At 67.4% G+C, this 55,917-nt stretch carries 53 protein-coding genes and 1 pseudogene (1 of these 54 only partly in view); 18 read left to right on the top strand and 36 right to left on the bottom strand.

The window, feature by feature from the left end; all coding sequences use genetic code 11:
• From AC06FE_RS18520 to AC06FE_RS18430, 19 genes are all read right to left on the bottom strand, one after another.
• On the bottom strand, positions 1-384 hold the 5' portion of the coding sequence (locus tag AC06FE_RS18520; RefSeq protein WP_478073887.1) for a response regulator. 249 nt of this gene lie to the left of the window's left edge; only the first 384 of its 633 coding nucleotides appear in the window; the start codon lies at positions 382-384; its stop codon lies off the left edge, out of view.
• Between the two features lie 78 nt (positions 385-462).
• Positions 463-1,029 (bottom strand): PilZ domain-containing protein, encoded by a 567-nt coding sequence (locus AC06FE_RS18515; RefSeq protein WP_478073886.1) that lies wholly within the window; start codon positions 1,027-1,029, stop codon positions 463-465.
• Positions 1,026-1,337 (bottom strand): hypothetical protein, encoded by a 312-nt coding sequence (locus tag AC06FE_RS18510; RefSeq protein WP_192285813.1) that lies wholly within the window; start codon positions 1,335-1,337, stop codon positions 1,026-1,028. The genes AC06FE_RS18515 and AC06FE_RS18510 overlap by 4 nt, the downstream gene beginning before the upstream one ends.
• Positions 1,338-1,341: 4 nt before the next feature.
• The gene (gene fliS / locus AC06FE_RS18505) at positions 1,342-1,761 is read right to left on the bottom strand and encodes a flagellar export chaperone FliS (RefSeq protein WP_323439068.1); all 420 of its coding nucleotides are present in this window, start codon (positions 1,759-1,761) and stop codon (positions 1,342-1,344) included.
• A gap of 90 nt (positions 1,762-1,851) precedes the next feature.
• The gene (gene fliD / locus AC06FE_RS18500; RefSeq protein WP_323439069.1) at positions 1,852-3,216 is read right to left on the bottom strand and encodes a flagellar filament capping protein FliD; all 1,365 of its coding nucleotides are present in this window, start codon (positions 3,214-3,216) and stop codon (positions 1,852-1,854) included.
• A gap of 229 nt (positions 3,217-3,445) precedes the next feature.
• Positions 3,446-4,678, bottom strand: coding sequence for a flagellin (locus tag AC06FE_RS18495; RefSeq protein ID WP_192285809.1), 1,233 nt, complete (start codon positions 4,676-4,678; stop codon positions 3,446-3,448).
• 273 nt (positions 4,679-4,951) lie between these two features.
• On the bottom strand, positions 4,952-6,166 hold the full coding sequence (locus AC06FE_RS18490; RefSeq protein WP_132863483.1) for a flagellin: 1,215 nt from the start codon (positions 6,164-6,166) through the stop codon (positions 4,952-4,954).
• A 79-nt stretch (positions 6,167-6,245) separates the two neighbouring features.
• A complete protein-coding gene (flgL, locus tag AC06FE_RS18485; protein ID WP_132863484.1) occupies positions 6,246-7,448 on the bottom strand; it encodes a flagellar hook-associated protein FlgL in 1,203 nt (400 codons plus the stop codon).
• On the bottom strand, positions 7,448-9,325 hold the full coding sequence (gene flgK / locus AC06FE_RS18480) for a flagellar hook-associated protein FlgK (RefSeq protein ID WP_478073885.1): 1,878 nt from the start codon (positions 9,323-9,325) through the stop codon (positions 7,448-7,450). The genes flgL and flgK overlap by 1 nt, the downstream gene beginning before the upstream one ends.
• 11 nt (positions 9,326-9,336) lie before the next feature.
• Positions 9,337-10,527: a flagellar assembly peptidoglycan hydrolase FlgJ gene (gene flgJ / locus AC06FE_RS18475; protein WP_446541816.1), complete on the bottom strand. Its 1,191-nt coding sequence runs from the start codon at positions 10,525-10,527 to the stop codon at positions 9,337-9,339.
• Between the two features lies 1 nt (position 10,528).
• Positions 10,529-11,641: a flagellar basal body P-ring protein FlgI gene (locus AC06FE_RS18470; protein ID WP_225591547.1), complete on the bottom strand. Its 1,113-nt coding sequence runs from the start codon at positions 11,639-11,641 to the stop codon at positions 10,529-10,531.
• 8 nt (positions 11,642-11,649) lie between these two features.
• A complete protein-coding gene (gene flgH, locus AC06FE_RS18465; protein ID WP_478073884.1) occupies positions 11,650-12,339 on the bottom strand; it encodes a flagellar basal body L-ring protein FlgH in 690 nt (229 codons plus the stop codon).
• A gap of 23 nt (positions 12,340-12,362) precedes the next feature.
• Entirely contained in the window at positions 12,363-13,148 is a 786-nt protein-coding gene (gene flgG / locus AC06FE_RS18460) for a flagellar basal-body rod protein FlgG (protein WP_478073883.1), read from the bottom strand.
• Between the two features lie 258 nt (positions 13,149-13,406).
• Entirely contained in the window at positions 13,407-14,156 is a 750-nt protein-coding gene (locus AC06FE_RS18455; RefSeq protein WP_132863492.1) for a flagellar basal body rod protein FlgF, read from the bottom strand.
• Positions 14,157-14,289: 133 nt separating this feature from the next.
• Positions 14,290-15,510 carry a flagellar hook protein FlgE gene (gene flgE / locus AC06FE_RS18450; RefSeq protein WP_192285803.1) on the bottom strand — a complete coding sequence of 407 codons (1,221 nt, stop codon included), beginning with the start codon at positions 15,508-15,510 and terminating at the stop codon, positions 14,290-14,292.
• A 30-nt stretch (positions 15,511-15,540) separates the two neighbouring features.
• Positions 15,541-16,212: a flagellar hook capping FlgD N-terminal domain-containing protein gene (locus tag AC06FE_RS18445; RefSeq protein ID WP_132863495.1), complete on the bottom strand. Its 672-nt coding sequence runs from the start codon at positions 16,210-16,212 to the stop codon at positions 15,541-15,543.
• Positions 16,213-16,238: 26 nt separating this feature from the next.
• Positions 16,239-16,646, bottom strand: coding sequence for a flagellar basal body rod protein FlgC (flgC, locus tag AC06FE_RS18440; RefSeq protein WP_192285801.1), 408 nt, complete (start codon positions 16,644-16,646; stop codon positions 16,239-16,241).
• Positions 16,647-16,657: 11 nt separating this feature from the next.
• On the bottom strand, positions 16,658-17,056 hold the full coding sequence (gene flgB / locus AC06FE_RS18435; protein WP_132863498.1) for a flagellar basal body rod protein FlgB: 399 nt from the start codon (positions 17,054-17,056) through the stop codon (positions 16,658-16,660).
• A 205-nt stretch (positions 17,057-17,261) separates the two neighbouring features.
• Positions 17,262-18,206, bottom strand: a complete 945-nt coding sequence (locus tag AC06FE_RS18430; protein ID WP_132863500.1) for a chemotaxis protein — start codon at positions 18,204-18,206, stop codon at positions 17,262-17,264.
• 110 nt (positions 18,207-18,316) lie between these two features.
• Here AC06FE_RS18430 and flgA point away from each other — a divergent pair, with 110 nt between their 5' ends.
• The 4 genes from flgA (at position 18,317) to AC06FE_RS18410 (ending at position 20,995) form a co-directional block, all read left to right on the top strand.
• On the top strand, positions 18,317-18,961 hold the full coding sequence (flgA, locus tag AC06FE_RS18425) for a flagellar basal body P-ring formation chaperone FlgA (protein ID WP_132863502.1): 645 nt from the start codon (positions 18,317-18,319) through the stop codon (positions 18,959-18,961).
• A 65-nt stretch (positions 18,962-19,026) separates the two neighbouring features.
• The gene (flgM, locus tag AC06FE_RS18420) at positions 19,027-19,329 is read left to right on the top strand and encodes a flagellar biosynthesis anti-sigma factor FlgM (protein WP_132863503.1); all 303 of its coding nucleotides are present in this window, start codon (positions 19,027-19,029) and stop codon (positions 19,327-19,329) included.
• 8 nt (positions 19,330-19,337) lie between these two features.
• Positions 19,338-19,664: a flagellar protein FlgN gene (locus AC06FE_RS18415; protein WP_446541812.1), complete on the top strand. Its 327-nt coding sequence runs from the start codon at positions 19,338-19,340 to the stop codon at positions 19,662-19,664.
• Between the two features lie 110 nt (positions 19,665-19,774).
• Complete coding sequence (locus AC06FE_RS18410) at positions 19,775-20,995, top strand: ATP-binding protein (RefSeq protein WP_132863506.1); 1,221 nt, start codon at positions 19,775-19,777, stop codon at positions 20,993-20,995.
• 44 nt (positions 20,996-21,039) lie between these two features.
• Here the strand turns inward: AC06FE_RS18410 and AC06FE_RS18405 are convergent, their stop codons facing one another.
• Both AC06FE_RS18405 and AC06FE_RS18400 read right to left on the bottom strand, forming a co-directional pair.
• Complete coding sequence (locus AC06FE_RS18405) at positions 21,040-22,770, bottom strand: EAL domain-containing protein (RefSeq protein WP_132863507.1); 1,731 nt, start codon at positions 22,768-22,770, stop codon at positions 21,040-21,042.
• A gap of 23 nt (positions 22,771-22,793) precedes the next feature.
• A pseudogene (locus AC06FE_RS18400) lies at positions 22,794-23,759 on the bottom strand (sensor histidine kinase); the annotation flags it as partial.
• Between the two features lie 404 nt (positions 23,760-24,163).
• Here AC06FE_RS18400 and AC06FE_RS18395 point away from each other — a divergent pair.
• On the top strand, positions 24,164-26,923 hold the full coding sequence (locus AC06FE_RS18395) for a bifunctional diguanylate cyclase/phosphodiesterase (protein ID WP_478073882.1): 2,760 nt from the start codon (positions 24,164-24,166) through the stop codon (positions 26,921-26,923).
• A 270-nt stretch (positions 26,924-27,193) separates the two neighbouring features.
• Here AC06FE_RS18395 and AC06FE_RS18390 read toward each other — a convergent pair whose 3' ends face one another.
• From AC06FE_RS18390 to AC06FE_RS18365, 6 genes are all read right to left on the bottom strand, one after another.
• Entirely contained in the window at positions 27,194-27,385 is a 192-nt protein-coding gene (locus tag AC06FE_RS18390) for a hypothetical protein (protein WP_192285791.1), read from the bottom strand.
• A gap of 85 nt (positions 27,386-27,470) precedes the next feature.
• A complete protein-coding gene (locus tag AC06FE_RS18385) occupies positions 27,471-28,661 on the bottom strand; it encodes a methyl-accepting chemotaxis protein (protein ID WP_132863514.1) in 1,191 nt (396 codons plus the stop codon).
• Between the two features lie 124 nt (positions 28,662-28,785).
• The gene (gene hflD, locus AC06FE_RS18380; RefSeq protein WP_313255912.1) at positions 28,786-29,400 is read right to left on the bottom strand and encodes a high frequency lysogenization protein HflD; all 615 of its coding nucleotides are present in this window, start codon (positions 29,398-29,400) and stop codon (positions 28,786-28,788) included.
• A gap of 9 nt (positions 29,401-29,409) precedes the next feature.
• Positions 29,410-30,531, bottom strand: a complete 1,122-nt coding sequence (gene mnmA, locus AC06FE_RS18375; RefSeq protein ID WP_323439078.1) for a tRNA 2-thiouridine(34) synthase MnmA — start codon at positions 30,529-30,531, stop codon at positions 29,410-29,412.
• Complete coding sequence (locus AC06FE_RS18370) at positions 30,528-30,989, bottom strand: NUDIX hydrolase (RefSeq protein ID WP_478073881.1); 462 nt, start codon at positions 30,987-30,989, stop codon at positions 30,528-30,530. The genes mnmA and AC06FE_RS18370 overlap by 4 nt, the downstream gene beginning before the upstream one ends.
• 2 nt (positions 30,990-30,991) lie before the next feature.
• Complete coding sequence (locus tag AC06FE_RS18365) at positions 30,992-31,468, bottom strand: YbjN domain-containing protein (protein WP_192285785.1); 477 nt, start codon at positions 31,466-31,468, stop codon at positions 30,992-30,994.
• A gap of 103 nt (positions 31,469-31,571) precedes the next feature.
• On the opposite strand from AC06FE_RS18365, the gene clpS reads away from it, so the two are divergent.
• Both clpS and clpA read left to right on the top strand, forming a co-directional pair.
• Complete coding sequence (gene clpS / locus AC06FE_RS18360) at positions 31,572-31,892, top strand: ATP-dependent Clp protease adapter ClpS (protein WP_132863519.1); 321 nt, start codon at positions 31,572-31,574, stop codon at positions 31,890-31,892.
• A 277-nt stretch (positions 31,893-32,169) separates the two neighbouring features.
• Positions 32,170-34,452 carry an ATP-dependent Clp protease ATP-binding subunit ClpA gene (clpA, locus tag AC06FE_RS18355; protein WP_132863520.1) on the top strand — a complete coding sequence of 761 codons (2,283 nt, stop codon included), beginning with the start codon at positions 32,170-32,172 and terminating at the stop codon, positions 34,450-34,452.
• Positions 34,453-34,723: 271 nt separating this feature from the next.
• Here the strand turns inward: clpA and infA are convergent, their stop codons facing one another.
• The 5 genes from infA to trxB all read right to left on the bottom strand — a co-directional run bounded on the left by infA (position 34,724) and on the right by trxB (position 38,802).
• A complete protein-coding gene (gene infA, locus AC06FE_RS18350; protein ID WP_005409596.1) occupies positions 34,724-34,942 on the bottom strand; it encodes a translation initiation factor IF-1 in 219 nt (72 codons plus the stop codon).
• Positions 34,943-35,027: 85 nt separating this feature from the next.
• Positions 35,028-35,777, bottom strand: coding sequence for a leucyl/phenylalanyl-tRNA--protein transferase (aat, locus tag AC06FE_RS18345; RefSeq protein WP_478073880.1), 750 nt, complete (start codon positions 35,775-35,777; stop codon positions 35,028-35,030).
• Positions 35,774-36,910, bottom strand: a complete 1,137-nt coding sequence (locus AC06FE_RS18340; protein ID WP_478073879.1) for a GNAT family N-acetyltransferase — start codon at positions 36,908-36,910, stop codon at positions 35,774-35,776. Before AC06FE_RS18340 ends, aat begins: the two co-directional genes overlap by 4 nt.
• Entirely contained in the window at positions 36,907-37,800 is an 894-nt protein-coding gene (locus AC06FE_RS18335) for a metallophosphoesterase (protein ID WP_478073878.1), read from the bottom strand. The genes AC06FE_RS18340 and AC06FE_RS18335 overlap by 4 nt, the downstream gene beginning before the upstream one ends.
• A gap of 24 nt (positions 37,801-37,824) precedes the next feature.
• Positions 37,825-38,802, bottom strand: coding sequence for a thioredoxin-disulfide reductase (trxB, locus tag AC06FE_RS18330; RefSeq protein WP_192285775.1), 978 nt, complete (start codon positions 38,800-38,802; stop codon positions 37,825-37,827).
• Between the two features lie 279 nt (positions 38,803-39,081).
• On the opposite strand from trxB, the gene AC06FE_RS18325 reads away from it, so the two are divergent.
• The gene (locus AC06FE_RS18325; protein WP_132863529.1) at positions 39,082-41,439 is read left to right on the top strand and encodes a DNA translocase FtsK; all 2,358 of its coding nucleotides are present in this window, start codon (positions 39,082-39,084) and stop codon (positions 41,437-41,439) included.
• 49 nt (positions 41,440-41,488) lie between these two features.
• On the opposite strand, the gene AC06FE_RS18320 is transcribed toward AC06FE_RS18325, so the two are convergent.
• Together AC06FE_RS18320 and AC06FE_RS18315 are read right to left on the bottom strand one after the other, a co-directional pair.
• Positions 41,489-42,100 carry a hypothetical protein gene (locus AC06FE_RS18320; RefSeq protein WP_478073877.1) on the bottom strand — a complete coding sequence of 204 codons (612 nt, stop codon included), beginning with the start codon at positions 42,098-42,100 and terminating at the stop codon, positions 41,489-41,491.
• A 13-nt stretch (positions 42,101-42,113) separates the two neighbouring features.
• Positions 42,114-44,330, bottom strand: coding sequence for a hypothetical protein (locus tag AC06FE_RS18315; protein ID WP_478073876.1), 2,217 nt, complete (start codon positions 44,328-44,330; stop codon positions 42,114-42,116).
• A 281-nt stretch (positions 44,331-44,611) separates the two neighbouring features.
• Between AC06FE_RS18315 and lolA the strand changes: the two genes are divergently transcribed.
• The 10 genes from lolA to AC06FE_RS18265 all read left to right on the top strand — a co-directional run bounded on the left by lolA (position 44,612) and on the right by AC06FE_RS18265 (position 55,078).
• Complete coding sequence (lolA, locus tag AC06FE_RS18310; protein ID WP_192285769.1) at positions 44,612-45,253, top strand: outer membrane lipoprotein periplasmic chaperone LolA; 642 nt, start codon at positions 44,612-44,614, stop codon at positions 45,251-45,253.
• A 119-nt stretch (positions 45,254-45,372) separates the two neighbouring features.
• A complete protein-coding gene (locus tag AC06FE_RS18305) occupies positions 45,373-46,683 on the top strand; it encodes a replication-associated recombination protein A (protein WP_192287229.1) in 1,311 nt (436 codons plus the stop codon).
• Positions 46,684-46,722: 39 nt separating this feature from the next.
• Positions 46,723-47,109 carry a fluoride efflux transporter CrcB gene (gene crcB / locus AC06FE_RS18300; RefSeq protein ID WP_478073875.1) on the top strand — a complete coding sequence of 129 codons (387 nt, stop codon included), beginning with the start codon at positions 46,723-46,725 and terminating at the stop codon, positions 47,107-47,109.
• A gap of 90 nt (positions 47,110-47,199) precedes the next feature.
• Positions 47,200-48,243: a glucokinase gene (locus tag AC06FE_RS18295; protein ID WP_478073874.1), complete on the top strand. Its 1,044-nt coding sequence runs from the start codon at positions 47,200-47,202 to the stop codon at positions 48,241-48,243.
• 28 nt (positions 48,244-48,271) lie between these two features.
• Entirely contained in the window at positions 48,272-49,276 is a 1,005-nt protein-coding gene (locus AC06FE_RS18290) for a glycosylasparaginase (RefSeq protein WP_132863540.1), read from the top strand.
• A complete protein-coding gene (locus AC06FE_RS18285; RefSeq protein WP_478073873.1) occupies positions 49,273-50,010 on the top strand; it encodes a copper homeostasis protein CutC in 738 nt (245 codons plus the stop codon). The genes AC06FE_RS18290 and AC06FE_RS18285 overlap by 4 nt, the downstream gene beginning before the upstream one ends.
• 366 nt (positions 50,011-50,376) lie before the next feature.
• Complete coding sequence (locus AC06FE_RS18280; RefSeq protein ID WP_478073872.1) at positions 50,377-50,673, top strand: hypothetical protein; 297 nt, start codon at positions 50,377-50,379, stop codon at positions 50,671-50,673.
• Positions 50,673-51,722: a multidrug transporter subunit MdtN gene (gene mdtN / locus AC06FE_RS18275; RefSeq protein WP_478073871.1), complete on the top strand. Its 1,050-nt coding sequence runs from the start codon at positions 50,673-50,675 to the stop codon at positions 51,720-51,722. Before AC06FE_RS18280 ends, mdtN begins: the two co-directional genes overlap by 1 nt.
• The gene (locus AC06FE_RS18270) at positions 51,703-53,568 is read left to right on the top strand and encodes an FUSC family protein (protein WP_478073870.1); all 1,866 of its coding nucleotides are present in this window, start codon (positions 51,703-51,705) and stop codon (positions 53,566-53,568) included. Before mdtN ends, AC06FE_RS18270 begins: the two co-directional genes overlap by 20 nt.
• The gene (locus AC06FE_RS18265; RefSeq protein ID WP_478073869.1) at positions 53,558-55,078 is read left to right on the top strand and encodes a TolC family protein; all 1,521 of its coding nucleotides are present in this window, start codon (positions 53,558-53,560) and stop codon (positions 55,076-55,078) included. The genes AC06FE_RS18270 and AC06FE_RS18265 overlap by 11 nt, the downstream gene beginning before the upstream one ends.
• 67 nt (positions 55,079-55,145) lie before the next feature.
• On the opposite strand, the gene AC06FE_RS18260 is transcribed toward AC06FE_RS18265, so the two are convergent.
• Together AC06FE_RS18260 and AC06FE_RS18255 are read right to left on the bottom strand one after the other, a co-directional pair.
• Positions 55,146-55,292, bottom strand: coding sequence for a hypothetical protein (locus AC06FE_RS18260; protein ID WP_478073868.1), 147 nt, complete (start codon positions 55,290-55,292; stop codon positions 55,146-55,148).
• A 203-nt stretch (positions 55,293-55,495) separates the two neighbouring features.
• Positions 55,496-55,783, bottom strand: coding sequence for a hypothetical protein (locus tag AC06FE_RS18255; RefSeq protein WP_478073867.1), 288 nt, complete (start codon positions 55,781-55,783; stop codon positions 55,496-55,498).
• Positions 55,784-55,917: the final 134 nt, after the last annotated feature.

Genomic DNA, 55,917 nt, shown 5'->3' with positions numbered 1-55,917 from the left:
GATGTGCGGGCTCAGGAACACCTGTCCGGCATGCGCGGCGCGCAGTGCCAGCTCCAGTTCGGCCGGAGCGGCGTCCTTGACCACGAAGCCGACCGCACCGCGGTCCAGGGCGTCGCGGACGTGGCCGGCATCGTCGTGCATGGACATCATCACCACCCGCGTCTGCGGCTGGCGGGCACGGATGTCACTGAGGGCTTCCAGACCGGTACGGCCCGGCAGCGACAGGTCCATCAGGATCAGGTCGGGAACGTGCAGCAGGGCCAGGTCCAGGGCCTGCGCGGCGTCGCTGGCTTCGGCGACCACCTGCACGCCTTCGAAGCTCTGCAGCAGCCGGTTCAGTCCCGCCCGGACCAGGGTGTGGTCATCGACAATGAGAACGCGCACGTGGAACGGTCTTCCCCCTAGAAGTCCCTCACCTTAGCCGAGCGCGACGTGTGACGCCAGTCAACTAAAGGGGGGCAATCAACGATTGCGGCGGCTGTCGGCGATCTGCCGCCGATGCAGGCGGAACAGGTGCCGTTCGACCGCTGCGTTCAGGTTGTCGCCCAGGCCGGTGAAGCCCAGCCACAACCGGCTGCCGCCCTCATGGGGGGCCTCGGCCAGCACGGTGGCGGGCAGTTCGATGTGGTCGGGCAGCCAGTCGGCGGGCTGCAGCTGGATCACCCCGGCGCTGCCGGGTGCCAGTGCGGTGGTTTGCTCGAGATCCAGGCGCAGGCCATGCCGTGACCAGCGCACCGCCCGGACTGGCAGGGCCGGGTTGGCCTGCTGCAGCAGGCGACCGAGCAGGACCAGGGCCAGGTCCATGCGGGCCTCCAGGCGCTGCAGCTGCGCGCTGGTGTCGCTGCGCTCGTCGCCGTCGTCGCTGCTGCGCGAATCCTCGACCAGCGCGACGCTGCGCAGCAGCATCTCCGAGGTGCCCGGACGGGCGACGCGCGCTCCGGCCGTGAACTGCACCGGCACGACGACATCGCAGCTGAGCGTATCGTCGAACAGGGTGCCTTCGGCAGCGGTGGCGCCGTCGTGGCTCATGCCAGCGTACCGGCCTGCAGGTAGGCGTTCGCCGCGCGGGTGGATTGCCGCTCGGCACGCAGGTACTGGGCGGCTTCATCGCGCAGCTGGCGCATGCGCGTGGTCAGCGAGAGCTGCTGTTCGAGCAGGTTCTGCAGCGCCTGCGGAGCACTGTGGGCGCCATGGGCGTGGAGGTAGTCGCGCACGCGCTGGTCGTGTTCGCCGACGATGCGCTCGGTGGTGGCATGGTCCTCGGCCTCGATCGCGTTCTTGATCAGGTCCAGGTCCACGTGCAGCGCCTGCAGCAGGGCGCTCGCGTCGTTGTTCATGGCATCAGGCTCCATGTGCGGTGGGCAGGGTGCGCTGTTCCTGGGGAATGGCGTTCCATGCGCTCTCGATCTCGCCGATCAACGACAGCGACTCCTGCAGCGGTACCGCGTCGTTGTTGAGGTTGGCTTCGGTCAGGCGCTGCATGACGTAGTCGTACAGGGCCGACAGGTTGCCGGCGATCTCGCCGCCGGCTTCGTGGTCCAGCGAACCATTCAGGTGCCCGATGATCGCACAGGCTTCACCGATCGCCTTGCCTTTCAATGCCTGGTCGCCGTTGGCCAGGCAGGCTTCGGCGCGACGGATGCGCTCGCCCGCGCCTTCAAGCAGCAGGGCGACAAGGCGGTGCGGGTCCGCGTCGACGACGCGGCTGGTGACGCCGACCTTGCGGTACTGCTCGGCATAGTGGCGGTTGGCACCGTACATGGGGTTCTCCTTGGGGCTTCGTCATGGCCGGGCCGGCGCTGGCGAAAAGTGGTCGTATTGGTGTGCGTGGGGAAGGGCGCTGCCGGCCGGTCAGCTCTTCTTGTTGAGCGCGCTGATCTGCTGGCTGAGGTAATCGCTGGTGCTCTGCATCTTCGCCACCACCGTGTCCATGGCGGTGAACTGGGCGGTATACCGCGCGGAGACCTTTTCCATCCGCGCATCCAGGTCGTCCAGGTCCTTCTCAAGCTTGCTGATCTGCTTGGTCAGCGAGTTGGTGCGCAGGGTCAACGTGCCGTTGCTGCCCAGGTTGGTCTTGAGCATGGCGCTGAGGCTGGAGGTGAACGAGCCGTCGCTGCCCAGCAGCTTGCGGGCGGCGGACGGGTCCTCGGCGACCTTGGCGTCGAACGTGGTGGTGCTGAAGGCCAGGGTGCCGTCCTTGTTGACGGTCACGCCCAGGGCCTTGAGGTCGAGCATGCTGGCGCTGGCTTCGCCGCGCAGCTGCTGCTGCAGGCCGCGTACCAGCGAGTCACCGGTCAGCGCGGAGGCCTTGTCGTTGGTGGCGTCGTAGGCGCTGCTGCTCTTGAGCAGGCCGACCGTGGTGTTGTACGCGGCAACGAAGGCCTGGGTGTTGATCTTCAGGCCGGAGTTGTCCGCAGCCACCGTCAGCGTGCGCTTGGTGCCTTCCTCGGCCTTGTTCAGGGTGAGGGTGACGCCAGGCAACAGGTCGGTGATGGTGTTGCTGCTGGACTCGCGCTCGAAGCCGTCCACCCGCACCAGTGCGTTGGCCGGTGCGATGTTCTCGGTCATGCCGCCGCTGGTGCCATCCCAGGTCAGCGCCGACAAGCCACCGTTGCCGCCGCTGGCGGTGACCGTCAGTGCGCCTTCGGTGCCGCCATTGACCGCATTCATCACCAGGTGCTGGCCGTCGTTGGCGGTGATGATGGTGGCGTTGACCCCCTTGCCGCCAGCGGCCTTGTTGATGGCGGCGGCGATCTGCGTCAGCGTGCTGCCCTCGGCAATGTCCACGTCCAGCGTCTCTTCGCCCCAGGCGAACGTCAGCTTTCCGTCGCCCACCTTGGCATCGGCGCCGAACGCGCCGGAGCTGAGCTTCTGGCTCTGCGCCAGCCGCACCACTTCGACCTCGTAGGTGCCGGCGGTGGCGCTGGTCTTGCCGTTGGAGTCGGTCACCACCGTGGCGCTGAAGCTGGTGGCGGTATCGCTGATGCTGGTCTTGTAGGCGCCGTTGGTGGCGCTCTTGGCCATCGCTTCCAGCGCCGACTGCAGGCTGCTCAGCGAGTTCTTGATGTTGCCCAGCGCCGACAGTTGGGTGGTCGCCTTCGTGCCCTGGTTGTTGATGCGGGTCTCGGCCGGCTTGCGCTCGGCAGCCACGAGCTGGGCGACGAGGGTCGGGATGTCCAGTCCGGAGCCGACGGCAGCGAGGGATGAGGAGGCCATGTAGTTTCCTTGGTCGTGGCGTGCGGACGCCCGTACAGGCATCCTCGGTATCGGCACGCCCGGGCCGTTTCTTTAGGCGGGCGCGCGCAGGGCTCCCCGTGTGGATGCAAGTGGCGTGCCGTTGCCGCAGGCCGGCCCCCGGCGCCGCCAACGCACAGACCCCCGCCTTGCGGCGGGGGTCTGCGTTGTTGCTGCCTCCAGTGCCGCCTTGCGGCGGCACCGGCGGGGATCAGCCCAGCAGGCTCAGCACGTTCTGGGTGGAGCTGTTGGCCTGGGAGAGCATCGCGGTGCCGGCCTGCTGCAGGATCTGCGTGCGGGTCAGCTCGGCGGTTTCCTTGGCGTAGTCGGTGTCGCGGATGCGGCTGCGCGAGGCCGACAGGTTTTCCGAGGTGGTGGACAGGTTGGAGATGGTCGAGCTGAAGCGGTTCTGGATCGCACCCATGTCGGCGCGCGAGCTGTTGACCGCGGTCAGGGCCTTGTCGACCACTTCCAGCGCCTGCTGGGCACCGATGAAGGTGGAGATGTCCAGGGTGCCGGCGACCTTCTGGCTGGACACGGCGGTGGCGTCCTGGGCGGTGAAGGCGGTGCCGCCGGAGGTCAGGCCGGTCGTCTGGCCGGTGGTGGCCGGGCTGATGGTGCCGAAGGTGAAGCCGGTGGTGAACTGGTTGCCCTTGACCGCCTTCAGGCTGATCGCGCCGTTGCTGTCGACTTCGGCGTAGACGCCGCTCTGGTCCATCTTGTCGTTGATGGCGGCAGCCACCTTCTTGTTGATGGAGGTGGTGCTTTCACCGGCTTCGAACTTGACGTCCTCGATGGTGATGTCCTTGGCGCTGCTCGCGCCAACGGCCTGCACGCTGACCTTGATGCCGGAGATCTTGCCAGCGGCGGTGGCGGCGGCGCCGGAGGCAACCACGCTGACGGCGGTGGTGTCGGCGGCGAAGTTCATCTTGCCCAGGGTGTCGATGTTCGAGTCGACGATGCTGTTGATGCCGATGGTCTGGCCGGAGTCTGCGCCGACCTGGAACAGCGCGCCGGAGAAGCTGCCGTCCAGCAGCTTGGTGCCGTTGAAGTTGGTCTGGTTGGCGACGCGGTCGATTTCCTTCAGCAGCTGGTTCACTTCCGAATTCAGCGCTTCGCGGTCGGTGGTCGAGTTGGTGGCATTGGACGACTGCACGGCCAGCTCGCGGATACGCTGCAGGTTGTTGCCGATCTCGACCATCGCGCCTTCGGCGGTCTGGGCCAGCGAAATGCCGTCGTTGGCGTTGCGGGTGGCAACGTCCAGGCCGCGGATCTGGGTGGTGAAGCGCTCGGAAATCGCCAGGCCGGCGGCGTCGTCCTTGGCGCTGTTGATGCGCAGGCCCGAGGACAGGCGCTGAATCGAGGTGGCCAGGCTGGTGCCGCTGGTGTTCAGGTTGCGCTGAGCATTGAGCGACATGATGTTGGTGTTGATGACTTGTGCCATGATTCGGATTCCTTTTTGGCGTTTGATCCGGCAGCTCAACCTGACCGGTACTGGATGCAGTGGGGTGGCGTAGGGCGCCGCAGTACCGCTGCTGATATCAATAACGGCACACACCCCGGCAGCTTTAGGCCCCGACGACAAGGTTTTTTTTCCGCCGGGCAGGGCGCCGGAAAAGCAGCCGGCAGCGCCGGCAAGCGGGTGCCCCGGCATGGTCGCCCCCAACGAAAAGGCCCCGGCATGCCGGGGCCTTTCCTGTTTGCCTCGCTGCAACGGTTACTGCTGCAGCAGGCTCAGCACGCTCTGCGGCTGCTGGTTGGCCTGTGCCAGCATGGCGGTACCGGCCTGCTGCAGGATCTGCGTGCGGGTCAGCTCGGCGGTTTCCTTGGCGTAGTCGGTGTCGCGGATGCGGCTGCGCGAGGCCGACAGGTTTTCCGAGGTGGTGGTGAGGTTGGCGATGGTGGAGGTGAAGCGGTTCTGGATCGCGCCCATCTCCGCACGCGAGTTGCTGACCGCGGTCAGGGCCTTGTCGACGATCTCCAGTGCGCGCTGCGCGCCGGTGAAGTCGCGGATGTCCAGGTCCTCGGCATGCTGGGTGGACATGGTGGTCGGCACCGTCAGGGCGCCGCCGGTGTAGGTCAGGCCGGTGCCGCCGGTCAGCGTGCCGAGGTTGGCGGCGGTGATGGTCTGGCCGGCCTTGAGCGACTGGAAGGTGAGCTCGCCGGTGGTGCCGTCCACCGAGGCGTACAGGCCGGTCTGGTCCAGCTTGTCGTTGATGGCCTGGGTGAGCTTGCGGTTGATGTCGGCGGCGGTGTCACCCACGTCGACCTTGATGTCGTCGATCTTGATCTGGGTGGCGCTGCTGGCACCGGCGGCCTGGACGCTGATGGTGATCCCGGACACCTTGCCGACGGCGGTGCCGGAGGCGGCCGAGGGCACCGCGCCGATGCCGGTCATGTCACCGGCGAAGCCGGCCGTGCCGATGGTGTCGGTGTTGACGTCGACGATGCTGTTGATGCCGATGGTCTGGCCGGCGTCGGCGCCGACCTGGAACAGGGCCCCGGCGAAGCTGCCATCCAGCAGCTTGGTGCCGTTGAAGTTGGTCTGGTTGGCGACGCGGTCGACCTCCGAGAGCAGCTGGCGCACTTCGGCGTTCAGCGCCTCGCGGTCGGTGTCGGAGTTGGTGGCGTTGGCCGACTGCACGGCCAGCTCGCGGATGCGCTGCAGGTTGTTGCCGATCTCCACCATCGCGCCTTCGGCGGTCTGGGCCAGCGAGATGCCGTCATTGGCATTGCGCACGGCCACGTCCAGGCCACGGATCTGGGTGGTGAAGCGCTCGGAGATGGCCAGGCCGGCCGCATCATCCTTTGCACTGTTGATGCGCAGGCCCGAGGACAGGCGCTGGATGCTGGTCGCCAGGCTGGTGCCGCTGGTGTTCAGGTTGCGCTGGGCGTTCAGCGACATGATGTTGGTGTTGATGACTTGTGCCATGGGACTTCTCCGTTGTGTTCTATGCCTGCATCAGGCGATGCGGTGATTCGGTTTGGCAGTGCGGCTGCCGTCAGGTGGGTCAGCGGATCATGTTGAACAGCGACATCGACTGCATCTGGGTGAAGATGGTCTGGGCCGCCTGGAGCGCCGCACCCTCGAGCTTGTATTGCCCGATGGCCTCGGCGTAATCGACGTCGCGCAACTGCGACAGCGAGCTTTTCAGGGTGACGGTGTTGGCCTCGCGCAGCGAGGCGGCGTCGTCGATGGTCTTCAGCTGCGCGCCGCCGGCGGCGCGTGCATCGATCATCGCCTCGGCCGCGCGCGAGACATCACGCAGGCTCGCCTGCAGCCCGTTCTGCTGCGCGGTACGGCCGGCTTCGGTGGACACATCCATGTCCAGTGCCTGCACCAGCCGGTCGATGGTGGAGAACACGTCGCGGCTCTGGGCCTGCCCGGCGCTGAACTCGTCGCCCGCCGCCGGCTCGCCCTCGATGCGCATGCGCAGCCCTCCGAAGGTGATGTCGTCGCCGCTGGTGTACGTGCCGGTACTGACCACGGTGTTGCTCGCGTCGACGATCTCGTAGCTGTCGGCGGCGGTGAAGCGAACGGTATAGCTGCTGCCGTCCCAACTGCCAGAACCGTCGCGGCTCAGGTCGGTGAGCACGCCCTTGCCGGTGTTGGTGGCCGCAGCGCTGCCGTCGACCGTCCCGTCGCCGGTGCGGATGCGCAGGAAGATCTCGCTGCCGGGCTGCGCGTCGCTGACGAACGTGCCCGGCGCCACTTCGACCTTGCGCTGGATCTGGTCGCCGTTGTAGGTGACCACGCCATTGCTGAGCGTGAACGGGGCATCGCCATCGGAGGCCCCGCCGAACAGGTAGCGGCCATTGCCGTCGGTGGTGTTGGCCAGCGCCAGCATCTGTTGCTTGATCGACTTCAGCTCGCTGGAGACAGCCTTGCGGTCATCGCTGGACAGCGAGGCGTTGTTGGCCTGGATGGTCAGGTCGGAGATGCGCTGCAGCAGTTCGCCGGCCTGGGCCAGGGCGTTCTCCTGCAGGCCCAGCCGGTTCTGGACGGTGTTGGCGTTGGCGCCGAGCTTTTCCAGTTCGGCCAGCATGCGGTCCATGCCGACCGCGGTACCGGCGCCGACCGGGTCGTCCTTGGCGGTGACGATCTTGCTGCCGGTGGAGAGCTGCTGCTCCAGGTGCGACAGCTTGCTCTGCTTGGACTGCATCAGCGCCACCGAGCGGTCGTAGATCATGCTGCTGGAGATGCGGGTATTCATCAGCCCACCGCCCTGAGGATTGTCTGGAACATGTTTTCTGCCGTGGAGATCAGCTGCGAAGCAGCCTGGTAAGCCTGTTGCAGGCGGAGCATGTCGGCCGCTTCCTCATCCAGGTTTACCCCGGACACCGAGTCGCGCGCGGCCTGCGCGTTGTCGTTGATGACCTGCTGGGCCTGCAGCGAGTATTCGGCCGAACGTGCCGCCGCACCGACCTGGGTGGTCAGGCCACCGAGGGCACCGTTGAGGGTGACGGTGCCGCCGCTGAGCGCCTTGGCATCCTCCACGCCGGCCAGGCGCGAGGCGTTGCCGTTGTCACTGGAGCCGGGGCCGGTCTTGCCGATGGTGAAGGTGTCGCCAGCAGCGGGCTTGCCGTCCAGCACCAGGCTCCAGCCGTTCGCGCTGATGGCCTGGCCTGGCGTGTAGGTGAAGGGACCGGCGCCGTCGATGGTGTACTGGTTGGCGTCGATGAACTCGATGCTGGCGGGGTTGAGCAGGGCCGGGTCGGAGGCATCGAGCACATCCAGCTTGCCCAGCACGCCGGTGCCGGTGTTGGCCAGGTCGGCTCCGGCCTTGACCGGGTTGGCCGCGGCGATGCGCGAGGGATCGGTGATGGCCACCGACAGCCCGGTGATCGCCGCGCCGGTGGGCTGCAGCAGGAAGCGATCATTCAATCCCGGGGTGCCGCCCACCTCGAAGCGCACGCCATTGACCACGAATGGGTCGGCGGCGGTGCCGGTGCCGGTCATGGCGACGCTGGCACCGGTGTCGGCGCGGGTGGCCTCCCAACCGGTGCCGTTGTACTTGAGCAGGATGTTCTGGCCATCCAGGGCGGCCAGGTCGCCATAACTGGCGGTCAGGGTGGCGCTGCCGGTATTGCCGCTGTGCGCGCTCACCTTGGGCATGCCCAGGTTGAAGAAGTCCGTGCCCATGTCCCCGTACAGGTCCATGCCCTCGGCGTGGGCCTGGTTGAACGTGGTGGCCATGCCGACGGCGATCCTTCCCAGTTCATTCTGGGCAGGGGTGAGGACGCGGTCGCGGAACTCGAGCATGCCGCCGATCTGGCCACCGAGCGCATTGCCATCCAGCACGATGGTCATGCCCTGGGTCTTGATCGCCAGCTGCAGGCGCTCGGGCTGGTAGGGATCGGCGGCGGTGGTTATCTGCGAGGCGGTCGAGCCGACCACCAGCGCCTGGCCGCCGGCCGAATAGACATTGGTGATGCCGCCATCCTGGATTACCGCCGTACCTCCGGTGTAGCCGACCAGCTGGGTGATCAGCTGGTCGCGGCGGTCCAGCAGGTCCGGCGCGGCGGCATTGCCCTTGCTGCCGATCGCACCATTGAGCTGGGCGATCTCGGCGGCCAGCCGGTTGACCTCGGTGGTCGCGGCCAGCAGCCCGTTGTTCACCTCGCTGTTGAGGCTGTCCAGGCTGTTGTTGAGCTGCTTGAAGCGATCGACCAGGGTGGACGCGCTGTCGAGCATGTCGCGGCGTTCGGTGGTGGCCGCAGCGTTGGAGGACAGGCCGTTGACGGCATCGAAGAACTTGGACCAGACCCCGGTGACGTTGGTTGCGGTATCGGAGAGCAGCGCATCGACGCGATCGGACAGCGTGGACAGCTTTTCCAGCCGCGCCAGTTCGCCGCTGCTGTCCAGCAGCCGCGAGATGGCGAGCTGGTCGGCGACGCGACGGATGTCCACGATGCGGGTACCGGTGCCTACATCGCCATAGCCGACGTTGACCGAGGGTGCCGTGGCGAAGTCCACGGTCTGCCGGCTGTATCCGTCGGTCTTGATGTTGGCGACGTTGTTGCTGACCGTTGCCAGGGCGCGCTGGAACGCGATCAGGGCACTGGTGCTGGTGGAAAGAACACTGGACATGGACGTCTATCTCAACGACGGGTGAGGCCGGTCAACCCGGCGGCGGAAGCGAGGGTCTGGCCGAAGCGGTTGCCGACCTCGGCAATCGCACCGACCGCGCGGTCGATGGTCGGGCCGGCGGCGATGGCGGCGATCTTGGCGGCGTAGGACGGGTCGGTCGCATAACCGGCACGCTGCAAGCCCTGTGCAAAACCACGCACGTCGCTGCCGGCCTTCAACGCGGCCTGGTAGCGCGGGCTGTTCTTCAGCATCCGCACGTAGTCGTTGAAGCTGTCGGCCACCGAGCCATAGGCACGGAAGCTGGCGCGTTCGGAGCGGCGCTGTCCGTCCACGTACTCATGCGTGCCGGCGCTGGCACGCTCACCGCTCCAGCCGGTGGCCTTGATCCCGAACAGGTTGTGGCTGCTCTGGCCGTTCTCCCGCTTGATGTGGCGCTTGCCCCAGCCGGTCTCCAATGCCGCCTGAGCGACCAGGGCGCGTGGGTTCACGCCCAGCTCCTGCGCGGCACGCTGCGCGTGCGGCCAGATGCTGGCGACGAACCCTTCCGGCGTATGCGTGCCCAGGCTGCTGGCGGCCAGGTTGGCCTGCGTCGTGTCCACGGCGTCACCGCGTTCGGCGGCGGTCACCGCGCTCCAGCGGTCATCGGCGATTGTCCATTCGGCCTGCGCCGGCATGCCGCTGCCGTCGTACGGATGGGCGCTGCCCAACGCTGCGTGCAGCTCGCCGGTGTCACGCCCGGCGATCAGGTCCAACGCCTGCGATTGCGGGGCAAGATAGGCGGCGCGTTCGCTGGCGTCGAGCGCGGCGAACGGGTCTTCGCCGGGGCCGGGCTGCAAGGGCAGGGCAGGCGGGCGGATGTCCGGTGCGGCCAACTGGTAGGCGCGTGCCGCCGCGGCAGGCGTGATCGCCGGATCCACCGGCGCCGCGGTGGCCTGCTGTCCGCCGCCCAACTGCCTTGCGATCATCGCCGACAGGCCCAGGCCGCGCCCCCGCGTCATCGCCTCGGCGATGCGCTGGTCGTACATCTCGCGGAACATCTGGTTCTCGCCGGGGAACAGCGAGTCGCCGAAGCTGGCCTCGCGCATGCTCTTGATCAACATCTGCGCGAACTGGCCTTCCAGCTGGCGCGCGACCTTGTCGATCTTGGCCGGATCGTTGGCCGTGGCCGGGTTCAGCTCGAACGGCGCAGGAGCGATACGCATGTCAGATGACCTCGAGATCGGCGCTCAATGCACCGGCCTGCTTGAGGGCTTCCAGGATGGCGATCAGGTCACCCGGCGCCGCACCCACCTCGTTCACGGCTCGCACGATTTCGTCCAGCGTCGCACCGCCGTCGAAGCGGAACATGCGGCTGCCTTCGTTGCTGGCGGTGATGGTCGATTGCGGGCTGGCGACGGTCTGGCCGTTGCCGAACGCATTGGGCTGGCTGACCTGGGTCGATTCGCTGACGGTCACCGTCAAGGAACCGTGCGAGATCGCCGCCGGGCTGACGCGCACCTGCGAGCCGATGACCACGGTGCCGGTGCGGGAGTTGACCACCACGCGCGCCGGCGCGGTGCCGGGCGACAGTTCCACGTTCTCGATGCGCGCCAGCATGCCGATGCGCGCGCCCGGATCGGTGGGGGCCTGCACCGCCACGGTGACGCCGTCGACCGCGCGCGCCGCGCCTTCGCCAAAGGTGGCGTTCAAGGCGCTGACCATGCGCGAGACGGTGGTGAAATCGTTCTGGTGCAGGTTCAGGGTGATCTCCCCGGAAGCACCGAACACATCGGGCAGGGCGCGTTCGACCGTGGCGCCGTTGGGCACGCGCCCAACGCTGGGAATGTTCACCGACACGCGCGAGCCGTCCTTGCCCTGTGCGCCGAAGCCGCCCACCACCAGGTTGCCCTGCGCGATCGCATAGACCTGGCCGTCGGCACCCTTCAGCGGTGCCATCAGCAGCGAGCCACCGCGCAGGGAGACCGCGTTGCCCACCGAGGACACGGTGATGTCGATGGTCTGGCCGGGCTTGGCGAACGGCGGCAGTTCGGCGTGGATCGCCACCGCGGCGACGTTCTTCAACTGCGGGTTGACGTTGGCCGGCACGTTGACGCCCAGCTCGCCCAGCAGGTTCTTCAGGCTCTGCACGGTGAACGGGGCCTGGCTGGTGCGGTCGCCGCTGCCGTCCAGGCCGACGACCAGGCCGTAGCCGACCAAGGCATTGCCGCGCACGCCGCCGACCTGCGCCAGGTCCTTGATGCGTTCGGCGTGGGCGGGCAGGGCACAGCCCACCACCAGGGTGAGGAGCAGGCAACGGAAGAGGGAAACGGTTCGCATGGTCATGCTCAGAACAGCGCGAAGGCGGAGTTGAAGAAGCGGCCCAGCCAGCCCATGGCGTTGGACTGGGCAACCGCGCCGCGACCGCCGTAGGCGATGCGTGCATCGGCGACCTTGCTCGAGGCGATGGTGTTGTCCGGCGCGATGTCGGCGGCGCGGACCACGCCCTGGATCTGCACCAGTTCATCGCCCTGGTTCAGGCGCAGGTTCTTCTGGCCCTGCACCACCAGGTTGCCGTTGGGCAGGCGCTGGATGACGGTCACCGTCAGGCTGCCTTGCAGGCGGTTGCTCTGCGCGCTGTTGCCCTTGCCGTTGAAGTCGCGCGAGCTTTCCGCCGAGGCCCCCAGGATGTCCTTGCCGCCCAGCGTGACCGGGGCACCGAACAGGGTCGGCGTGCCGACGTCCAGCTTGGAATCCTTCTGGATGGCGGTGCTGGCCGTGGTGGTGGCGGTGGTGTTCTCGACCAGGGTGATGGTCAGCAGGTCGCCGACGTCACGTGCACGCCGGTCGCCGTACAGGTTCAGTCCCGGGCCGGCGGCATAGATGGCGCCGGCGGTGGGGGTCGCGGAGGGGGCGATGACCGGCTGGATCGGCGCCATCGGCGCGTAGGGGCGCACGTCGCCGGCCAGCGTGCAGCCGGCGCTGAGCACGGCGCACAAGGCGACGGGAAGCTGACGGAAGAATGGGGTGCGGCTCATGGCATTGATCCTGTGGCGACCGGTCAGACGTTGCTGTTGAGGTAGCCGAGCATGGCGTCGGTGGTGGAGATGGCCTTGGCGTTCATCTCGTAGGCGCGCTGGGTCTCGATCATCGCCACCAGCTCTTCCACCACGTTGACGTTGCTGCCTTCCAGTGCGCCCTGCACCACGGTGCCCAGCCCGTTGAGGCCGGGCGTGCCGTTCTGCGCCGGCCCGGAGGCCGTGGTCTCCACGTACAGGTTCTCGCCCTTGGCCTGCAGGCCCGCCGGGTTGATGAAATCAGTCAACGTCAGCGAGCCGATCTCCACCGATGCGGCCTCGCCGGGCATCTTCACGCTGATGGTGCCGTCGCTGCCGATGGTCAACGATTGGGTGCCCTCGGGAACCTGGATGCCCGGCTGCACCGGGTAGCCGCTGTTGGTGACCAGCTCCCCCTGCGCGTTGATCTGGAAGCTGCCGTCGCGCGTGTAGGCGGAGGTGCCGTCGGGCATCATCACCTCGAAGAAGCCACGACCATTGACCATCACGTCCAGCGCCTTGCCGGTCTGCTGCTGCGTGCCCTGGTCGAAGTTCTTGGACGTGGCGACCACGCGCACACCGGTGCCCAGCTGCAGGCCGGTGGGCAGCTGGGTCTGCGCCGAAGAGGAACCGCCGGGCTGGCGAACCTGCTGGTAAAGCAGGTCCTCGAAGCTGGCACGGTCGCGCTTGAAGCCGGTGGTGTTGGTGTTGGCCAGGTTGTTGGAGACCACGGACATGCGCGTCTGCTGCGCATCCAGCCCGGTCTTGGCGACCCACAATGCCTGATTCATGACGCGTTCCTCTGCTGCTGATGCCGGCCGATGCGGCCCTTGCCAGGTTCAATGCATGGGCCGTGCCAAAACCGGCGACGGGATGCCGTCGCGAGCAGATCGCCGGTGGCAGCGGCCCGGGCCGCGAAGCAGGAAGCCGCCGAACCGCACGCATGAAAACGCCCGGACGCGATCTGCGCGCCCGGGCGACAGGGAACAACGACGACGTGATCGACTGCGGCCGGGATCAGATCCCGGCCGCAGGAGCCAATGGCCCGATCAACCGTTCAAGCGCAGCAGGGTATTCGCGCTGCGCGCGTTCTCGTCGCCGTGCTTGATGACCTTCACCTGCATTTCGAACTGGCGCTGCAGCTGGATCATCTGCACCAGCGCGCCGGCGGCATCGACGTTGCTGGACTCCAGCATGCCGCTGTCCAGCGCCTTGCCCTGGCGTTGCGCGAAGGGCTGGGTGGGGTCGGTGTTGCGCATCAGCCCGTCCAGGCCGCGGGCCAGGCGTTCGTCGGGCGCCTCGACGACCTTCAAGCGTCCGATCATCGCCATCGTCTGCGGGCCTTCGCCCAACGGGATGATCGACACGGTGCCGTCGTGGCCGATCTCCATCGCCTGGTGCGGCGGAATGGCGATCGGGTTGCCGTTGTCGTCGAGTACGGTGTTGCCTTCGGCGGTGACCAGTTGGCCGTTGGGCGTCATCGACAACGCGCCAGCGCGGGTGTACGCCTCACTGCCGTCGTTGGACTGCACCGCAAGCCAGCTGCCCGGCTGCAGCGAAAGATCCAGCGCGTTGCCGGTGATCTGCTGCGCGCCGATGCGACGATTGAAGCCGGCATCCACGTGCAGTGCGTCCACGCGCGAGGCGTAACCCGGGCCCTGGATGCGGAATGCCTCGGTGTTGGCCAGCGCTTCCTTGAAGCCCGGCGTGTCGGCATTTGCCAGGTTGTGCGACACGGTCCCCTGCGCCTGCAGCGAGGCGCGGGCGCCGGTCATGGCGACGTAGAGGGCTTTATCCATTTGGGGGCAGGGAACAGGAAGTAGGGAAGGGGAGGCGGTGCGTCACCGGCAACGGGAAAGGCGGGTGGGCAGTGGCTCCAGGCGATACCTGAGGCCCTCAACCCACCACCACGTCCTGTTCCCGATCCGGCGGTTAGCGGATGTTGATGACGGTCTGCGTGATCTGGTCCTGCGTCGAGACCATCTGCGCATTGGCCTGGAAGTTGCGCTGGGCCACGATCATGTTGACCAGCTGCTCGGTCAGGTCGACGGTGGAGGCTTCCAGCGAGCCGGACTGGATCTGGCCCAGGTCGGAGGTGTCCGGTGCGCCGGTGCGTGCGATGCCGGACGCATTGGTCTCGGTCCACACGTTGTTGCCCATGCTCTGCAGGCCCTGCGGGTTGTTGAAGTTGGTCAGGGCAACCTGGCCGAGCGCGGTGTCGGCACCATTGGAGTAGCGCGCGTAGACCACGCCGGTGGTGTCGATGCTGATTTCGGTCAGCTTGCCCGAGGCGTAGCCGTCCTGGCGGGTGTCGCGCAGCGCGAACTTCTCGCCGTACTGCGTGGAGCCACTCACGTCCAAGGTCAGGTTGAGCACGCCGGCGCCGGTGGCGGGCGTGAACGGATCCAGCGTGATCTGGCCGTTGGCCGGATTCAGCAGCGCACCGCTGTTGGAGAACTCCAGCGTGGTCGGCGCACCGACGGACTGGCCGTCGACATAGTTGTAGACCTGCCACTCGTTGGCGTTGGCACCCTTGACGAAGTAGGACGTCTGGGTGTGGCTGACGCCCAGCGAGTCGTACACGGTCACGCCACCGGTGGACTGGTTGTAGCTGTTGGAGTTGCTCGGGTCGAACGTTGCGATGGTCGGTTCGCTGGCGTTGGCCGGCAGGGTGAAGGCCAGGTTGACCAGGCCGGTCTGCTTGGGCGCGCTGTCGGTGGCCAGTACCTGCAGGTCGGTCAGCGTGCCGTCGAAGCGGGTGCCATCGGCGCTCGGCGCGTAGACCTGAAGGCGTGCGCCCTGCGGGTTGACGACATAGCCGCTCTTGTCGGTCTGGAAGTTGCCGGCGCGCGAGTACACGCGCGTGCCGTTCATGCTCAGCGTGAAGAAGCCTTCGCCCTCGATGGCCATGTCCAGGCTGCGCCCGGTCTGGTCGATGTTGCCCTGCGAGAACTGCTGCGCCACGCCACTCAGGCGCACGCCCGAACCGATCGCATTGCGCGAAAGCCCGTAGCTGGTCGAGTTGAACAGGTCGGCGAACTCCGCACGCGACTCCTTGAAGCCAGTGGTGTTGACGTTGGCGATGTTGTTGGCGGTGACGTTCAGGTCGGCGTTGGCGGCGTTGATGCCGGACAGCGATACGTTGAAGCCCATGGTGGTAACTCCTGGCGGGTTCGGGGGGGCTCAGCTGACGCGGAGCACGTAGTCGAGCGGGGCAGTGCCCAGGCCCTTGAGGTTCAGGTAGAGGCCGTCGGAACCGACGGTCACGCTTTCCACCTCGGCCTGCACGTAGGTGTTCAGCTTGGTCGAGGCGCCGCTGCTGTCCGAGTGGGTGGCGGCGATGGTGTAGCTGCCGGCGGGCATGCGGTTGCCGCTGGCGTCGGTGCCATCCCACTGGAAGTTGACCTCGCCGGCGGCGTCGGCCGGCACGCTCAGCGTGGTGACCTTCTGGCCGTTCGCATCGGTGATCTCGACGGTGACGGTGCCGGCCGATGGGGCCGCCACGGTGCCGCTGGTACCCCCTTCGCCTTCGAGGCTGAACTTGGTCGAAGGCACCATCACCTCGTGGCCGACCAGCGAGGCGCCCTTGAGGATCTGGTCGCTGGACATCGCCGACTGGAAGGTCTTGACGGTGGTGTTCAGGTCGGTGATGCCCTGCACGGTGGACAGCTGGGCCATCTGCGACACCATCTGGCTGTTGTCCATCGGCTTGGTCGGGTCCTGGTGCTGCAGCTGGGTGGTCATCAGCTTCAGGAAGTCGGCCTGGTCGAGGCTGTCGTTCTTCTTGGTCTTGGCATTGGCCGTGGCGTTCAGGCCGAGCGAGCCGTAGATATCGGAGGAGACGCTGGTGGTCATGTCGGTGGGTTCCGGTTGGGCGGGCGTCAACGGCCCATCGTCAGCGTGGCCAGGGCCAGTTCCTTGGCGGTGCTGAGCATCTCCACGCCGGCCTGGTAGTTGCGGGAGGTCGAGATCAGGTTGACCATCTGCGCCACCGGATCGACGTCGGGCGAGTAGACGTAACCGTCGCCATCGGCCAGCGGGTGGTTGGGCTCATACCGCTTGATCGGCGCCGCATCGCTCTGCGTGACTTCCTTGACCTGCACGCCGGTGAGGTTGGGATCGGTGCGGCTGGTCACGGCCTGGAACACCGGTTCCAGCGGCTTGTACACCGCCTCCGGCGAACCGGCGATGGAATCGGCGTTGGCCAGGTTGGAGGCGATGGTGCTCATGCGCACCGACTGCGCCTGCAGCGCGGAGCCGGCGATGTCGAAGATCGGCAGGTTGCTCATGGCATCGTTCCTTACTGGCCGGTGATGGCGGTGAGCATCGTGCGCACCTTCGATTCGACGAAGCTCAGCGAGGCGCGGTATTCCAGCGCGGCGCGGCCGTAGGCGGCGCGCTCGGCGTCGGGGTCGACGGTGTTGCCATCCAGGCTGGGCTGGGCCGCCTCGCGGGTGATCTGGAACGGATTCAGCCCGTCCCCGCCGATGGCGTAGTGCTGTTCGGCCGTGGCGGCCAGCTGGCCATTGCCGGCCATGCCCTGGGCGTGGCGCAGGGCGGCATCGAAGTCGATGTCACGCGCCTTGTACCCCGGCGTGTCGGCATTGCTCAGGTTGCTGGCGATCAGCTTCATGCGCTGCTCGCGCAACGGCATGGCCTGGGCATGGATGCCCAGATAGTCGGAAATCAGGTTGGCCATGTGGTGGCTCCCACGGAACGTTGCCGGGGAAGCTGCAAGCCGCGTGCCAGAACGCCCGGCACAGGCACGCTCCGGCTCGGCCCGCCTCAGTCACCTATCGGGCCGCAGGTCAGCCAGGTTGCGGGAAAGGCAGGAAGCTGTTCCCTTGCCCCGCCAGCGGGGGAAGGTGCCCGAAGGGCGGCAGGGGGGCGCTTCCGGCCCCGGCTCAGGCCGCTTCAGCTACGTGCCGGAGGCGCTGCAGCACGAAGTCGGCCAGTTCGTGCGGGCTGTACTTGGCGACGAAGGCGTTGGCCCCGACGCGCTCGACCATGGCGTTGTTGAATACGCCGGACAGGGAAGTGTGCAGCAGCACGTACAGGCCCGACAGGCCCGGATGGCGGCGGATTTCCGTCGTCAGCGTGTAGCCGTCCATGGCCGGCATCTCGATGTCGGAGATGACCATGGCATAGCGTTGCGCCGGGTCTTCGCCGGCGGCCTGGATCTGCAGCAGGTGCTCCAGCGCCTGCTTGCCGTCGGACAGCAGGGTGGCGGTGACCCCCAGTTGGTCCAGCACGCTGCGGATCTGCTGGCGGGCCACGCGCGAGTCATCCACGACCAGTACCTGCATCGGCGGGGCGTCGGCCGGCAGCGCCATCGATGGATCCAGCACGGCCTCGCCGCGGACCTGGGCAATGTCGGCCAGCACGCTTTCCACGTCGATGACCTGGATCAGCTCGCCCTGGAAGCGCGTCACCGCGGTCAGGTAGGTGGACTCGGCACCCAGCTCCGGTGGCGGCTGGATGTCCTCCACCGCGATGTTGACGATCCGCTCCACGCCGCTGACCAGGAAGCCCTGCACCGAGCGGTTGAATTCGGTGACCACCAGGTAGCCCGGGGCAGTATCGGCTTCCGGCTCGCGCTCGGGGTGGCCGATCGCCAGGCCCAGGTCCAACACCGGCACCGAGCGCCCGCGCACGTCGGCCACGCCGGCGAACTGGCCGGGAAGGCCCGGCACCTGGAACAACGCCGGGCGCCGCAGCACTTCCTGCACCTTGAACACGTTCACGCCAAAAAGCTGACGGCCGCCAAGGCGGAACAGCAGCAGCGCGAGGCGATTGTGGCCGGCCAGCCGGGTGCGCTGGTCGATGCGATTGAGCAGGTCTTGTGACATGCAGCCTGTATCGGCGCGGGTCGGGGACAACTTGAGGCCGGCCTGGGCCGGGTTCTGGCACGCCGCTTGCTTGTGACCGGGCTGGAGTCGTTTGTCCGGAGCCCAGATCCATGCGCCTGTTCCTGTTGGCCAGCCTGCTGCTGCCGCTGAGTGCCCTTGCCACCGAGTTCCAGCCGGTGGAGAGCATCCGTGTGGCGGCGTTGTCGACCCTGGCGACCGGGGAGCAGGGCGAGGCCGGGGTCGACGCCGGCCTGCGCATGCCGCGCTGCGCGCAGGGCTTGCGGGCCCAGGCCACGGCCAACACCACGGTGGAGGTGAGTTGCCCGGACGCCGGTGGCTGGCGCCTGTTCGTACCGGTCAAGGTGCGCCGCGAGCAGGCCGTGCTGGTGCTGGCACGCGGCGTGGCCGCTGGAGAAACCCTGGCCGCGGCCGATATCAGTACGGTCCGGCGCGACACCGCGCGGATTGCCGGCGCGGTACTCTCGGCGCCTGAACTGGCGGTGGGACGGGTCGCGCGGCGCACCTTGAGTGCCGGCAGCCTGCTCTCGTCCAGCGACCTGGTGGCCCAGCGGATCGTCCGTCGGGGTGACAGCGTCGCCCTGGTCTCGCGGCGGGGCGGGGTGGAAGTCCGGATGGCGGGCCGTGCCCTGGGCGACGCCGGCGAGGGCGAGCGGGTGTCGGTCGAGAACCTGTCTTCACGCCGGGTGATGCAGGGTGTCACCACGGCGGCCGGCGATGTGCTGGTCAGCCGGTAAATTTCCCTAAAGAACCCCCGGCCGCTGCCGTTATCGTTTTCGAACCGAATCAGGAATCCCATCACATGAGCCAGAAAATCGACGGCGGAATCGCAGCAGCGGCGCAGATGCGCAGTATTGCGGTCAACACCCGGGTCGCCCCGGCCGGCGAGTCCAAGGCCCAGGCGGTGCAGGCGGCCGACAGTGTCCGCCTGACCGGTGAAGCCACCCAGTTGCAGGCCATGCAGCGCGAGCTGAGCAACGCCTCGGCCATCGACCCGGCCCGCGTGCAGGCCGTGCGCCAGGCCCTGGAGAACGGCAGCTACCGGATCAACCCCGACGCCATTGCCTCGCGCATGCTGGACCTGGACCGGCAGCTGCAGGGATGAACCTCACCATGGCCGATCCGCTGCAGCGGTTGAGCGAGGCGCTGGAAGGCGAGCAGCGCGCCCTGGTCGAGCATGACGTGCCGGCACTGGTCGCCGCGACCGGCCGGAAGCTCGAAGCCCTGCGCGAACTGGAGCGCAATCCGCCGCTCAACGCTGCCGGTCGCCTGAAGGAACTGGCCGAACGCAACCAGGCCAACGGCGTACTGCTGTCGCGCCGCCGCCGCGAGGTCAACTGGACCCTGCGCCAGCTCGGACGCAGCGAGGATGCCCCGGCATACGACGCCAAGGGCCAGACTGAAACCCTGCAGGCACGCCGACCGTTGGCAGTGGCCTGAGTCCGGCCGCCCGCTGCGGCGGCTGTTGAAGCGCGCAAACGCGCAGTCCGGCAGCAAACGCCTGCCGGCATCCGGCTATAGTGACGGCCCCGTTTCAGTGCCGTACCGCCGTGACCCAGATCGATACCCCTTCCCTGGCCCCCCTTCCGTCGTCGGCCGCCCTGCGCGCCCTCGGTGAGCGGGTCAAGCATGGCCTGCTGGTGTTCAACAACCGGCTGGAGGTGAGCATCGCCAATGCGCTGGTGCGTGAGCTGTTCGGCGTCGATGAAGCCGGCAGCAGCGGCCTGGCCCGCGAGCTGGAACGGCTGTTGCCGTCCTTCGCGATCCCGCAGGTCCGCGAGAGCGGCAACTGGAATGGCAGCCTGCCGATCGGCGAGCGCGTGATCACCGTGCACCTGCATCACCATGCCGACGCGGCCGGGGAATCCTTCCTGGCGTTGTTCCAGCAGGTGGATGGCCCGGAGGACTACGAGCGCGAGCTGCAGCAGCGCCACGCCGAGCTGCGCCAGGCCTACCTGCGCCTCAACGGCGCCCAGGAGAAGCTGCTGCAGTCGGAGAAGATGGCCTCCATCGGCCAGCTGGCCGCGGGCGTGGCCCACGAGATCAACAACCCGATCGGTTACGTGCATTCCAACCTGGGCAGCCTGCAGGAATACCTGCGCAGCCTGTTCACCGTCATCGAGGCCTACGAGCGCGCCTTGCGCGCGCCGGACCCCAAGGCGCTGATCGCCGAGATCGACGACATCCGCGACCGCCTGGACATCGACTTCATCAGCCGCGACCTGCCGCAGCTGATGGCCGAATCCCGCGAGGGCATCGAGCGGGTGACCCGTATCGTGCGCGACCTGAAGGACTTCTCGTACTCCGGCCGTGACGAGTCCTGGAAGCTGGCCGACCTGCACGCCGGCCTCGAGTCGACCATCAACATCATCTGGAACGAGCTCAAGTACAAGGTCACGCTGGAGCGCCATTACGGCGAACTGCCGATGATCGAGTGCCTGCCGTCGGAGTTGAACCAGGTCTACATGAACCTGCTGCTCAACGCCGGCCACGCCATCGCCGAGCGCGGCAACATCATCGTCAGCACCGGGGTGGAGGGCGAGGAGGTCTGGGTGCAGTTCGAGGACGACGGCGCCGGCATCTCGCCGGAACTGCGCCAGCGCATCTTCGACCCGTTCTTCACCACCAAGCCGGTGGGCAGCGGTACCGGCCTGGGCCTGTCGATCTCCTACGGCATCATCAACAAGCACCACGGCCGCATCGACGTGGAGAGCACGGTTGGCGAAGGTTCGCGCTTCCGCATCGTGCTGCCGGTCCGCCAGCCCAAGTAGCAGCACCCCCGGGCGCGAAGCCGAACCGCCCGTCCACGCCGGCGCTACGTCGGAATCCCGCCGCGCTTCTCGTCGTGGGTGCGGAAGGCCTGGCGGATGTGCTCGCGCAGCTCATCGTCGTTCCATGGCTTGGTCAGGAAGCGATAGATCGCGCCGCGGTTGATCGCGTCGGTGACGGTGTTCAGGTCGGTGTAGCCGGACAGCACCAGCCGGATCGTGTCCGGGTAGAGCATCTTCACCCGGCCCAGGAACTCGGTGCCGCTCATGTCGCTCATGCGCTGGTCGGACAGGATCACCTGCACGTCGTTGATCGCCAGCAGGTCGAAGGCGTCACGCACGTTGCCGGCGGCCAGGATGCGGTAGCCGTCGCGGCGGAACAGGCGCACCAGCGAACGCAGCACGTTCTCCTCGTCATCGAGCAGCAGCAGGGTGCGGTCCGGGCGGGTCTCGGCGAAGGCTTCCGGGCGCAGGTAGCGACGGCGCAACGTCATGCCGGCCGCGTCGGAGGACATCGGCTCGCCGAACAGGTAGCCCTGGAACACATCACAGTCATTGCGGCGCAGGAAGCCGAGCTGTGCCTGCGATTCCACGCCATTGGCGATCACGGTCATGCCCAGCTGGTGGCCCATGGCGATGATGGCGCGGCTGATGGCCGCCTCGCGGTTGGCCGCCGGCGCACTCTTGATGAAGCTGCGGTCGATCTTGAGCTTGTCCACCGGATAGCGGACCAATGCGCTCAGGCTGGAATCACCGGTGCCGAAGTTGTCCAGGCACAGGCTGATGCCTTCGTTGCGCAGGTTGGCCAGGGTCTCGTGGACGAAGTTGACGTTGTTGGTCAGCGCGCTTTCGTTGATCTCCAGGGTCAGCATGCGCGGGGGGACGCCGATGCCCTGCAGCAGCGCCATCACCTCGGTGAAGAAGTTCGGGCGCAGCAGCTGCAGGGTGGAGACATTGACGGCGACATTGAAGTCCTCGAAGCCCTGGTCGCGCCATAGCCGGGCCTGGCGCAGGGTCATCTCCAGTACCCACGCACCGATCTGCACGATGATGCCCAGCCGCTCGGCGGTGCGCATGAAGCGCTCGGGTACCAGCATGCCGAGGGTGGGCGACTGCCAGCGCAGCAACGCCTCCATGCCGACCACGTGGCCGTCGCGCGCGCTCACCAGCGGCTGGTAGCGCAGGCGCAGCTCGCCGTTGTCGATGGCATCCACCAGTTGCCGCGAAATGATGCTCTCGCTGTGCGCGCTGCTGGGCTTGTGCAGCACGTGCACGTGCACCGCGTTGCCGCCCTCGCGCGCGGCCTGGTGCAGCGCATCCTCGGCCAGGTCCAGCAGGGTGGTGGGGTTGGTGGCATGTTCGGGGCACAGCGCCGCGCCGATCTTGCCGGTCAGGAACAGGGTGTATGGCAACACCGACAGGGGCAGCTCGATCTGCTGGCGCAGCTGTTCGGCCAGTTCCTCCGGTGGCGGCACATTACCGCCGCGCTCCACCGCGATCAGGAACTCATCGCTGCCATGCCGCCACAGCTTGCCGCGGCCATCCAGGAAGTTGCGCAGCCGGTCGGCGATCAGCACCAGTGCCTGGTCGCCCACTTCGGCGCTCATGTTCTCGTTGACCGAGGCGAAGTGGTCGATGTCCAGGTGCAACAGCATCATCGACGGGCCGTTGCGGCGAGCGGACTCGACCATCGCGGCGAACTCGGGATTGCCGGCGCCGAGGCGCACGGGGCGCACATCGTTGCGATCGGCAAGCACGGCGGCGGGGGAATTCCACATCGGCGGGGGTCCTGGAAAATCGGTTAATGCGGGAGCGCGGGGCAGGGCAGGTGCAGGTCGATGCAGGTGCCTTCGCCCGGCGCGGTTTCGATGCGCAGGCGGCCACCGGCACTCTGCGCGCGTTCGCGCATCACGATCATGCCCAATCCGCGCGGTCCGTTGGGGTCGAATCCCTCGCCATCGTCGATCACCCGCAGGTGCAGGCCGCCTTCGGGGGCGTCCTGCAGCAACAGCGAGACCTGGCTGGCACGGGCATGGCGCAGCGCATTGGTCAGCCCTTCCTGGGCGATGCGGAAGCAGGCCTGCTCCACCTCGTTGCCCGGGCGCTGGCTGAGCGTGCGCACGTCCAGCAGCAGCTCCACCGGCGTGGAGCGGAACAGCATGCCGGCCTGCCAGCGCAAGGCAGCCTCCAGTCCGAGCGCGTCCAGCTGCGGCGGGCGCAACAGCATGGACAGGTTGCGCAACCGGATCACGGTGCTGTCGGCCAGTTCGATGATCTGGTCGATGTCCTCGCGGCGGCGTTCGGCCAGCTCTTCCTCGCGGGCGGCGAAGGCAGCCAGCTTCATCGCGGTGATCGCCTGGCCGATGTCGTCGTGCAGGTCACGGGAAATCGAGCGGCGTTCGTCCTCCTGCAGCGAGAACAACCGCCCGGCCATGGCCTGCAGTTCGGCATTGCTGGCTGCCAGCGCGGCGCGTCCCTGTTCCAGCTCGCTCAGGTCACGGATGACGAAGCGCTCGGCGGCCAGGCCTTCATGAACCACCGGGCCCGCGCTGAGCGAGGCCTGGAACGCGCCGCCGCAGGGGTGATGCAGCAGCGGGCGCGCGAGCGAGGGCTGTTGGGTGCGCGCGGCGCGCAGTTCGGACAGTGCGGTGGCGGGCATCCCGGTGCGGATCCCGAGCATGCGCCCGGCAGAGGCGTTGGCGTACAGCACCTGGTCGGCGCCGGCGATGATCACCGCGTCGGGCAGGTTGTCACTGATCTGCCTGAAGGACGAGGGCGCCGCCGGTGGGGTGGGGGCCTGCCGCATGCCGGACGGACGGCACAGCCAGCCGATCAGGATCCCGCCAACGGTCAACGCCACTGCGATGAACATCACATTTTCTGAAGGGCTGCCGGCGAGCAGCCGCATGAACAGAAATGCCACGGCCAGCACCAGCCCGCACAGCCCGACCACCCGCAAAAGCACGCGGTGCTGTCGCTGGAGGCGACGGACAGGCACGGACGCGGGTGGAATGGGGGCCTTGCCGGCTTCCATGTTCGACATGCTGGGTATGGATTGCGTGATGTCATCTTAACGAGTTGTCCGGGTGCCGCGCGACGTAATGCTCAATTCCACCGGATTGCTGCCGTTATCACTCCTGTCCCCGGATTCCCGGGCAGGAGAAAGAGCGCGTGGATCGCGGGGTAATCGCAAGCCTGCTTAACCACCCATTGAACGCGGCCCTGGTGCTGCTGGACGTGGATGGACAGCCCCTGGCGGCCAACGCCAAGGCCAGGGAATTGCGCCTGCACGAACGCTTGTCGCGCTATTGCGCGCAGTTGGCGGGCTGTCGGGCGCAGGCGCCTGGGCAGAAGGCGGTCAGCTGCCCGTTGCCGGATGGCCAGGCGCGGCTGGATGGCTGGCTCAGCGCCATCCACGATCCGGGCGGGAGCCTGCTCGGCTACCTGTATTCGTACTCCACCGACGCCTCCGCGCACGCCGCCCAATGGCTGGCGGCCATGGAGGCCGGTGGCAACGTCGCCTGGGACTGGGACGTGGCCGCCGACCGGCTCACCCGCCGTGGACCGCACGGAACCCACACCGAGCTGCGGCTGATGGACAGCGTGCATCCGGACGAACAGCCGCTGCTGCGCCAGGCCATCGCCGCGCACCTGCACGACCCCGCGCAGCCCTTCGCCTGCCAGTTCCGCATCCGTGACGCCCAGGGCCAGTGGCGCTGGGTGCTGGACCGCGGCAGGGTGGTGGCGCACGCGGCCGACGGCCAGCCGCTGCGCATGGCCGGCACCTACACCGACATCCAGCCGCTGAAGGCGCTGGAAGACGACCTGCGTGCGCAGCACGCGCTGCTGTGCCGCGCCCAGCGCGTGGCCGGCATGGGCAGCTGGAGCTGGGATTGCGGCCGGCAACGGATGCAATGGTCGCCCGAGAGCCATGCCGCGATCGGCGTGGAGGCAGGCTCCCTGCCATCGGGCTGGGGCTGGATGCGGCAGCTCGGGCGCGACGCCCGTCGCCACCTGCTGACGGTCTGGCGACGCCTGCATGCCGACCCGCAGGCCACCGAGTTCGAAGTGTGCTGGGGCCGCGAGCCGGTGCTGCAACAGCAACTGCGGGTCTGGCTGGAGCCCGAGCACGATGCGTCCGGGCGGCTGCGGCGCGTGGTTGGCCAGGTACAGAACATCAGCGGCCAGCACCGTACCGACGCGTTGATCCGTTGGCGTACCGAGCTGCTCAACCGCGTATCCGCGCTGGGTAGGATCGGGGGCTGCGAGATCGAGGCCAGCACCCGCGAGATGCAATGGACCGAGGAGTGCTACCGCATCCATGGCCTGCGCAAGGCACCGGTCACGCTGGACCAGGCGCTGGCCCTTTACACGCCGGACTCGCGCGACAGCTTCGAGGCGGCCCTGGCGCGCATCGCCCAAGGCGGGCTGCCCGAGCAGTTGGACCTGTGCTTCTATCGTCCCTCCGGACAACGTGTCTGGGTGCAGGTGCTGATCGAGCTGGACCGCCGCGACGGCCTGCCGGAGCGCCACGTGGTGCTGTTCCGCGACATCACCCGCGAGCGCGAGGCCGATGAGCGCCTGGAACTGCTGGCCCACTACGACCTGCTCACCGGTCTGCCGAACCGCATGCTGCTACGCGAGCAGGCCTCCGAGGCCATCCTCGAAGCGCGCGAGCGCGGCGCGATACTGGCCATGCTGTTCGTCGACCTGGACGGCTTCAAGGGCATCAACGACACCTTCGGCCATGCCACCGGCGACATCCTGCTCAAGGCCGCGGCCTCGCGCCTGCACCAGAATCTGCGCAACGCCGACCTGTTCGCCCGCTTCAACGGCGACGAGTTCATCGTCGTGCTGCGCAACCTGGCCGAGCCGGAGGACGCCGGCCACGTGGCCCGCAAGCTGATCGCCTCGTTGGCCGAGCCGCTGTATCGCGAGGACGCCACCCTCAAGGTGGGCGCCAGCGTGGGCATCGCCTTGCTGGACGAGACCCGCAACGATTTCGACACCTTGCTGCGCGCGGCCGATGCGGCCATGCATGCCGCCAAGGAAGCCGGCCGCAACACCTACCAGTACTACAGCCAGGATGCGCTGGCGCGCACCCAGCGGCTGCTCGAGATCGAGCACGCATTGAACGGTGCACTGGACCGGGACGAGTTCAGCCTGGCCTACCAGCCGCTGATCCACACCCGCGAAGGCCATGCACCTTCCATCGAGGCACTGCTGCGCTGGAACACCCCGCGCATCGGTCCTTGCAGTCCGGCCGAATTCATCCCGATCGCGGAGAAGTGCGGGGAAATCATCCGCATCGGCGATTGGGTCCTGAACGAGGTATGCCGTCAGGCCGTGGTCTGGGAGCAGGCCGGGCTGCGTTTTGACCGCATCGCGGTCAATGTCTCGGCCATCCAGTTGCGCGAGCGTGGCTTCGCCGAGCGCGTGATCGCGATCTGCGACCGTCACGGCTGGTCGCCGCGGCGCCTGGAGCTGGAGCTGACCGAGTCGGCCCTGATCCGCGACACCGAGGCCCTGCGCCAGTGCTTCGACGTGTTCGAGCAGCATGGCGTGCCGCTGGCGGTGGATGACTTCGGCACCGGATTCTCCAACCTGCATTACCTCAACCGGTTCCCGGTGCAGCGGCTGAAGATCGACCGCAGCTTCGTGCAGGGCATGCTGCATGACGCCGGTACCGCCGAGGTCACCCAGGCCATCGTGCACCTGGGCCACGCGCTGGGCATGCGGGTGGTGGCCGAAGGCGTGGAAACCGCCGCCGAGGAAGCCATGCTGCGCCGGCAGGGCTGCGACGAGCTGCAGGGCTACCTGTACTCCAAGCCCTTGCGTTCACGCGAGATGATGCGCTGGCTGCGCGAGGGGGGCTGCGACACCAGCACGCCTCCTCCGGCCGAACACAGCCGGATCACCGCCACCCTGTGAGCGCGCAGGCCCGGTAGGAGCACCTTCGGGCGCGAAACCACGACTGCCTCCGGAGCCGGTAGCCGCATTGCGTTACCGACGCACATGGTCTGCATCAACACCGGCATCGCGGCCAAGGCCGCTCCAACAACACTGACGCGTTAGGAGCGCCCTCGGGGGCGAAACCACGGCTGCGACCAAAGTCCAGGCGCGCTTCCGGCTTCCCCGGCCAACTGCCCCAGGGCAGCGGCAAGTCCCGCAGCCATGGCGACGACGCATCGCGTCCGTCGCCTAGACCACCGCCAGGTCCCACTGGATGCTGGTCACCAGCCACTCCTCGCTTGCCACGCCAATCCGTGCATCGCGGTACAGCGCCATCAGCTCGTCGCGGCTGGACTGCTCCAGTCGCTGCAACTGTTCGGCGCGGCTCAGGCAGGAGGGGGCGGCCAAGACCGCCCCGTCATCGGCTGCTTGGTGGCTCATCCGGGTCTCCCGTGATCCGCCCAGCGACGGACATGACAAAGCCCCGGCTTTCGCCGGGGCCGGGTTCTGGACGCCTGGTGGGGTATCAGAACAGCTCAACCGTACCTGCGCCCATGCTCTGCTGGGTCACCGGCTTGTGCGGCGGGCGTTCCCACTCGCTGCGCAGCTCGCGCAGGCGGCTGCCGGTGCGCTGCAGGGCGTTGACCAGTTCGCCATCGAACACGCCGCCATTGCGATGCAGCAGCTCCTGCAGGGCCACGGCTTCGCGGTTGATGGTGCCCAGGCGGTCCAGGTGGGTGTGCACGCCGCCCAGGGTCTGGGTGGCGATGTCCTCGAACTGCAGTGCACGCACCGCTTCGGCGACACTGCCGTCGATGGCGCGGCCGCACTCGGAGATCTCGCGCATGCCGTCGCCCAGCGACGCGTTGATCGCGGCCACGTTGTCGAGCATGGCGGCGGCTTCGTGGCGGGCTTCACGCGAGCGGTCCATGTCGCGCGAGGCCATGTGCGAGACGGTCTCGCGCACCTTGGCGATGGCGTCCTTGGAGCTGTGGGCCAACTTGCGGATCTGCTCGTTGAAGGTGGTCGAACGCTCGGACAGGTTGCGCACCTCGTCGGCCACCACGGCGAAACCTCGGCCGGCTTCGCCGGCGCGGGCCGCTTCGATCGCGGCATTGAGGGCGAGCAGGTTGGTCTGGTCGGCGATGGACTTCACGTCCTCCAGCAGCGAGAAGATGCCATCCAGGTGCTGGGCCATCTGGTCGATGTGCTGCACGGTGGTGCTGCTCTGGCCGCTGACTTCCTCCAGTGCCTCGACCAGCTGTTCCATCTGCTGGCTGGCGTGCTGGGCGAAACGGGCCACGTCCACGCCGGCGCTGCCGTCTTCACCGGCACGGTCGACCACGCGGGCCAGTGCCTGGCTCTGCTGGCGCGACTTGCGGTTCATCGCATCGAAGCTGCTGCCCAGGCCGGCGACGGCCTGGCGGATCAGTTCGCGGGCGCGCTCGACTTCATTGCGCGAACCTTCGATCTCGTTGCTGACGAAGCTGCGCAGCTCGTTGAGCAGCATGTCCTGTTCGCGCATCACGCGGGCATGCTCGGGCGAGCGTTGGGTCTGCGAATGCACGCTCCACCAGGCAAACACCAGCCAGCTGAGCACCATGGTGGTCAGGATTGCCCAGAGCACCGCGGCGGGCCAGGTGAATGCCACGGCGAGCGGCAGCAGGAAAGTAAGGACCAGGGGGGCGGCCAGGCGGATTGCAATACGTGCGTACATGGACGTTCTCGGGAGAGTCACGGTTGCTGTATCGGCCGTGGGCAGGGTGTCTTTAGCCCTGCGCGCGCAATCCGGGGACATCGGCGTGAAGGCCTGCGGCCGGGGTGGGCGGCAGGCCGTTGCCTCAACGCACGCGGCGCTCGATGGCTTCGAGCATGCTCCGGCGCGAGAACAGGAAATCCCAGTAGGTGCCGCCCAGCTGGCGCCACAGCACCGCCGAGCGCACCGCCGCCAGCAGCAGCGCCCGGATCTCCGAGACCACCGCGGCCTGGCCGAGGTAGTGCGGGTTGCCCTGGACCATGATCCGCGGCTTGAGCTGGCTGATGGTGTCGGCATACAGGGTGCCCATGGCCATCAACACGTCCGGGTGGCTGCTGTCGCCCAGCTCCAGGGCGCGCTCGGCGGTGCGCCGGATGCCGGCGGTCACCTTGTCCACGGCCGCGTCTTCGCGGACGAAGCGGCGCTCCAGCTGCATCACTGACAGCGCCAGGCGCGGCAGCAGGTCGTCCTTGCCCTGGTTGCGGAAGTAGTCGCGCACCAGGCGCAGGCCCGGCTCCACCTGCGTGACGCTGCCGTACACGGCGGCCGGGGAGGCCGCGTCGATGCGCATCACGCTGTCCATCGCGGTCCGCACGATGGCGTTGTCCGAATGGCCGGTTTCGGCGATGCGACGTACCTGCTGCAGCGCCTGGGCAATGCCGGCCACGGCAAGCACGCGGTCATCGATGGAAAAACTCATGGTTACCTCTCAAGGGGAAACGGGAGCGCCAAGCCGGCGCTCCAAGGGAGCATCGGTGGCGGCGATCACGGCGCCGCCCAGGCACTCGGCGCCGTCATACAGCACCAGCGACTGGCCGGGGGTCACCGCTCGCTGCGGGCGGGTGAAATGCACGTCCAGCGTGCCATCGTCACGTACCTGGACGGTACAGGGCTCGTCCGGCTGGCGGTAGCGGGTCTGGGCGGTGCAGTCGAAGCGCCGTGCCGGGGGCGCGCCGGCAATCCAGTGCATGGCTTCGCTGCGCAGCCAGTTGGACTGCAGCCACGGGCTGTCATGGCCCTGGTCCACGTACAGCACGTTGCGCGCCACGTCCTTGCCGACCACGAACCACGGCGCGGCCGGACGGCCACGCACGCCGCCGATGTTCAGGCCCTCGCGCTGGCCCAGGGTGAAATAGAACACGCCCGGGTGGCGGGCGATCACCTGGCCGTCCGGGTCCTGGATCTCGCCCTCGCGAGCGGGCAGGTACTGGCCCAGGAACTCGCGGAAATCACGCTCGCCGATGAAACAGATGCCGGTGGAGTCCTTCTTGGCATGGGTAGGCAGGCCGGCCTCGCGGGCGATTCGGCGCAGTGCGCTCTTCTCCAGGTGGCCGATCGGGAACAGCGTGGCCGCCAGCTGGGCCTGGCCCAACTGGTGCAGGAAGTAGCTCTGGTCCTTGCCACGGTCGGCGCCGCGCAGCAGCCGCCAACGGCCGCCGGACTCCACCACCTGGGCATAGTGGCCGGTGGCGATGCGCTCGGCGCCCAGCTCGCGGGCCGCGTCCAGGAAGTGCTTGAACTTCACCTCGCGGTTGCACAGCACGTCCGGGTTGGGCGTGCGGCCGGCCGCGTATTCGGCGAGGAAGTGCTCGAACACGCCCTGCCAGTATTCGTTGGAAAAATCACGGAAGTGGAACGGGATGCCCAGCCGGCCACACACCGCCACCGCGTCGCGGCGATCTTCCTCGGCGCGGCAATGGCCGCTGCCGTCATCGGCCCAGTTCTGCATGAACAGGCCGGCCACGTCCAGGCCGTTCTGGACCAGGGTCAACGCGGCGACGGACGAATCCACGCCACCGGACACCCCTACGACTACACCGGGACTACTCACTGCACCTGCCTCAACATCGACAACGGATAACGCTGGCCAGCCAGCCAATCGGAAACGGTCTGCCAGACCAGCGGACTGCGCAGGCGGGCCATGTCGGCCTGCAGCGCGGTCGGGGTGAGCCACAACGCCTGCACGATGCCGTCGTCCAGCACCTGTTCCGGGTGGTGGCGCAACGGCTCGGCGGCGAAGGCGAAACGCAGGAACGGCGTGCCATCGCCGGCCACCCACTGGTAGGTGCCGATGAAGCCGGTCAGCTTCACCTCCCAGCCGGTCTCCTCGCGGGTTTCGCGGATGGCGGCTTCCAGCAGGGTTTCACCGGCCTCCAGGTGGCCGGCCGGCTGGTTCAGCACCCGCCGGCCGCCTTTTTCCTCTTCCACCAACAGCAGTTGCCCCGCGCGGGAGACAACGGTGGCCACGGTCACGCGTGGCGACCAGCGCGGGGGCTGCGCGGTGTCCACGCTCAGTATTCGTCCGCCTTGGTCAGCTCCAGCTCGATCTCGTCGGCGCTGGCCGAGGCCGCGTCGATGGCATCGGAAAGCTGCTTGGCAGTGGCGTCGGCGTCGATCTTGACCACGAACACCGCCAGGTCCTGCTGCTTCACCCAGGCGCCCAGCTTGGAGGCATTGGAGTCCTCGAGCAGGCGGTTGGCGACGCTGGCCGGGAAGTCCGGGCTCGGCGACTTGTAGCCGGGCGACCAGATCTCGCGGACGTTGTGGGTGCCGTAGGACTCGACGTTGGAGCGCACGTAGACCAGCTGGGTACGGTCGTTGTCCAGCTCGAACACCAGCCGGTAGTCACCGTCCTCGTCGACCTCGTACTTGTACTCCAGTGAATCCAGCAGGCGACCGATGGCACGGTCCGGTTCACCGGCGACTGCGCTTCCTGCGGCTGCGGTCATCAGTGCTGCGATGACGATGCCGGTTACAGACTTCTTCATGTTTTCCCCGTCAGTGGTTGGTTGACCTGCAAATTGTGCGGGGGGCAGGGGGGTGTCGTCCAATGGCTGAAGGTCGAAGCCGGCAAACCGCTATAATTGCCCGATGCCCCAGAAGCCCCAACATGACAACGAGCACGGCCTGCTGGTTGCCCCCGGCAAGCCCGAGATCGCGCCGCCGCCGCAGTACCAGGTGATGCTGCTCAACGACGACTACACCCCGATGGACTTCGTGGTGACGGTGCTGCAGAACTTCTTCTCGATGGACCTGGACAAGGCCACGCAGGTGATGCTGCACGTCCATACCCGCGGCCGCGGCATCTGCGGGGTGTACAGCCGTGAGGTGGCCGAGACCAAGGTCGCCCAGGTCAACGAGTTCTCGCGGATGAACCAGCATCCGCTGCTGTGCACGATGGAGCGCGCCTGAGCCGCCCGCCGTCGCCGATCGCGCACCTGCCTGCCGGGCCGGTTTTCCAGGGCGCCGGCTGTGTCCCCGATGGGAAACACTTTCCCGCCTGCGCCACCGTTGGCCGCCCCTCGGGGCGCAACGGCCGTCACGCCTTGCTCTTGAAGCTGAATGCCGGATTCACCGGGTGAACGAATCCCCACTTCCTGCTGACGTGGCCTCTACATGAACGCCGCTAGGGTGCTGGAAAACGTGCAGTCAGGCCGCATATTGTCAGCAACCGGAACCGGAGTGCCTCATGTTCAGTAAAGACCTCGAGCAGACCATTGGTCAGTGCTACAAGCGCGCCCGGGAAGCCCGTCATGAATACATGACGGTGGAGCACCTGTTGTTGGCCCTGCTTGAGAATGCATCCGCCCAGGCCGTCCTGAAGGCCTGCGGAGCCGACCTCGAGCGCCTGCACAGCGAACTGGAGAAGGCGATCAATGCCTCGGTCTCGCTGCTGGCCGAAGACGATGGCCGCGATACGCAACCCACCCTGGGCTTCCAGCGCGTCCTGCAACGTGCCGTCTACCACGTGCAGTCCTCGGGCAAGAAGGAGGTCACCGGCGCCAACGTGCTGGTGGCGATCTTCGGCGAGAAGGAATCCCACGCCGTCTACTACCTCAACCAGCAGGACGTTACCCGGCTGGACGTGGTCAATTACCTGTCCCACGGCGTGGCCAAGAGTGGCGACGAGTCGGACATGTCCTCGCCGCTGGAAGGCGAGGGCCGTGCCGAGGGCGGTGAGGGCGAGCCCAAGGGCGATTCGCTGACCGAGTTTGCCAGCAACCTCAACGAGCAGGCCAAGGCCGGTCGCATCGACCCGCTGGTCGGCCGGCGCGACGAGATCGAGCGCACCATCCAGGTGCTGTGCCGCCGCCGCAAGAACAACCCGCTGTACGTGGGCGAGGCCGGCGTGGGCAAGACCGCCATCGCTGAAGGGCTGGCCAAGCGCATCGTCGATGGCGAGGTGCCCGAGGTGCTCGCCGACGCGGTGATCTATTCGCTGGACCTGGGCGCGCTGGTCGCCGGCACCAAGTACCGCGGCGACTTCGAGAAGCGCCTGAAGGGCGTGATCGGCGCACTGAAGAAGATCCCCAACGCGGTGCTGTTCATCGACGAGATCCACACCATCATCGGTGCCGGTTCGGCCTCGGGCGGCACCATGGACGCCTCCAACCTGATCAAGCCGGCGCTGGCCTCGGGCGAGCTGCGCTGCATCGGCTCGACCACGTTCCAGGAATACCGCGGCATCTTCGAGAAGGACCGCGCCCTGGCCCGTCGCTTCCAGAAGATCGACATTGTCGAGCCGACGGTAGGCGAGGCCTACGAGATCCTCAAGGGGCTGCGCCCGAAGTACGAGGCGCACCACGGCGTGACCTACGGCGATGACGCGCTGCAGGCCGCGGTGGACCTGTCGGTCAAACACATCGGCGACCGCCTGCTGCCGGACAAGGCCATCGACGTGATCGATGAGGCCGGTGCCCGCCAGCGCCTGCTGCCGGAAGGGCAGCGCAAGTCGCACATCGACATCGAGGAAGTGGAGACCATCATCGCCAAGATGGCGCGCATCCCGGCCAAGCAGGTCACCGCCACCGACAAGGACGTGCTCAAGCACCTGGAGCGCAACCTGAAGATGGTGATCTTCGGCCAGGACCCGGCCATCGACAGCCTGGCCTCGGCCATCAAGCTGTCGCGCTCGGGGCTGGGCAACCCGGACAAGCCGATCGGCAACTTCCTGTTCGCCGGCCCGACCGGCGTGGGCAAGACCGAGGTCACCCGCCAGCTCGCGCTGCAGTTGGGCATCGAGCTGGTGCGCTTTGACATGAGCGAGTACATGGAGCCGCATTCGATCAGCCGCCTGATCGGTGCGCCCCCGGGCTACGTCGGCTTCGACCAGGGCGGCCTGCTGACCGAGAAGATCGTCAAGACGCCGCACTGCGTGCTGTTGCTGGACGAGGTGGAGAAGGCGCACCCGGACATCTTCAACATCCTGTTGCAGGTCATGGACCGCGGCATCCTCACCGATACCAACGGCCGTGAAGCCAACTTCAAGAACGTGATCCTGGTGATGACCACCAATGCCGGCGCCACCCAGGCGGCACGTCGCTCGATCGGCTTCACCAAGCAGGACCATGCCACCGATGCGATGGAAGTGATCCGCAAGAGCTTCACGCCGGAGTTCCGCAACCGCCTAGACGCGGTGGTGCAGTTCCAGCCGCTGGGCTTCGACCACATCCTGCGCGTGGTGGACAAGTTCCTGATCGAGCTGGAGATGCTGCTGCAGGACAAGCACGTCTCGTTGTCGGCCACCCCGGCCGCCCGCGACTGGCTGGCCCAGCACGGCTTCGACCCGGAGATGGGTGCCCGCCCGATGAGTCGCGTGATCCAGGACAAGATCAAGCGTCCGCTGGCCGACGAGCTGCTGTTCGGCAAGCTGGTGGACGGCGGCAAGGTCAGCATCGATGTGCGCGACGGCGAGTTGATCGTCGAGACCCAGGCCGAGCCGGAGCACCTGCTGCCGGCCACGGTCGAGTAAGCCGGGCGGCTGATGCCGGACACCCGATGCCCGCATCCAACGATGCGGGCATTTTTGTGGGACGGGCAGGGGGTGGCCTTGGCCGCGAAGCCTCGAACGCATCACCGCAGGATGATCCTGCACGCCGATCCTCGGCCTGCTTTCCGCGGCGAACCTGAGGCGGGGCCAGGTATTGCCCGCTCCGCGGCCGGGGCCATTCCTGCGGAACTTCGCCACGCAAAAAAGCCAGCGCGCGGGCTGGCTTTCCTGGCATAACGCCCGGCTTACCGCATTACTTCATGCGGTAGGTGATACGGCCCTTGGTCAGGTCGTACGGCGTCATCTCGACCTTGACGCGATCGCCGGTCAGGATGCGGATGTAGTTCTTGCGCATGCGGCCGGAGATGTGGGCGATGATTTCATGCCCATTTTCCAGGCGAACGCGGAAAGTGGTGTTCGGCAGCGTCTCACTGACGGTGCCTTCGAACTCGATGGAGTCGTCTTTCGACATGTAGTCCTGTGCGGTTCTGCGGACGGCCCCGAGGGCCTAAGGGCGGGCATTTTACGCCGCCGGGCGGATTCATGCAAAGTTTGCGTTAAACGCCGGCCGGTTCAGCCAGCGTGCTGGCGGGGAATTCCCCGAAGCCGCGTGTCCACGGGCCAACATCGGCCGGTTCGCGGACCAGTCGCCGCACCTGGGCCAGGAACAGCGCCCGTTCCAGCCGTTCGGCGCCCATCCGCACCAGGTGCGGGTTCTCGACCTGAGCGTCGATCAGCGGCCAGCCCCAGCCGGACAGCGTCCGGGCCAGCGCGGCCAGGGCGATCTTGGAGCCGCCAGTGCGGCCACTGAACATGCTTTCGCCAAAGAACATCCGCCCGATCGCCACGCCGTAGATGCCGCCGACCAGGGCATCCCCGTCGTAGACCTCCACGGAGTGCGCGTAGCCCAGCCGGTGCAACTGGAGGTAGGCCGCGAGCATGTCGTCGGTGATCCAGGTGCCGTCCTGGCCCGGGCGGGGCGCCTGCGCGCAGGCCTGCATCACCTCGGGGAACGCGGTATCGGCGCGGACCCGCCAGTCGCTGCCGCGCAATGCGCGACGGAAGCGCGAGGACAAATGGACCCCGTCGGTACGGAACACCATGCGTGGGTCCGGCGACCACCACAGCAGCGGCTGGCCGTCGGAAAACCACGGGAAGATCCCGTCCGCATAGGCGTTGAGCAGGCGTATGGGGCTCAGGTCACCGCCGACGGCGAGCAGGCCGTCGGGTTCGTGCAACGCCAGCTCGGCCGGGGGGAACGGCGAATCGCTGGCTTCGTCGAGCAGGTAGGGGCCTTTCGGGGTCATGGCCGGGATTCGTCGGACTTGAAGGGTGAGTGATGCTGCAGCGCCTGTGCGTAGCGGGCAGCATCCTCGCGCTCGCGGGCACACCAATCGCGCAGGGCCTGCCGGAACTGCGGGTGGGCGATCCAGTGGTGGCTGCGCACTTGCGTGGGCAGGAAGCCACGGGCCAGCTTGTGTTCGCCCTGCGCGCCCGGCTCGAAGCGCTGCAGGCCTTCGCGCAGGCAGTACTCGATGCCTTGGTAGTAGCAGGTTTCGAAATGCAGCCCGGGCAGGGCCGCGCCGCCCCAGTAGCGCCCGTACAACGTATCGCCGCCACGCAGGCACAGCGCGCCGGCCACCGGTTCGCCATCCTGCAGGGCCAGGAACAGCACCAGCTGGCGCGGCAGTTGCGTGGCTAGGTGGCGCAGGAAGGGCAGGGTCAGTGCTGGCGCGTTGCCGTACTCGGCAAAGGTCTGCAGGTAGAAGCCGTGCATGGCACGCAGCTCGTCGGCACTGGCTTCGTTTCCGTGACGCGTCACGAAGGTGATCCCGGCGCGGGCGACCTTGGCGCGCTCCTGGCGGATGTTCTTGCGTCGCTTGTGGTCCATCGCGGCAAGGAAGTCATCGAAGGCCTGCCAGCCCGGCTCGCGCTGCCACTGGAACTGCACGTCGGTGCGCAGCAGCCATTGCCCGCCGAAACACGCCGTCTCCCCGGGCAGGTGGAAGTTGATGTGCGCGGAGGAAAGCTGTTCGGCCTGCACGTGCGCGACGATGGCATCGCGCAGGGCGCGGCGGTCCTGGTCATTGCGTGCCAGCAGCCGCGGCCCGGTCACCGGCGAATACGGCACCGCGCCCAGCCATTTGGGGAAATAGTCCAGGCCATTGCGCGCATAGGCATTGGCCCAGGCGTGGTCGAACACGAACTCGCCGTGTGAGTTGTACTTGCGGTAGCCCGGCGCGGCAGCGACCAGTGCGCCATCACGCCACAGGGTCAGGTGCTCGGGTTGCCAGCCCCAATCCGGGCGCAGGCAGCCGTGTTGTTCCAGGCCGCTCAGAAACGCGTGGCTGATGAACGGATTGCCGCCGTCGTGCAGGGCATCCCACGCGGCCTTGTCAATCGTGTCCAGCGCGGAAATGGCGCGCAGTTGCAGGCTCATGGCTGGAGCTGCAGCACGTCGATGGTGGGCGGGTTGAACAGGCGCAAGGGCAGGCCGATCTCCCCCAGGCCCCGGGTGGTGAATACCCGCACCGGGCCGGCAGGTGCGCGCGCGATCTGTTCGCCGCGATCAAAGTCGTATTGGGTCGGGATGACCCGGCGGTACAGCCACGGGATACGGATCTGTCCGCCATGGGTGTGGCCGGCAAGCACGACGGCGGCATCGGTCGGACGTAATCCCATGGCGCTGTCGGGGTTGTGGGCGATGACGATGGCCGGACGGGTAATGGCGTCGGCGACGCGCAGGAAGGCGGGGTCGTCCTTTCCGGCCCAGCGATCGCCGAGCCCCGCCCATTGGCGGCCCTGGCGGTCGGTGATGATCTGGCCTTCGATGACCTGCACGCCATGGTTGCGCAGGGCCGTGCGCAGTGGCAGATCGATATCCGGACCGGGGGCTTGCTGGTCATGGTTGCCCAGCACGGCGTAGGCCGGTGGCTTCAGCCGGGCCAGTGGCGCGAACAGATCCTGCAGTTCGCTGGCCTTGGGTTCGTAGGTCAGGTCGCCGGCGATGACCACCGCATCGACGGGCAGTGCATTGATCCGGTCGACCACGCGCTCCAGAAAGGCGCGGTTCTTGTACACGCCCAGATGGATGTCACTGATCAACGCGACCCGCGCGGCGACACCGGTACCGAGCAGGGTGGTCTGCTCGACCTGGATGATCTGCGGTTCGATGAAGCGCGCCCAGGTGAACACGCCGCAGCCCAGCAGCAACAGTGCGAGCAGCCAGCGATGGCGGCCGCCACGCCAGCGCCACGACAGCCAGGCAATGGCGGGGAAGACCAGCCAGCTGCCGTGAAACAGCAGCTGCTTGATCAGCACCTTGTCCATGCCGGCAGCCGTGGCGGTCCGCGGTCAGAGGCTCTGCGCGTCCAGGAAGCGTTCGGCGTCCAGTGCGGCCATGCAGCCGAAGCCGGCCGAGGTGATGGCCTGGCGGTAGTGCTGGTCGGCCACGTCGCCGGCGGCAAACACGCCTTCCACGGAGGTCTGGGTGGCGTTGCCGCCCAGGCCCGAGCGGATTTCCAGGTAGCCGTTGTTCATCGCCAGCTGGCCCTTGAACAGGTCGGTGTTGGGCTGGTGACCAATGGCCACGAAGAAGCCGTGCGCGTCGATGTCGCGGGTGCTGCCGTCCTGGGTGGACTTCACGCGCACGCCGGTCACGCCCATCTCGTTGCCGAGCACTTCGTCGACCTGGTGGTGCCAGACGGTCTCGATCTTGCCGGCGGCCACCTTGGCGAACAGCTTGTCCTGCATGATCTTCTCCGCCTTCAAGGTGTCGCGGCGGTGCACCAGGTAGACCTTGCGGGCGATGTTGGACAGGTACAGGGCCTCTTCCACGGCGGTGTTGCCGCCGCCCACCACGACCACGTCCTGCTCCTTGTAGAAGAAGCCGTCGCAGGTGGCGCAGGCCGAGACACCACGGCCCTTGAAGGCTTCCTCGGACGGGATGCCCAGGTACTTGGCGGTGGCGCCGGTGGCGATGATCACCGCGTCGGCGGTGTACTGGGCGTTATCACCGGTCAGGGTGAACGGACGCTTGGACAGGTCGGCGGTGTGGATGTGGTCGAACACCACCTCGGTGTCGAAACGCTCGGCGTGGGCCTGCATGCGCGCCATCAGGTCCGGGCCCATCAGGCCATGCGCGTCGCCCGGCCAGTTGTCCACTTCAGTGGTGGTCATCAGCTGGCCGCCCTGCTGCAGGCCGGTGATCACCAGCGGCTTGAGGTTGGCGCGGGCGGCATAGACGGCGGCGGTCCAGCCGGCCGGGCCGGAGCCCAGGATGATCAGCTTCTCGTGGCGGGAGGGCAGGGACGGGTGGCTGGAAGTGCTCATGTATACTCGCGAAAGTTCAGGATTGGCGGCCCGTTGGCGTGCTTCCGCAACTGTCCGGGCAAGCCCATAGAGTGGCGGTCGGCTCCCGGTGAATCAAGGCACGTGAATGGAATGGCGCGGCCCGTCGGATACAGTCTCCCTTCTTCCTCCCGGTTGGCTTGCCCTTGTGCGGCGGGTTTCTGACGCGTTCCGTACGTGTGCATCGTCGACGGGGTGAAACACAGCGGTCCGTCGTTTAATATCAATCACTAACCGTGCATTTCTAAGGTCTGGTCAAAGGTGGCGAAACAGGTCCCGGAACGTGGCAAGAACCCCAGCGCCGGCAATGCCGCGCGCAAGCCGGCCGCCGCGGCGGACAAGCCGCGGCGACACAAGTTATGGCGTGACCTTGCGCTGATCGCGATTGCCCCGGCGCTGCTGTATCTGCTGGCAAGCCTGTTCACGTACTCCCCCGCGGACCCGGGCTGGTCACAGTCCGGCTCGGTGGTCGCGCCCGTGCACAACATGGGCGGCAGGGTCGGTGCGTACATCGCCGACGTGATGCGCCAGCTGTTCGGCTACGTGGCCTACCTGATCCCGCTGATGCTGGCGGCGGTGGCGTGGATCGCCATGTTCGGCCTGAACCGCGAGGAGCGCGGCCAGGACGACCTGGGCCCGGCGCTGCGGCTGGTCGGCATCGTCGGCTTCCTGATCGGCGCGACCGGCTTCCTGTACCTGCGCCTGCCGCCGGGGGATGTCGCCCGCGCTGGCGGTGGCCTGGGCGTGCTGGTCGGCAAGTCGCTGCAGACCGGCTTTGGCCCGGTTGGCAGCAACCTGTTCCTGCTGGTGCTGCTGCTGACCTCGATCACGCTGGCGACCGGGCTGTCCTGGTTCGTGGTGATGGAGAAGATCGGCAAGTGGGTGATGGCGCTGGGGCCGATGTTCGAGAAGAAGAAGGAACAGGCCAACGAGTGGCAACAGACCCGTGCGCTGCGCGAGGAACGCGAGGAAGTGCGCAAAGTCGACGCCGAAGTGCGCGCCAAGCGCGAGCCGGTGAAGATCGAACCGCGCCCGGCGCCGGTCATCGAGAAGAGCGACCGCGCCAAGCGCGAGACCCAGATCCCGATGTTCCAGGGCGTCAATGGCGATGGTTCGGACCTGCCGCCGCTGGCGCTGCTGGATGACCCCAAGCCGCAGCCCAAGGGCTACGACGAGCAGACGCTGGAAACGCTGTCGCGCCAGATCGAGTTCAAGCTCAAGGACTTCCGCATCGACGCACAGGTGGTGGGCGCGTATCCGGGCCCGGTGATCACCCGCTTCGAGATCGAGCCGGCACCGGGCATCAAGGTCAGCCAGATCAGCTCGCTGGACAAGGACATCGCCCGCGGCCTGTCGGTCAAGTCGGTGCGCGTGGTCGACGTGATCCCGGGCAAGTCGGTGATCGGCCTGGAAATCCCCAACGTCACCCGCGAGATGATCTTCCTGTCCGAGCTGCTGCGCTCGAAGGAATACGACAAGTCGGCCAGCGTGCTGACCCTGGCGCTGGGCAAGGACATCGCCGGCCGCCCGACCGTGGCCGACCTGGCACGCATGCCGCACCTGCTGGTGGCCGGTACCACCGGTTCGGGCAAGTCGGTGGCGGTCAACGCGATGGTGCTGAGCCTGCTCTACAAGGCCAGCCCGAAAGACCTGCGCATGCTGATGATCGACCCGAAGATGCTCGAACTGAGCGTCTACCAGGGCATCCCGCACCTGCTCGCGCCGGTGGTGACCGACATGAAGGAGGCCGCCAACGGCCTGCGTTGGTGCGTGGCCGAAATGGAGCGCCGCTACAAGTTGATGAGCGCGGTGGGCGTGCGCAACCTGGCCGGCTTCAACAAGAAGATCAAGGACGCCATCGACGCCGGCCAGCCGTTGATGGACCCGCTGTTCCAGCCGAACCCGGAAATGGGCGAGGCCCCGCGTCCGTTGGAGCCGCTGCCGTTCATCGTCATCTTCATCGACGAATTCGCCGACATGATGATGATCGTCGGCAAGAAGGTCGAAGAACTGATCGCGCGCCTGGCGCAGAAGGCGCGTGCGGCCGGCATCCACCTGATCCTGGCCACCCAGCGCCCGTCGGTGGACGTGATCACTGGCTTGATCAAGGCCAACATCCCGACCCGCATCGCCTTCCAGGTCAGTTCGAAGATCGACTCGCGCACCATCCTGGACCAGTCCGGCGCCGAGGCCCTGCTGGGCAACGGCGACATGCTGTACCTGCCGCCGGGCACCGCCATGCCGGACCGGGTGCACGGTGCCTTCGTTTCCGACGAGGAAGTGCATCGCGTGGTCGAGCACCTCAAGGCCAGCGGTCCGGCCGAGTACATCGAGGGCGTGCTGGACGAGGTGCAGACCATGGGCGACGGCGTGGTGGTCGGTGCCACTGGCCTGCCGGAAAGCAGCGCGGCCGGCGACGAGTCCGACCCGCTGTACGACGAGGCGTTGCGGATCGTCACCGAAACCCGTCGTGCGTCGATTTCCGGCGTGCAGCGGCGCCTGAAGATCGGCTACAACCGTGCCGCGCGCCTGATCGAGGCGCTGGAAGCCGCCGGCGTGGTCACCCCGCCGGAGCACAATGGCGACCGTACCGTGCTGGCACCGCCGCCGCCGAAGTAAGCCGGCGGGGCAGGGCAGGCCGCCAGCGGGCGGCCTGCATGCCGGCGTGTCAATTGCCGGCGGTGAAATCCATCGACTTGAACAGGGCCGCCAAGGCCTGGCCGTCCTCGCTGCTGTGCGGGGACCGCGTGGACAGCCAGTGCACGTAGGCCACCGAGCGGTCATCGTTGCCCGCCACCAGGATCAGCTGGCCGGTGGTGCCATTGCGGATCATCGAGGCAGGGCGCTTGCTGGCTTCGGTTTCGGCCAGTGCCAGTTCGCCATGGGGCAGGGCCTGGGTTTGAGCGTGCTTCAGCGTGAACACGACGCTGGCATCGGGGGCGGCAGGCAGCAGCTGCGGCGGGCTGCCCGGATCCACTACCAGGCCGCGTTCCCGGGCCGCCTCACGCAGCGGCACCTGTTTGACCTCGAGCACGTAGTCGGCGAGTTCACGCCAGCCTTCGACCTGTCCCACCGTCGCGGGGGGCGGCTTGCCGGCGCGGGCGAAAGCGATGATGCACAGCGTGCCAGCCTCGCGTTCGGCGTCGGTGATCTCCAGCTGGCGCAGTCCGGTCGGGGTTTGGAACGATACTCCGCAGTCCGGTCGATCAACACGGGTGGCGGCGGCATGGCAGGCCAATGGGGTCAGCAACAGGCCGCCGCACAGCAGGAGGGTTCCCACGCGTTGGATCATTTCAGGTCTCCGGGATTTCCTTGTACTCGGCATGCACCTGGGTGGCGTCATTGAGCACGTAGTACGCATGCTGGAAGCCCTGCTGGCGGAAATCAAAATGCAGCTGGGCCGGATTGATTGATCGGGTGACGTTGCGCTGCGCGGTCTCGGCGATGCCGCCATCAGCCCAGGAGTTGATGCTCAGCTTGCCCAGAGGAACAAGCTTCTTCTGCTTGTTCTCGGTGTAGCGCTGCTTGCTGGCCCAATAGTAGCCCGAGCCGTCACAGGTGTTGAAGGGATCGCTCTGCAGCAGCGGACTGTTCTGGTCATCGGTGAATGTCAGCCCGCGGTAAGCACCATATTGCCGGTAGTTGTTCCGCCCGGTCAGCTGGATGAGGCCGCGTCCCTTGAATCGCACACCGTCCCCTACCTCGGTGTTGCCTAGCTTGCGGCCTTGGTCCGTGCCCGGTTCATACTTGTCGAAATAGGAGTCGCCCCCCCCTTCGACCATGAATTCCAAGCGGCCCGTTTCGGCGGTCAGCTGCCCCCACAGGTGCGCGGTACGCACACGCGTGGCTGCGATGCCGTACTTGCGGGCCATCTTCTGCATGTTGACGTGTAAACCAGCGGGGCGGCGGGTGGAGGCGGTTGTGAGGCGTGCGGTGACGTCGGCCCAGCTCACGGTCACGACTTCCCTGCCGCCTTCGCGCAGAGTCTGGCGGATCATCCGCGTGGCTTCTCGCTGGCTGAGCCACCCACACTTGCGGAAGTGCTGGATGAAGCGTTTGGGGTGGAAGTGCCAATGCGCCGCGTTCAGGTTGGGAATGGCGGCATCCTCCCAGAACGCCAACGCTTCGACATGACGTTGGAATTGCGGGAAGTCCGAGGCGGACAGGTAGGTGCTCGCCCCCATCGTCGGTGCGCTGCCGCGGGCAGATCCAGGACCCTCGATCTTCAGCCATCCCCAACGCGTTTCTATCCCGCTGCGTTGCCATTCAGTCGGGAACTTGCATACCAAGCCCTGCAGCTTGGGCTGCAATGCGGCATCACGCAGACGCTGCTCGGCCTGTTCGGCGGTCGGCGCAGGTTCGCCTTCGCGCTCAAGCAGGCGCCGTACCGCAGCCGCATCGCAACGGCTGTCGTTGTCCTGGAAGTCTTCCACGATGGCCCAATGCGCCCATCGCGGTGCATCGGCGTCGCTGAACTTGTGTACATTGGCGGCGTTGAGATTCACCCAGCCCGTAGTGGGGCCCGTGGAGATCTGGCGCCAATGCGGCGTGTCGGCCGGAGTGAGGGTATCCGGACCGCCCAGGGTGCGGCCAAAGCGCAGCAGCTCGTAGACCGCCGCCCTGTTCGGTACCGCCGCTGCGCGGGCGTTTGAGTACGCGGTAACCGTGGCACCTGCGGTGTCATACAGGTTGTACTCGGCGTCAACTTCGGCCAGTTGGGTGCCGATGCGGGCGCCGTCCAGATCGTAGGTCGTTACCTGTGCGTCGCCCCCATAGGCGCTCTGCGCATTGGCAGGAGCGCTGTAGCGGATGCCGACCACACGTTCGGCCCCCAACGCCGCGCCCGTACCTGCGGTGCCACTGGTGGCATTGAGCGCCGGCCGGCTCGGGAAGACCGGGGTATCCGCCGGCAGGTGGAAGTAGACCTCGCCGAACACGGCGTCGGTGCGGCCGTGGTTGGCGACGTTGACGTCGCCGGATGCCCGTCCCAGCAGGCGAGCCATGTTGGCGTCGTCGGAGATGATCTCAAAATGGATGAGATCAGCCTGGCCGTCGATCGAACCGGCATCGCCAATCTCCACCTTGCGGTAGATGCGTCGGCCAACCACGACGTTGGCGGTGCGGATGCGGGTCAGGTGCATGTAGATCGAATAGAACTGGACCTGGGTTTCCTGGTTGCCTGTGGCGCCAATGGCGGTGTCATGGCGGATGACGACGCAACCGTTATCGGACCATCCCAGATATCCCTGCGCATGAGCATCCACTTCGGCCGGGGTGCCGGGGCGTGCGGTCGCTGCCCGGACATACACCACGGTGCCATCGGCAATGGCACGGACCGGCTCACGGCCGTTGCCGCGCGCGGGAGCGCGCAGGTGCAAGCCACCATGCCAGGAGAGCTTGTTGCTGACCGGATAGTGCCCGTGTTCCACGGTCGACATCGCGGCATCTAGAAAGCGGGCGTCGTCGTCAGTGTCGGCGCGGGCTGGAAGAAACGGGGGACTGATGATCATGGGCATTCCTTTGCACGACGGTCCGGACCTGCAATGACACGGAGAACGTCGTTGTGATCGTGTAGTTCAGCAAGGCAGATGACGCGGCACTGACCGACTGGCCAGGCACCGGCGCAGAACATACCCCGGATAGTGTGGTCAGTGCTTTCACATTTCGTTGACATCCGGCGGTTGCCCGCGCTCGGCGCACGCGGGAAGGCGCATAATCGCGCTATCACCCCATTCAGAATCGGGCGGGCAGACTGCGCCCTGGTTCATCACTTCCGGTGCAGACTCCCCGCATGAACACGAATTTCCGCCGCCATGTCATCACCTCCGCGCTGTTGCTCGCCGGCGCTGCCAGCACCTCGGCCTGGGCCGGGGCACGTGACGACCTGAGGTCCTTCACCAACGGCCTGCGTGGCCTGGACGGGCAGTTTGCCCAGCAGGTGTTCGACTCGCGCGGCCGGGTCAAGGAGTCGTCCAGCGGCCGCGTCGCACTGTCGGCGCCGCGCCTGTTCCGCTGGGAATACACCCGTCCGCACCCGCAGCTGATCATCGCCGACGGCAGCAAGGTGTGGGTCTACGAGCCGGACCTGGAGCAGGCCACGGTGACCCCGCAGGGGGCCGAGGAACAGAACAGCCCGCTGGTCGCGCTGATCAACCCGGCCCAGCTCGAGCGCCAGTACGACGTCAGCGAAGAAGCCGCGCCGCGCGATGGCATGCAGTGGCTGTCGCTGACGCCCAAGCGCGAAACCGAGACCAACTTCCAGTCCGCCTCGCTGGGCTTCGCCAATGGCGGGCTGGCGCGCATGGAGGTGGTGGACGCGGTCGGCCAGCGCACGGTCATCAATTTCACCGACTGGAAGAAGAATCCGGGCTTTGCTGCCGGTACCTTCCGCTTCGTGCCGGGCAAGGACGTGGACGTGGTCGGCGAGCGCTGATCACCACGTCGGGCCGCGAGCCCGGGTTGCGCCCGCGTTAGAATGCGGGCGTGGCCAGATCCCGAAACATCTTCATAGACGACGCCCCCGCCGACCTGCTGAGCGCGGACCGCGAAAGCATGCGCCCACTCGCCGAGCGCATGCGTCCGCGCACGCTTGACGAGATGGTGGGGCAGAAACGCCTGCTGGCGCCGAACACGGCGCTGCGCCGGGCGGTCGAGTCCGGCCGCGTCCATTCGATGATCCTGTGGGGGCCGCCCGGCTGCGGCAAGACCACCCTGGCGCTGCTGCTGGCGCAGTATGCCGACGCCGAGTTCAAGGCGATCTCGGCCGTGCTGTCCGGCCTGCCGGAGGTACGCCAGGTATTGGCCGAGGCCGCCCAGCGTTTCGCCGGCGGCCGTCGCACGGTGCTGTTCGTCGACGAGGTGCATCGCTTCAACAAGGCCCAGCAGGATGCGTTCCTGCCGCATATCGAGCGCGGCACCATCATTTTCGTCGGTGCCACCACCGAGAACCCGTCCTTCGAACTGAATTCGGCGTTGCTGTCGCGCTGCCGCGTGCACGTGCTGGAGTCGGTATCGCCGGAGGACGTGGTCGAGGCGCTGGAGCGGGCGTTGGGTGACAGCGAGCGCGGGTTGGGCGAACAGGCCATCCGCGTCACGCGTGAGTCCCTGCTGGAAATCGCCCGCGCCGCCGACGGTGACGTGCGTCGCGCCCTGACCCTGCTGGAGATCGCCGCCGAACTGGCCAGCGGCGAAGAGGGCGAGATCACCCCGGAAACCCTGCTGCAGGTGCTGGCCGACCGCACCCGCCGCTTCGACAAGGGCGGCGAGCAGTTCTACGACCAGATATCGGCCCTGCACAAGTCGGTGCGCAGCTCCAACCCGGACGGCGCCATCTACTGGCTGGCGCGCATGCTCGACGGCGGTTGTGATCCGTCCTATATCCTGCGCCGGATGACCATCATGGCAGTGGAGGACGTTGGCCTGGCCGACCCACGGGCACTGGAGATGGCGATCAATGTCTGGAGTGCCTACGACCGGATCGGGCCACCGGAAGGCGACATCGCGCTGTCCAACCTGGCTATCTACCTGGCCAGCACCGCCAAGTCGAACGCCAGCTACATGGCCTTGAACAAGGCCCGTGCCGACATCGCCGAACTGGGCACGCAACCGGTGCCCCTGCACCTGCGCAACGCCCCGACGCGCTTGATGAAGACCTTGGGCTACGGCCAGGGCTACCAGTACGACCACGACGTCGAAGGCGGCATCGCGCTGGACCAGACCGCGTTCCCGGACGAGATGGGCGAACGCGTCTATTACGCCCCGGCCGAACGTGGCCTGGAGATCAAGCTGAAGGAAAAGCTGGACCGGCTGCGCGCGGCCCGCGAGCAGGCCCGTGCCCAGCGCAAGCCAGGCGCTGATCGATGAGCGGTGCGGTGGCCGGACATGCAGGGGAGGACTAGGCGGATGTGGCTTTCTTTCCTGGCCATCGGCCTCGGGGCGGCCATCGGGGCGTGGCTGCGGTTCGGCCTGAGCGTGTGGTTGAACCCGATGCACCAGAACCTGCCGATGGGCACGCTGGCGGCCAACCTGATCGGCGGCTACGTCATCGGGCTGGCGCTGGCGTTCTTCAGCTCGCGGCCTGAACTGGCGCCGGCGTGGCGGCTGTTCGTGGTCACCGGGATGTTGGGCGGCCTGACCACCTTTTCCACGTTCTCCGCCGAAGTGGTGGACCAGCTGCAGCGCGGACACCTGGGCTGGGCGCTGGCGACCATCGGCCTGCACCTGGGCGGCTCGCTGTCGATGACGGCGCTGGGCTGGTGGTCGTGTCGGGCCTTGCGCAACCTGACTTGAGGCCGCTTTCCAAACCGGGAAAGCATGACGCATCATTCCGCATCGATTGCCAGAGCATCTGAATGACATGCTGTACAAGCAGGAACAGGAATGAGCAGGCCTGAGGTAGAGCCCGCCGAACGGCCCCCCGCGGAATCGCCCGCGTTTCCCCCGACTTCCTCCTGTGTCATCGGTGCCGATGTGGGCGGGACCTACGCCCGCCTGGCCTGGGCCGAACTCCGTCCGGGGACGCCGCCGCGGATCCGCGACTTCCGCAAGTACACCTGCGCCGAACATCCCAGCCTGGCCGCGATCCTGCGTGACTACCTGCAGCAAGTGCGGCAGTCGCCCGGTGCGCCGGCGCTGGACCACGCGGTGGTGGCGATCGCCGGCATCGTCGATGGCGATGCCCTGCTCAACGTCAACCTGCCGTGGCCGGTCTCGATCGCGCAGACGCGCCAGGACGCAGGGCTGGCCAGCCTTGAACTGATCAATGACTTCGTCGCGGTGGCGCAGGCGATGCCGCCCGCCGAGCGCGACAGCCTGCACCTGGTGTGCGGCGACGCCAGCGCCGATGCGCGCGGGCCGGCCCTGGTGCTGGGCCCGGGTACCGGACTCGGCGTTGCCGTGCGCCTGGTCGGCGGACGGCCCTCGGTGCTGGCGAGCGAGGGCGGCCACGCGGCGCTTGCGGCCGCCACGCCGCTTGAGCAGGACGTGCTGCGCCTGTTGTCGCAGCGCTACGCCTACGTGGACAGCGAGCGCGTGCTGTCCGGGCCCGGCCTGATGACGCTGTACGACTGCCTGTGCGAACTGCGCGGGCAGCCGGTGCGCTGGCAGGCCCCCGATGCACTGGTCCAGGCCAGCCGCAACGGTGATGCCCTGGCCGCCGAATGCGTGGACACCTTCTGTGGCTGGCTGGGCAGCCTTGCCGGCGACCTAGCCCTGACCTTTGCCGCGCGTTCGGTCTACCTGACCGGTGGCGTGGCCGGCCACCTGGCCGCGGAACTGCATGGCGGCACGTTCGAACGTCGCTTCCGTGCCAAGGGAGGGCTGTCGCCCGCGCTCGCGCATACGCCGGTATGGCGCGTGGAGCACGGTGAACTGGGCGTGCTGGGAGCGCTGTCCTGGCACGCCGAGCAGCACGCGCGCATCTGAGATCCGCAACAACGAGGGAGTTCCGGGCATGAGTACACGCAGGCAGTTCCTGCAGACATCACTGCTGTTGGGGGCCGCCGGTGCGGCACCGGGGTTGCTGGCCAATGCGCCCGCCGCGACCGGTGCACGGGTGGTATCGACCTGGGATTTCGGCGTGGGTGCCAACCAGGCGGCGTGGAAGGTGCTGGCCGCCGGTGGCAGCGCGCTGGACGCCGTGGAAGCCGGGGCACGCTGGGCCGAGAGCGACCTGTGCAACCCCACGGTCGGGCGGTGCGGCAACCCCGACCGCGATGGCGTGCTGACCCTGGACGCCAGCATCATGAACGGTGATGGCCGCTGTGGTTCGGTGGCCGCGCTGGCCGATATCGGCCACCCGATCTCGGTCGCCCGCGCGGTGATGGAGAAGACGCCGCACGTGATGCTGGTGGGCGAGGGGGCGCAGCAGTTCGCCGTGCAGCAGGGTTTCCCGAAGCAGAACCTGCTCACCGCCGAGGCCGAACGGGCGTGGCGCGAGTGGCTCAAGACCGAACACTACGCCCCGCAGATCAACGCCGAGCGCCGCGGCCTGCCCGGTGACAAGAACAACCACGACACGCTGGGCATGCTGGCCATCGATGCCAACGGACAGATGGCCGGCGCCTGCACCACCAGCGGCATGGCCTTCAAGATGCACGGCCGGGTCGGCGACAGCCCGATCATTGGCGCAGGGTTGTATGTCGACAATGAAGTCGGTGCAGCGACCGCCTCGGGCATGGGCGAGGAGATGATCCGCAACGCGGCCTCGTTCCTGGTGGTGGAGCTGATGCGCCAAGGGTTGTCGCCGGCCGAGGCGTGCCGTGAAGCGATCGCACGCGTGGTGCGCAAGCGCCCGGAGGCCAGCCGCACCCTGCAGGTCTGCTTCCTGGCGCTCAACCGCAATGGTGAGGTCGGTGCCTACGCGCTGCACCGCGGCTTCGTCTACGCGGTTTGCGACGCCAAGCGCCAGGATGCACTGCTGGACTCGGACGCGGTCTACACGAGCACGCAGGCGTGAGCCCATCGCGCCTGCTGGAGATCGCCTGCAATTCGGCCGCCTCGGCGCTGGCGGCGCAGCAGGGTGGGGCGGACCGCGTCGAGCTGTTCGAAAACCTGGAACAGGGCGGTACCACACCGTCGTACGGCACACTCACCGTCGCGCGCGACCGCCTGCAGATTCCGCTCTACGTGCTGGTACGCCCACGGCCGGGGGATTTCCATTACGGGCCGCTGGAAGCGGAGATCATGTTGCGTGACATCGCCGCGTGCCGGCAGCTTGGATGCGATGGTGTCGTGATCGGTGCGCTGGACGCCGATGGCGGCATCGACCTGCCGCTGTGCCGGGAGCTGGTCAACGCGGCCGGACCGATGGGGGTCACGTTCCATCGTGCCTTCGACGCGGCGCGTGACTTGCCCGCCGCCCTGGAGCAGGTGGTCGGCCTGGGCTGCGAGCGTGTGCTCAGTTCCGGCGGACAAGCCGGTGCGCAGGCCGGCGTGGCCATGCTGGCGGCGTTGGTGCGCCAGGCCGGTACGCGGCTGTCGGTCATGGCAGGTGCCGGCCTGACGGCTGCGAACATCGGTGCGGTCGCGCGCGAAAGCGGGTGCCGGGAACTGCACGCGTCGGCCAAGGCCGTGCGACGCTCGGCGATGCACCATCACAACCCGGCGCTGGTCGGTTTGGAGCGCGACTGGCTGCAGAGCGACGCGACGCAGGTAGCGGCACTGCGGCAGGCGTTGTCGTCGCTGGATTGAGACAGGGCGCGGGGGATCTACGCGCCTGAGCCGTAGCCGCCGCTGCCATGCAGGGCCCGGGCAGCGGCGACGATGACCTCCAGGGCAGCGTCCATCGCGCCGGGCCATCGGTGTCCACGCCGGGTGCGGCGATCCCGTGGACCTACTGCCGGTGACGAGGAGCCAAAGCCGTCTCAGTGAGGGCGCGCGGCGCTTCCACGCCGCGCTGGACCGGCCAGACGAATCCGCTATCGATGCATGCGGATTTCGTCCTGCTGTTTCGGCGCGGCCGGGAGTAAAAAGTGCTGAACCCTGGACCTGGTGAAGCGCGATGAACGTGTATGTGCGGCTGTCAGCTGCGCTTGCTGACGATGCGGCCGGATCGGCATGATGCTGCGTCGGCAGGCCCGTGAGCGTTGCAACGCGATGAAGCAGGGCGGCCCGTTGCTGCTGGTCCCCGTGCTGGCCGGTTGCCATGCTGAGGGCAGCCCGAGCCTGGCGATCTTCGGCGCCTACTTCCCCGGCTGGCTGGTGTTGGCCGCCACGGCCATCGTGCTGGGCGTGCTGGCCAGGGCGCTGGTCCTGCATGCGCTCGGGCCGGGGCGCGTGCCGTTTCCGTTGTGGACGTTCGCGGCCATCGGGTTGATTGCAGCGTGCCTGCTTGCATGGGCGGTGGGGCCCTGATGCGCGCCGCCGAAGCCATCGCTCCCTCCCCGTGGACACGTCGTGTCGTGCTGCTGTTGATCGTGGTGGCGCTCGTGCTGCTGCTTGGGCTGTTGTATCGCGCGTACCGCCTTCCTTCCACCGACGCGGCAACCCTCGATGCCGAGGTGGTGCACATCGCACCGGAGGTCGGTGGGCGCCTGGTCGAGTTGCGCGTGCAGGAGAACAGCATGGTGGTGCGCGACGAGGTGCTGTTCCGGATCGACGCGGCCCCGTTCGTTCATGCCGTTGGCGCCGCCCGCGCCGAACTGGCACTGGCCGAAGCCAATCTGGCAACCCAGCAGCGCGTGATTGCCAGCCAAGGCGCCACCGCCGCGATTGCCGCGGCGCAGGCCCGCAAGGCGCAGACCGGCACCGGCCTGGCGCTACGCACGGTGGAACGGCTGCGCCCGTTGGCACGCGATGGGTACGTGCCGTGGCAACAACTCGATCAGGCAGAACTGACCGCAAGCGACGCGCAGCGGACGCTGGAGCAGGCGCGCCGGCAACAGACGTCGTTGCAACAGGCGGTGGATACCACCGCCGCCGCGCAGGCGGCCGTGGAGGCGCGGCGCGCCGCCCTGGCCGAGGCCGAGCGGGCGTTGCGGCTGACCACCGTACGTGCACCGCATGCCGGACACGTGGCCGGCCTGGACGTGACGACTGGCGAAGTGCTTGCGCCCTCGCAACCCGTGTTCACCCTGATCACCAACGAGCAGTGGTTTGCCAACGGCAATTTTCGTGAGACCGAGCTGCAGCGCATCCCGCTGGGCGCATGTGCGACGGTGTACTCCATGATCGACCGGTCACGCCCGTTGCGGGGCAGGGTGGTCGGGATCGGCGCGGGGGTGCTGGACAGCGCCAAGGTGGATGTTCCGCGCAATGTGCCGTACGTGGAGCGCTCCCTGAACTGGGTGCGGGTCGCCCAGCGCTTTCCGGTGCGGGTAGCGCTGCAGGACCCACCGGCAGGGCTGATGCGGCTGGGAGCCAGCGCCGTCATCGAGATCGGCCATGGCAATGCCTGCCACTGAACCGGTGCGTGGTCGCTTCCTGCCACGGCTGCGCGACATCGTCGCGTCCCGGCCCGGCCGTACCGCATTCGCCGTGCGCATCGCGCTGATCTGTACGTTGACCGTGCTGGTCGCCGAGATCAATGGCATCCCGGAGATCGCGCTGGCCGCCTATGTCGTGTTCTTCATGAACAATGCGGACCGCACCCGCAGTGTCCTGGCCGCGACGCTGTTCCTGTTGCTGACCAACGTACTGATCGGCACGTTGATCCTGGTTGCCGGACAGGTGCTGGATTGGCCGCCGTTGCGGTTGCTGGCGATGGTGGGCTTCTCGGTGGTGCTGCTGTTCCTGGCGTCGGCCAGCCGGCTCAAGCCGCTGGCACCGATCATCGCGATGATCCTGGTCTACGCCTTGGATGCCATCGGCCGCTTGCCCGGCGCGGAGCTGGCGACGCGTGCCTTGCTCTATGCCTGGTTGCTGATCGCACTGCCCAGTGCGGTGACCCTGGTGGTCAACCTGTTGATCGGGCCGGCGCCGGTGCCGCTGGCCCGGCAAGGGATGGCGACGGTGCTACGCGACACCGCAAAGCTGTTGCGCCAACCCGACCCCGACACCCGAGCCCGTCTGCAGGCTCAGCGTGGCCAGGGATCCGCCGCGGTGCTGGCGTTGCTGCATGTTGCCGGCCTGGGAAAGGAGGCCCCGCTTGGCACACTGGCGGCCTTGCGTGCGGCGGCCGGCACGACCGAGGCCCTGCTGATGCTGGGCCTGGCCATCGATGCAAGTAAGGGTGTTCCCGATGCCTGGAAACACGGCGCCGCCGAAAGGCTCGACGGGATGGCCGCGATCCTCGCTGCCGGCAGCCATCCCGTCGACATCACCGCGGTTGCCTTCGACGCGCAGTGCGCCAGCACGCCGGTGGCGCTGCTGCAGGACTTCAATGCCTTGCTCGTGCAGTTCGCCACCGATGCATCGGACGGCGCCAACGCACCACCCGCAGCATCGCCCGGCTTCCTCGCCGCCGATGCGTGGACCAACCCCGCGCATGTACGCCACGCCCTGAAGGTGACCACCGCGGCGATGCTGTGCTACCTGTTCTATTCGGCCACGGAGTGGCAGGGCATCCATACCAGCCTGATCACCTGCTACATGGTCGCGTTGGGCAGCACCGCGGAAACCACCGAGAAGCTGCTGCTGCGCATCACCGGCGCCGTGGCCGGTGCGATCGTCGGCCTGGCGTTGATTGTCTGGGTACTGCCCGGAATGGATGACATCGGTGGGTTGCTGGCGCTGGTTGCCGGCGCGGCCTTCATCGGTGGCTGGATCGTTGCCAGTGGACCGCGGGTCGGTTACATCGGCTTCCAGTTCAGTTTTGCCGTCTTCCTGTGCGTGATCCAGGGCGGCGCGCCCGCATTCGACCTGGCGGTGGCGCGCGATCGCATCGTCGGCATCCTGATCGGCAATGCGGTGGTCTACCTCATGTTCGCCCACGTCTGGCCGGTCAGCATCGCCGGCGCCATTGATTCCGCCAGCGCGGCACTGCTGCGGCAGCTGGTGCGGCTGGCGCGGATGCCTGCCGGTACCGCGCGACTGAAAGCACTGGCCGCTGTGCGCGCGCAGGCGCAGGCCATTGCCCACCAACTAGAGGTGGCCGGGCTTGAACCTCGCCGGTTGCGCAAACCGGCGGCGTGGTTCACACAACACCAGCAGGTGTTGCGCGAGGCCGCCGCAACCGAGCAGCACCTGCTGCTCGAACCGGCTGTTGCGGAGGCGTGCGTCCAACAGCTGCAGCAGTTGGCTGACGCGCTGTATCACTCGCCCTCCGGCGACGCCGTCGATACGCCGGGAGCCGCGCGTCATGCGAATTGAGGCCTGCCTCCTGCCGTTGTTGCTGTCCGCGTGTGCCAGTACGGGGATCGACCGTGCACCGTTGCAACCGGATCGCCCGTGGGTGCCGCACACGGATGCGGATGGGGGCCTGTCGGTACGGTCGGCCGACGCTGTCGTGCAGCAGCACGGTTTCACCTTGCCGGCCAATCCCTCGGTCGACCTGCCCGTGGGCGAAACACCGGTGACCGGCAAACGCTATGCATTGGCGGACCTGATCGATCTGGCCCAGGAATTGAACCCGGAGACCCGCATTGCCTGGAACCAGGCCCGCGATGCCGCCCTGGCCGCCGGCATTGCACGCAGTGCCTATCTGCCACGTCTCACCGCAAGCGTACTGGCGGGCGCGCAATCCGAGCATGGCGGCAGTGCCGCACTTGGACAGTCGATCGACCCGCGCAATCGCGCCAATGGCTCGTTGGCGGTGCTCTCCCTGCAATGGCTGTTGTTCGATTTCGGCCAGCGCGAGGCGTTGGTGACGGTGGCCGACCAGCACACGGTGATTGCCAACATCCAGTTCACCCAGGCCCACCAGCGGCTGATTCATGCGGTAAGCCTGGCGTTCCTTCGTCATGCCACCGCCCGCACACGTATGGATGCGACGACGGCCGCGCAAGCCGATGCCAAGGGCCTGCTGGCCGCCGCACAGGCGCGCCTGCAGCATGGGCAGGGCACGGTGATGGACGTAGCGCAGGCACGGCAGCAGGTCGCGCAGGCCGCCTTGGAACAGGTCGCGGCGCAGGGCGAGCGGGAAGAGGCGTATCAGCAGTTGTTGGCCACCATCGGTATTTCGCCGTTGGCCACGCTGGAGATCACCGATGCGCCAGCCCGGCCTGTGTCGGACGTGGACGAGGCGCTGCTCGATGACGTGGTGCGCAGCGCGCTGCAACGACGGCCGGACGTGTTGGCCGCCGTCGCGGCGCAGCAGGCGGCCGGTGCCGGCGTTCGCGCGGCCCGCGCCGACTTCCTGCCGCGGCTGTTCGTTTCGGCCTCCGGCTCGCGCAGCAATGGCGACATGGACATCTCCGCCGTGCCGTCGGTGGGCGAGCAGGCCCCGACGGTCAACCTCTCCAGCCACCGTTGGAGCAGCAGCCTGCTGCTCGGCGTGAGCGTGCCGTTGTACAGCGGTGGTGAACGAAACGCGCGGCTCTCACAGGCACGCAACCGCGCCGCAATGGCGGCGGACAGCCTGGACCGGGTGAAGCTGGATGCCGTTGCCGAGATCGTTGCCGCACACTCGCGGCTGCGTACACGCCTGCAGGCGACAAACGCGGCGCAGGCGCTGCTGGAGGCATCACAACTGGCCCATGACGCCGCCAGCGCGGCCTACCAACGAGGCGTTGGCAGCCTGAGCGAAGTGCTTGCCGCGGACCGCCAGCTGCTGCAGGCCCGCATCTCCCTGGCCGATGCCGATGGCGCCGCCCGCGCGGCTTCGGTCGACCTCGCGCTGGCCTGCGGGAACCTGGGCACGGCACCGGGGCAGGGGGATTGAGTGCTTATTCGTGACGCGTCACGTTATTTGCCGCGATACGTCCACGGGTGCCGGGCAGGTCAAGGGCTCAGACCACCAGTGACAGCAGCAGGATGCGGCCGAACGGTTGCTCGACCTGATCCACGGCAGGATGGTCGACGCACCCATGCTGGATCTGGGATTCGAACTGATGGTGCGGGAAAGCAGCTGAGCTGCCCGCGATGACTGATTGCATTGAGGACGCGTTGGCGTCCGCAAAGGGACGATTCCGCGATCAAGGCTTGGCACGATCAGGCGGGTCCAGTGATCATTTAAGTGACTCATCACTTAAATTGATCCATAGAGGGCGGGTAATGATTGGCCGATGACGAGGAAGTCGGCCGGCAGCCGGCAGCCGGCAGCCGGGAAATTAACGTGATTCGTCACTAAATCACCAAATCAGCAGCGGGCGTCCTGTTCGGCGCGTTGGCGCGCGTTCTGGACATCCCGCAGATGTTCAACCGGATCGTCGGCTGAGACGTCAACGGGCAACGCCGGAGATGCCGGTGAAATCCGGGCGTTTCCAGCGCGCTCGAACCGCGTATTCCACGCAATCTGCGTATCGATGTGCTGCTTGATCCCGAAAGCAGCCAGCGCGAGCAGGACAGCCGCGATGAAAAGCAGCCACGGAAAGTTCCAACGCCGAGGCTTGAGCGGTGGCAAGTAATCCGGCCGTTGTCGTTCCATGAACCCACCTGGATTTCATCCTGGGCGGATTGTAAGGCGGGGCGGAGCATGGGGCTGGGGAGGTCGATGTGATGCGGGAGGTTCCGGGTTTTGCTTCAGGCCTTCGGCCGAACGATTTTTAACATAATATACAT

It is taken from the genome of Stenotrophomonas sp. Steno-C18 (assembly GCF_056393195.1).
The sequence above is the reverse complement of the archived record's forward strand: the minus strand, read 5'-3'. Positions and strand labels throughout refer to the sequence as shown.

What these genes read in the sequence shown, in the direction of transcription:
- AC06FE_RS18260 (WP_478073868.1), bottom strand. Translation starts at nt 55,292, where the DNA reads ATGCAATCAGTCATCGCGGGCAGCTCAGCTGCTTTCCCGCACCATCAG.
- AC06FE_RS18415 (WP_446541812.1), top strand. Translation starts at nt 19,338, where the DNA reads ATGGCCGATCCGCTGCAGCGGTTGAGCGAGGCGCTGGAAGGCGAGCAG.
- flgK (WP_478073885.1), bottom strand. Translation starts at nt 9,325, where the DNA reads ATGTCCAGTGTTCTTTCCACCAGCACCAGTGCCCTGATCGCGTTCCAG.
- crcB (WP_478073875.1), top strand. Translation starts at nt 46,723, where the DNA reads ATGTGGCTTTCTTTCCTGGCCATCGGCCTCGGGGCGGCCATCGGGGCG.
- AC06FE_RS18295 (WP_478073874.1), top strand. Translation starts at nt 47,200, where the DNA reads ATGAGCAGGCCTGAGGTAGAGCCCGCCGAACGGCCCCCCGCGGAATCG.
- AC06FE_RS18255 (WP_478073867.1), bottom strand. Translation starts at nt 55,783, where the DNA reads ATGGAACGACAACGGCCGGATTACTTGCCACCGCTCAAGCCTCGGCGT.
- AC06FE_RS18405 (WP_132863507.1), bottom strand. Translation starts at nt 22,770, where the DNA reads ATGTGGAATTCCCCCGCCGCCGTGCTTGCCGATCGCAACGATGTGCGC.
- AC06FE_RS18445 (WP_132863495.1), bottom strand. Translation starts at nt 16,212, where the DNA reads ATGACCACCAGCGTCTCCTCCGATATCTACGGCTCGCTCGGCCTGAAC.
- AC06FE_RS18495 (WP_192285809.1), bottom strand. Translation starts at nt 4,678, where the DNA reads ATGGCACAAGTCATCAACACCAACATCATGTCGCTCAATGCTCAGCGC.
- flgA (WP_132863502.1), top strand. Translation starts at nt 18,317, where the DNA reads ATGCGCCTGTTCCTGTTGGCCAGCCTGCTGCTGCCGCTGAGTGCCCTT.
- AC06FE_RS18290 (WP_132863540.1), top strand. Translation starts at nt 48,272, where the DNA reads ATGAGTACACGCAGGCAGTTCCTGCAGACATCACTGCTGTTGGGGGCC.
- trxB (WP_192285775.1), bottom strand. Translation starts at nt 38,802, where the DNA reads ATGAGCACTTCCAGCCACCCGTCCCTGCCCTCCCGCCACGAGAAGCTG.
- AC06FE_RS18340 (WP_478073879.1), bottom strand. Translation starts at nt 36,910, where the DNA reads ATGAGCCTGCAACTGCGCGCCATTTCCGCGCTGGACACGATTGACAAG.
- clpS (WP_132863519.1), top strand. Translation starts at nt 31,572, where the DNA reads ATGCCCCAGAAGCCCCAACATGACAACGAGCACGGCCTGCTGGTTGCC.
- AC06FE_RS18490 (WP_132863483.1), bottom strand. Translation starts at nt 6,166, where the DNA reads ATGGCACAAGTCATCAACACCAACATCATGTCGCTGAACGCCCAGCGC.
- flgJ (WP_446541816.1), bottom strand. Translation starts at nt 10,527, where the DNA reads ATGCGTATCGCTCCTGCGCCGTTCGAGCTGAACCCGGCCACGGCCAAC.
- lolA (WP_192285769.1), top strand. Translation starts at nt 44,612, where the DNA reads ATGAACACGAATTTCCGCCGCCATGTCATCACCTCCGCGCTGTTGCTC.
- AC06FE_RS18335 (WP_478073878.1), bottom strand. Translation starts at nt 37,800, where the DNA reads ATGGACAAGGTGCTGATCAAGCAGCTGCTGTTTCACGGCAGCTGGCTG.
- flgL (WP_132863484.1), bottom strand. Translation starts at nt 7,448, where the DNA reads ATGAATACCCGCATCTCCAGCAGCATGATCTACGACCGCTCGGTGGCG.
- mdtN (WP_478073871.1), top strand. Translation starts at nt 50,673, where the DNA reads ATGCGCGCCGCCGAAGCCATCGCTCCCTCCCCGTGGACACGTCGTGTC.
- flgG (WP_478073883.1), bottom strand. Translation starts at nt 13,148, where the DNA reads ATGAATCAGGCATTGTGGGTCGCCAAGACCGGGCTGGATGCGCAGCAG.
- flgB (WP_132863498.1), bottom strand. Translation starts at nt 17,056, where the DNA reads ATGGCCAACCTGATTTCCGACTATCTGGGCATCCATGCCCAGGCCATG.
- AC06FE_RS18315 (WP_478073876.1), bottom strand. Translation starts at nt 44,330, where the DNA reads ATGATCATCAGTCCCCCGTTTCTTCCAGCCCGCGCCGACACTGACGAC.
- AC06FE_RS18365 (WP_192285785.1), bottom strand. Translation starts at nt 31,468, where the DNA reads ATGAAGAAGTCTGTAACCGGCATCGTCATCGCAGCACTGATGACCGCA.
- clpA (WP_132863520.1), top strand. Translation starts at nt 32,170, where the DNA reads ATGTTCAGTAAAGACCTCGAGCAGACCATTGGTCAGTGCTACAAGCGC.
- fliS (WP_323439068.1), bottom strand. Translation starts at nt 1,761, where the DNA reads ATGTACGGTGCCAACCGCCACTATGCCGAGCAGTACCGCAAGGTCGGC.
- AC06FE_RS18455 (WP_132863492.1), bottom strand. Translation starts at nt 14,156, where the DNA reads ATGGATAAAGCCCTCTACGTCGCCATGACCGGCGCCCGCGCCTCGCTG.
- hflD (WP_313255912.1), bottom strand. Translation starts at nt 29,400, where the DNA reads ATGAGTTTTTCCATCGATGACCGCGTGCTTGCCGTGGCCGGCATTGCC.
- fliD (WP_323439069.1), bottom strand. Translation starts at nt 3,216, where the DNA reads ATGGCCTCCTCATCCCTCGCTGCCGTCGGCTCCGGACTGGACATCCCG.
- flgC (WP_192285801.1), bottom strand. Translation starts at nt 16,646, where the DNA reads ATGAGCAACCTGCCGATCTTCGACATCGCCGGCTCCGCGCTGCAGGCG.
- flgE (WP_192285803.1), bottom strand. Translation starts at nt 15,510, where the DNA reads ATGGGCTTCAACGTATCGCTGTCCGGCATCAACGCCGCCAACGCCGAC.
- AC06FE_RS18515 (WP_478073886.1), bottom strand. Translation starts at nt 1,029, where the DNA reads ATGAGCCACGACGGCGCCACCGCTGCCGAAGGCACCCTGTTCGACGAT.
- AC06FE_RS18390 (WP_192285791.1), bottom strand. Translation starts at nt 27,385, where the DNA reads ATGAGCCACCAAGCAGCCGATGACGGGGCGGTCTTGGCCGCCCCCTCC.
- AC06FE_RS18270 (WP_478073870.1), top strand. Translation starts at nt 51,703, where the DNA reads ATGGCAATGCCTGCCACTGAACCGGTGCGTGGTCGCTTCCTGCCACGG.
- AC06FE_RS18265 (WP_478073869.1), top strand. Translation starts at nt 53,558, where the DNA reads ATGCGAATTGAGGCCTGCCTCCTGCCGTTGTTGCTGTCCGCGTGTGCC.
- AC06FE_RS18305 (WP_192287229.1), top strand. Translation starts at nt 45,373, where the DNA reads ATGCGCCCACTCGCCGAGCGCATGCGTCCGCGCACGCTTGACGAGATG.
- flgM (WP_132863503.1), top strand. Translation starts at nt 19,027, where the DNA reads ATGAGCCAGAAAATCGACGGCGGAATCGCAGCAGCGGCGCAGATGCGC.
- AC06FE_RS18510 (WP_192285813.1), bottom strand. Translation starts at nt 1,337, where the DNA reads ATGAACAACGACGCGAGCGCCCTGCTGCAGGCGCTGCACGTGGACCTG.
- AC06FE_RS18430 (WP_132863500.1), bottom strand. Translation starts at nt 18,206, where the DNA reads ATGTCACAAGACCTGCTCAATCGCATCGACCAGCGCACCCGGCTGGCC.
- flgH (WP_478073884.1), bottom strand. Translation starts at nt 12,339, where the DNA reads ATGAGCCGCACCCCATTCTTCCGTCAGCTTCCCGTCGCCTTGTGCGCC.
- AC06FE_RS18385 (WP_132863514.1), bottom strand. Translation starts at nt 28,661, where the DNA reads ATGTACGCACGTATTGCAATCCGCCTGGCCGCCCCCCTGGTCCTTACT.
- aat (WP_478073880.1), bottom strand. Translation starts at nt 35,777, where the DNA reads ATGACCCCGAAAGGCCCCTACCTGCTCGACGAAGCCAGCGATTCGCCG.
- AC06FE_RS18470 (WP_225591547.1), bottom strand. Translation starts at nt 11,641, where the DNA reads ATGCGAACCGTTTCCCTCTTCCGTTGCCTGCTCCTCACCCTGGTGGTG.
- AC06FE_RS18280 (WP_478073872.1), top strand. Translation starts at nt 50,377, where the DNA reads ATGATGCTGCGTCGGCAGGCCCGTGAGCGTTGCAACGCGATGAAGCAG.
- infA (WP_005409596.1), bottom strand. Translation starts at nt 34,942, where the DNA reads ATGTCGAAAGACGACTCCATCGAGTTCGAAGGCACCGTCAGTGAGACG.